The following is a 56,756-nucleotide window of genomic DNA, read 5'->3' as shown; positions in this document are numbered from 1 at the left end:
CTTCCTCGCGGTCGAGGGCGTCAACATGACCGTCAAAGCCCGCTCGGTGACCGCGTTCATCGGGCCGTCGGGCTGTGGCAAGTCGACGTTCCTGCGTTCGCTCAACCGCATGCACGAGGTGATCCCGGGAGCCCGCGTCGAGGGCAAGGTCGTCGTCGACGGGCAGTCCCTCTACGACCCGTCGGTCGACCCGGTCGCCGTGCGCCGCCAGATCGGCATGGTCTTCCAGCGGCCGAACCCGTTCCCGACGATGTCGATCTACGACAACGTGCTCGCCGGCAAGCGCCTCAACGCCAAGAAGGTCAAGAAGTCCGAGGCCGACGCGCTGGTCGAGAAGTCGCTGCGCGGCGCCAACCTGTGGTCGGAGGTCAAGGACCGCCTCGACAAGCCCGGTATGGGCCTCTCCGGTGGTCAGCAGCAGCGACTGTGCATCGCCCGCGCCATCGCGGTCGAGCCCGAGGTGCTGCTCATGGACGAGCCCTGCTCGGCCCTCGACCCCATCTCGACGTCCGCGATCGAGGACCTCATCCACGAACTGAAGTCCGACTACACGATCGTCATCGTCACCCACAACATGCAGCAGGCCGCCCGCGTCTCCGACGACACCGGCTTCTTCAACCTCAAGGCCACCGGCGAGCCCGGCCACCTGGTGGAGTTCAACCCCACCAAGAAGATGTTCACCGCTCCCGACAACGACGCCACCGAGGCCTACATCTCCGGCCGCTTCGGCTGATCTGGCTCTGCGCTGTGGGGCTACCCCAGCCGTGAGCCCCCTGTGGACGACGGACCACGCGCCGCGGCGATCGCGGGCAGTCTGGGTGCATGCGCACTCGAGCCCCGGCCGAGCCGTGGCACCCGGCTCGCCCGGGGCTCGAGGGTGCGTGTCTCGTCGACCCGACGGGCCGTACGGGCCGACCCCGGGTCGGACCCACGGCCGCTGCGGGCGACACGTCGCCCTGGTGGTGCTCGACAGGGCCGGCTTCGACGACCTCGTGCCGATCGAGCCGATGACCCCGCCGGTGATGACCTGCCCGGCGCTCACCGGCATCCCCGAGGCCCGCGACGCGGCGGCCCTGGCGAACCGGAGAACCGCGACCGGCCGGTCACCTCACGGCAGCTGGAAGACCGCTCGGCAGAGCCCGTAGACACCGGCGGCGACGAGCGCGGCGGCGGGGGCGGTGAGCACCCAGGCGACGACGATCGAGCGGGCCACGCCCCAGCGCACGGCGGAGAACCGCTTGGTGGCGCCCGCGCCCATCACCGAGGAGGTGATGATGTGGGTCGTGGAGATGGGGGCCTCGAACACGAACGCGGTCGTGTAGAGGACGCCCGCCGCGACCGACTCCGAGGCGAAGCCGCGGGCTGGGTCGAGGTGGATGATGCGACGGCCCAGCGTGCGCATGATCCGCCAGCCGCCCGACCAGGTTCCGGCCGAGATCGCGGTGGCCGCGGCGATGATCACCCACACCGGCAGCCCGTCGTCCGCGCTCACGTAGCCGCCGGTCAGCAGGGCGAGGAAGATGACGCCCATCGTCTTCTGGGCGTCCTGGAGGCCGTGCCCCAGCGCCATCGCGGCCGCGGAGAGCGTCTGGGCGATCCGGAACCCGCGCTGGGTGCGGTGCGGGTTGCGGCGCCGGAAGATCCACATGATCGCGACCATCAGTGCGAACGCGGCGACGAAGCCGACCACGGGCGAGACCAGCATCGGGATCACCACCTTGTCGACGATCACGCGCCACTTCACCAGCGACCCCGAGGCGACGGCCGCTCCGACCAGCCCGCCGATGAGGGCGTGCGACGACGACGACGGCAGGCCGAAGTACCAGGTGAGCAGGTTCCACGCGATCGCGCCGACGAGTCCGGCGAGCACGATGACGAGCCCGTGACTTCCCGACGGCGGCGAGATGACCGACCCGACGGTGTTGGCGACCTCCTGGCCCAAGAAGGCGCCGACGAAGTTCATGACCGCCGCCATCGCGAGCGCGATGCGCGGGGTCAGGGCACGGGTCGACACCGACGTGGCGATGGCGTTCGCCGCGTCGTGGAACCCGTTGGTGTAGTCGAAGGCGAGAGCCACGACCACGACCGTGACGACGATCGCTAGCGCCACTCAGGACTCCTTGACGGCGATCTGCTCGACCGTGTTCGCCACCTTCTCGAAGGCGTCGATGGCGCCCTCGAGCGCCTCCACGACGTCCTTGAGCTTGAGCACCTCGAGAGCTTCGTACTCGCCGGAGAACAGGCTGGCCAGGATGCGTCGGTGGTTGCGGTCGCCGGCGTTCTCGAGGCGGTTGATCTCGATCCAGTACTCCGAGAGCGACTGCATGGAGCGCAGGTTCGGCATGGCGGCCGCGGTGAGGTCGGCGCACCGGATGATGAGGTCGACCTGCTCGGAGATGCCGTCGGGGATGGTCTCGACCTCGTAGAGGACGATCATGTCGACGACCTCGTCCATCATGTCCATGACGTCGTCGAGGCCGGAGGCGAGGGCGTAGATGTCCTCGCGGTCGAGCGGGGTCACGAACGTCGAGTTCACCCGGCGAACGATCGCGTGCGTGGTCTCGTCGGCGTCGTGCTCGGCGCGCCGCATGTCGTCGGCGATCTTCTCGCGGTCGGCGTGGCCGCTGAACATCTCTGCCAGCAGTGAAGCGCCACGGACCAGGTGCTGGGCCTGGGCGCTGAAGTCGTCGTAGAAGGCCGTCTCGACGGGACGGAAGCGGAGCGCCACGAATGACCTCTCGGCGGGGGACAGATGCAGCGACAGCGTAGGGGGTCGGCCGCGTCGACGCAGCCTCGGTGGCCTCAGCTGGACTGACGACGCCCGCGCTGACGCGCGATGAGCTCCTCTTGGAGGTGCACCGAGCCGTCGTTGCGGGTCCAGATGCCGTCGGCGCCGAGCAGCCAGGCGGCGGTCCCGGAGTCGAAGGCGAGATCGAGGAGGTCGGCGATCTCCTGGCGCGAGTCCGGGTCGGGGAGCCGCACCAGCACCTCGACCCGGCGGTCGAGGTTGCGGTGCATCATGTCGGCCGAGCCGATCCAGGTGACCGGGTCGCCGCCGTTCTCGAACCAGAACACGCGGCTGTGCTCGAGGAAGCGCCCGAGCACCGAGCGCACGGTGATGTTCTCGGAGAGGCCCGGCACTCCGGGACGCAGCGCGCAGATGCCGCGCACCAGCAGCTCCACCGGCACGCCCTCGCGGGAGGCCAGGTAGAGGGCGTCGATGACGGCCTCGTCGACCACGGAGTTGGCCTTGAGTCGGATGCGCGCCGGGCGGCCCGCCCGGTGGTGGGCGATCTCGGCGTGCACCTGGTCGACCAGCCCGGAGCGCACCGAGTCGGGCGCCACGAGCAGTTCGGCGTAGGAGGCGTTGCGCGACCATCCGGAGAGGTTGTTGAAGAGGTGGCCGACGTCGTCGGTGATCGCCTCGTTGACCGTGAGCAGCCCGAGATCCTCGTACATGCGCGAGGTCTTCGGGTTGTAGTTGCCCGTGCCGACGTGGGCGTAGCGGCGGATGCCGTCGCCCTCGTCGCGCACGACCATCGCGAGCTTGCAGTGCGTCTTGAGCCCCACCAGCCCGTAGACCACGTGGCAGCCCGCTTGCTCGAGCTTGCGCGCCCAGCGGATGTTGGCCTGCTCGTCGAAGCGGGCCTTGATCTCGACGATCACCAGCACCTGCTTGCCGGCCTCGGCGGCGTCGATGAGGGCGTCGATGATGGGGGAGTCGCCCGAGGTGCGGTAGAGCGTCTGCTTGATCGCGAGCACGTGCGGGTCGGCCGCCGCCTGCTCGATGAACCGCTGCACCGAGGTGGCGAAGGAGTCGTAGGGGTGGTGCAGCAGGACGTCGTTGCGACGGGCCGCCTTGAACACGTCGACCGGCGCGGCGGACTCGACCTCCGCCAGCCGCGGGTGCGTCGTGGGCACGAACGCCGGGTACTTCAGATCCTCCCGGCCGATGTCGGCGATGCCGTGCAGGCCGCGCAGGTCGAGCGGGCCGGGCAGCCGCACCACCTCGGCGTCGTCGACCCCCAGCTCGGAGACGAGCAGGTCGAGCACCGCGGGGTCGATGGACTCCTCGACCTCGAGCCGCACCGGCGGCCCGAACCGACGGCGCAGCAGCTCCTTCTCCAGGGCCGCGAGCAGGTTCTCGGCGTCGTCCTCCTCGACCTCGAGATCCTCGTTGCGAGTGACCCGGAACGAGTGCACCTGCTGGATCTCCATGCCCGGGAAGAGCCGGTGCAGGTGCTCGGAGATGACGTCCTCGAGCGGCACGAACCGATGGTCGCCCAGCGGCACGAACCGGCTGAACGTCGGCGGCACCTTGACCCGCGCGAAGTGCTCCTTGCCGGTCTTGGGGTTCTTCAGCAGCACCGCGAGGTTGAGCGAGAGACCCGAGATGTACGGGAACGGGTGCGCCGGGTCGACCGCCAGCGGGGTCAACACCGGGAACAGCCGCTCCTTGAACAGTCGCTTGCACTGCTTCTGCTCGGCGCGGTCGAGCTCGTCCCAGCGCACCAGCTCGATGTTCTCGGCCTTGAGCCCCGGCACGATGGTGTCGGCGAAGAGTCGCGCCTGCCGCTGCGCGAGATCGCGAGTGACCTCCCAGATCTGTTCCAGCACGTCGCGGGGCATCATCCCGGACGCCGCCCGCACGGCCACCCCGGCCGCGATGCGCCGTTTGAGGCCCGCCACCCGCACCATGAAGAACTCGTCGAGGTTGCTGGTGAAGATCGCGAGGAACCGCACCCGCTCCAACAGCGGCAGGGCGTCGTCCTCGGCCAGCTCGAGTACGCGCTGGTTGAACCGCAACCACGACAGCTCGCGATCGAGGAAGCGGTCGCCGAACTCCTCGACACCCTCGAGTGCGGACTCGTCGGGCACGTAGGGCGGCTCGACGTCGAACGGCTCCTCGGGCGGCGCGTCGTGGCTCTCGACGATCTCGGCGGACATGGCCTCAGTGTGTCAGGGGTGGGTGAACGCGAGGTGACGCGCCGAGGCCTGTGTGGACTCGTCTAGGGTCGCGGCTGATGAGCATGCTGAAGAGGAGCCGCACCGCGGTCGAGCGCGCCCTGCTGAGCAGGTCGATGGGGTTGCCGCCTGCGGTGCAGCGCCGGCTGGCCGGGCCTCCGGTGGAGGTCGACGGGCAGCGGCTGGCGGTCGACACCCAGCTCATGCTGAGGCTCCAGAAGACGGCACGGCTGCCCGCGGCCGACACCCTGCCCACCGGGCGGGCGCGAGCGCAGACCCGCCACGAGACGGCGCTGGCCGGGGGTGACCAGCCGATCGGGTCGGTGCGCGACCTGACGGCGGGCGGTCGTCCGGCGCGGCTGTACGTGCCGGCGGGGGCCGCCGACGTCGGGCCGCTGCTGGTGTTCTTCCACGGCGGCGGGTTCTTCGTGGGCGACCTCGACACCCACGACGCGTCGTGCCGGGTGCTGGCGCACGGGGCCGGTGTGCGGGTGCTGGCGGTCGACTACCGGCTCGCACCCGAGCACCCCTTCCCAGCCGCGCACGACGACGCCGAGGCGGCGTACCACTGGGCGGTCGACCATGCCCGCGAGCTCGGCGCCGATCCGGCGCGCATCGCGGTGGGTGGTGACTCCGCCGGCGGCACACTGGCCGCCGCCACCGCACTGCACGCCGCCCGCACCGGCCTGCCGTGCGCCGCGCAGATGCTGGTCTACCCGGCGGTCGACCCCGGCCGCGGGTCCGACCCGGAGAACCGATCCTCGGAGCTGTTCGCCGAGGGGTTCTACCTGACCTCGGGCTACATGGAGCGCGCCAACGAGGCCTACCTCGGTGACCCCTCGGGCGACACCGACGCCGGTCGCGACCCGCGGATGTCGCTGGTGCTCACCGACCTCGCCGCCGTCGCCGACCGCCTCGCCCCGGCGTACGTCTGCACCGCCGGCTTCGACCCGCTGCGCGACGAGGGCGAGCGCTACGCCCGGCTGCTGTCGTCCGCGGGGGTCGCGGTGACGACGCGCCGCTTCGACGACCAGATCCACGGGTTCTTCAACGTGGTGGGCGTCGGTCGCACCGCCCGCGCCTGCGTCGACGAGATCGCCGCGTGGCTGGGTTCGGCTCTGGGCCAGACACCGGGCTCGACGCCGGGCCAGGCGCCGGGCTCGACACCGGGCTGAACCGACTCCGCGGGCTGAGGGTGGGGGTCCGGTACTGCGGGAGCTCGAGCTGGCGCCAGCTGGAACGCACGCCCCGCCGACCCGCCCCGGGCCTCATAGCTCCGGCCGCCACCGCCGTAGCTCGCGGGTGAACACCTCGGGGTCGACCATCCGGGCGTCGATGACGACGGGGGAGAGGGTGTCGCGGGGGAACACCACCTGCCAGCCGCGGGCGCCGGGCTGGCTACGCATCTCGACGGCGACCGAGGAGTCGTAGAGGTCGAAGCGGTGGTGGCTGCCGCCGTGGCGGATGTCGACGACGCCGTCGTCCTCGATCGTGACCTGGGCCCCGGAGGGCCGCAGTCGGTCGGCCACCACCAGCAGCACCACGGCCAGCACGGCACAGACGATGCCGACCCACAGCACGCCGAACGCGAAGGCGGCGATGGAGCCGCCGACGGCGAGCAGCGCGAGACCGAGGATGAGGGCGGCGGTGGCCATGGGCCCGGAGAACCGTGACGGCGGGGGCACGGCGGCGAGCTCGGCTCGCGCCTGCTCCAGTTGGACGGCGAGCTGGCGGGCGCGCTTCTCGGCGTCCAGCCGCTGCCGCATCTCGGCCTCGACCAGCTCGGCCTGGTGCCGGATCGACGCCTCCACCTTCTGCCGGTCGACGGCCCGATCGGCGGCGGAGCGCTCGGCCTCGGCGCGGGCCGCGAAGGCCTCGGCCGCGGCCTGCTCGGCGGCCTCGCGGGCGGCGAGCGCCTGGGCCAGCCGGGTCTCGACCTCGGCGGTGCGCTGCTCGGCCTCCGCGCGCAGCCTCTCGGCGCCTCCGGCAACCTCGGCGTGCGCCTGCGCGTCGTGCTCGGCGGCCTCGCGGGCGGCGTGCGCTGCGGTGGCCGACTCCTCGGCCTCGACCCGCGCGGCGTGTGCCTGGGTGGCGAGCCGCGACTGCTCGGCGGCGCCCTCCTCCGCGGCGGTCCGCTGCTCGTGGGCCTCGACGGCGGCCGTCGCGCGCTGCTCGGCCAGCCCGTGCGCCTCGGCGGCGCTGGCGGCGGCCTCCTCGGCCTCGGCGGCTCGAGCCCGGGCCGCCTCCTCCGCCCGCTCGCGCAGCGCCTGCGCCTCCCAGGCGCGCTCCGCGGCGCTGGTCGCCGACTCCTCGGCCTCCGCGCGCGCGTCGGCGGCGTGGGTGGCGGCCTGCTCGGCGGTGGTCCGTGCGGTGTGCGCCTCCGCGGCCGACCGTGCCTGCTCCGCGGCCGCTTCGTCGGCAGCCGCACGCAGGTCGTGGGCCTGCGCCGCCAGCCCCGCCTGCTGGGCGGCGGCCTGCTCGGCGGCCTCACGGGCGACCTGCGCGGCACGGGCGGCGTCGGCAGCCGCTGCGGACGCCGTGTGCGCGGCGTGCTCGGCGGCCGCGGCCTGGGCGGCCTGGGCGGCGTGCTCGCGGCCGGCGTCCTCGGCGAGGGTGCGCTGCTGGTGGGCGTCGCGCGCGGAGTCGGCCGCGTGGTCGGCGGCCGTCTCGGCCTCGGCTCGGGCCCGGTGGGCGGCGGCGGCGGCCTCGGCCTCGCGCTGGGCGGCCGCGTGGGCGTCCTCGGCGGAGGCGGCCGCTGTCGCCGCAGCTTGGTCGGCCAGGGCGCGTGCGTCGTGGGCGTCGGAGGCCAGCCGGGCCTGCTCGGCGGCGGCCAGTTCGGCCGCTTCGCGGGCGGCGTGCGCGGCGGAGGCGTCGTCGGCTGCGGCGGCGGACGCCGTGTGTGCGGCGTGCTCGGCGGCCGCGGCCTGACCGGCCTCGGCGGCGCGATCGCGGGCGGCGTCCTCGGCCTGCTGACGCGACACCTGCGCGGCCTCGGCGAGCTCGTGGGCCTCGCGGGCCGCCTGCTCGGCAGCCAGCCGTTCGTCGACTGCGGCGGTGGCCACGCCAGCCGCCTCGGCGGCCGCGGCGTCGGCGACCGCGCGCTGGTCCGCGTGCTCGCGAGCGGCCTGCTCGGCCCGCTCCCGCGCGGCGTGGGCCTCGGAGGCCGCCGCCTCGGCGGCGGCGCGCGCGTCGTCGGCCGCGGCGGCGCGCTCGGACGCCGCCACGCCGGCCACCTCGGCCAGCCGGCGATCCTCGGCGGCCTGCTCGGCGAACTCGCCCACCAAGCGGGCTCGCTCCTCGGCCTGCACGGCCTGCGCCCGCGCCTGCTCCGTCTCGTCGGCACGCTCCCGCGCCGCCTGCTCGGCGACCTCGCGGGCCGCGTGGGCCTCGGCAGCGAGCCGGGCCTGCTCGGTGGCCTTCTCCTCGGCGACACTGCGGGCCGCGGCGGACTCCTGCGCCGCGGTGTCGGCCACGGCCCGCGCGCCCGCATGCTCCGAGGCGGTGCGCTCGGCGGCCTCGTGGGCCCGGTGCGCCGCCCCTGCCGCCTCCGCCGCCTCGCGGGCGACGTGCTCGGCGTTCTCGCGGTCGGAGTGGGCGGCCGTGGCCGCCTCGGCGTGGGCGCGCACCGCCTCCTCGGCCGACAGCCGGGCGGCGTGCGCCTGCTGCGCCTGTTCGGCCTGCTCGGCGGCGGCGCGCTCCGCACCCTCGCGAGCCTGCTGCGCCGTCAGAGCGCTCTCGACCTGCGCAGCGGTCGTGGCTTCCGCGGCCTCCCGGGCGCGGTGCGACTGCGCCAGTCGCTCCTCGGTCTCGGCGCGGGCCGCGGCGAGCTGCTCGGCCTGCTCGTGGGCGCGCGCGAGGGCGGACTCCGCCTCCTCGCGCAGTCGCGCTGCCTCCTGCGCGGCCTGCTCGGCCTCCTCACGCAGGCGGACGGCGTCGGCCGCGGCTCGCTCGGCGGCCTCCCGCGCGTTGTACGCCTCGGCAGCCTGGCGTGACTGCTCGGCGGCGGTCTCGTCGGCGCTCTGCCGCGCTCGCGCAGAGGCGACCGCCGACTCCTCGGCGACGAGCCGTTCCGCGGCCTGCTCGGACGCCGCCCGCTCGGCCGCGGTGCGCAGCCCGAGCAGGCGATCGGCAGCCGCCGCCTGCTCGGCCAGCCGCGCCTCGAGCTCCTCGAGGGTGGGCGGCTGCTCGGCGGGCGAGGTGCCGCGAGCACGCCAGGGCCAGCGCCGCCCGGGATCACCGGTGGGCGGGGTCTCGGGCGGCCCGGGTTGAGTCATCGGCGCGATGCTATCGAGACCGAGCGTCGGCGTAGGCCGACACCACCGTGCGGCTCCGCGTCGTCCCGCATCGGTCGCGGGGGTCGGAGGCGGGGTGGGACGGCGTTTCTGCCCCCGGGACGGTGGAGTTCCATCGTCCCAGGGGCGAATTCACCGGACGTCCGGTGAATTCGCCCCGGCGCCGCCCCTCAATACACCAACGCCTGGACGTCGTCGGCGAGCACCTGCTCGGCGAAGACGGCGGCGCCGGCGATGGTGGCGCCGTCGACGAGGTCGGCCTCGGTGAGACCGCGACGGGCGGCGCACTGGGTGCAGACCACGACGGTGCCGGCCGTCAGCACGGCGGCGAGCAGGTCGGCGATGGGGGTGGCGTGGGGGAGTCCGAGGTCGGGGCCGCAGCCCTCGGGACGCTCCGGCGCGGCGTACCAGGCGGCGTCACCGGTGAGCCAGAGCGTGACGTCGGCGCCGGCCGCGGCGGCTGCTGCGGCCACGGTGAACGCCTGGTTGGTGCGCTCCGGGTCGCTCTGCGCCGTCGTGGCCTTGATGACCAGTTTCTTCACCATGGCCGTTACCGTAAGGGCCGGCGTGGGGGCACCAGACATCCTCGCGCGCCATGACGGCGAAGCGCCGAGGAAGGGACCGTGCGATGTCGACCAGCGCGTGGGAGGGCTCCAGCACCCCGCGCCCCGGTCAGCTCTACAGCGGGCAGCGGGTCGACCTGCAGGGGGTTCGCGGCGTCGGCGTGCTGTGCGTCGTGCTCGGCCACCTCTTCCTCTGGCCGCACGGCGTCTTTGCGGCCCTCGACCTCTTCTTCGTGCTCTCGGGCTACCTGATCACCAGCATCCTGTTGGTGCAGCTGCCCCGCCACGGCGCGCGGTTCTTCGCCGTCTTCTACCTCGCTCGCGCTCGCCGGCTGATGCCGATGGCCCTCCTGGTGCTCGCGGTCACGACCCTGGCCACCTACGCGGTGTTCTCGACCAGCCGCGGCAACGACGTCGCGGTCGACGCGCTGTGGGCCGCGATCTTCGGTGCGAACTGGCACTTCGCCGCCGAGGGCACCGACTACTTCAGCCAGCAGGCGGCCTCGCCGCTGCTGCACTACTGGTCGCTGTCGGTCGAGGAGCAGTTCTACCTCGCGTGGCCGCTGCTCGTGCTCGTGGCCGCGGTGGTGGCACGCAAGCGCGGGGCGCGGCCGGAGACCCTGGCCTACCTGGTGCTCGGACTGGTCACGGTGCTCAGCTTCGGTTACTCGCTGTGGCACTCCGCGAGTCAGCCGACCGTGGCCTACTTCTCCACGTTCGACCGCGCCTGGGAGTTCGGCGCCGGCGGGCTGCTCGCCGTGGCCGCACCCCGGCTCGTCCGCATCCCGCTGCTCTACCGTCAGATCAGCACGTGGGTGTTCCTCGTCGTCTTCGTGGTCACGATCTTCACCCTCGAACCCTCGATGCCGTTCCCGGCGCCGTGGGGGCTGGTGCCGGTCGCGATCACGAGCGCCGCCGTGATCAGCGGCCTCGACGGCGATACCGCGTGGAGCTGGGTGCTGCACAACCCGGTGATGGTGTGGTTCGGCGACCGGTCCTACTCGCTCTACCTCTGGCACCTGCCGGTCCAGGTGCTGCTCGTGCCGTTCTTCGCCACCGACTCGCCCGCCTACTACGTCGCAGCGCTGTCGACGTCCGTGCTGCTCACGGTGGTCGGCTACGAGCTGGTCGAACGACCCATGCGGCGCGCCCCGTGGCTGATGCTGCGCACCGAGCGCGCCCGCCGAGCCGCCGCCGCCCCGTCCGTGCCCGTCAAGAAGCCGACGGCGAAGAGGGCGCCGCGGGGTCGGCGCCGACCGACCTCGCGGCGTCCCGGACGACGACCCGTGGGCGGGCTGGCCTGGCGTCCGAGCCCGCGGTGGGGCTGGGCCGGCGTGGCCGGCGTGGTCGCGCTGGGCGCGATCGTGGTGGGCCAGATGCAGGGGCCGGGTACGCCGGTGGCCGCCACCGACCTCGTGCAGGGCACCGGTCAACCCGCCGCGCTGCGGGCGGCGCTCGACCGCACCGCGTTCCCGACCTTCGACCCGTCGCTCGAGTCGATCGCCGACACCACGTGGGAGGAGCAGCAGGCGAAGTACGGGTGCGGGGAGACCGACCCCGGCAACCTCTCCTCGTGCCGCTTCGGCAAGCCGACCGCACGGCGCACCGTGGCGGTGTTCGGCGACTCGGTCGCCGGGTCGTGGATGCCCACCGTGCGCAAGGCGTTCGTGCCCGCCGGTTGGGCCGTGCAGCAGCTGACCCTGCCGCAGTGCAGCCCGTGGGTGCTGTCGTCGTACATCGAGGAGGACGGCAGCGCCTACCCCGCGTGCGCGGCGTTCCACCAGGTCGTGGAGTCCTACCTGCGCCGGATGCCGCCCGACCTGCTCATCGTCGCCGACGCCAGCCAGCAGTCTTTGAACTCGCAGCGATCCGAGATCGGTGGCACCCAGGAGTCGGTGGCGCGCGATGCGCTGGGCCGCTTCCTGGCGCAGGTTCCCGACGGCATCGAGGTGATGGTGCTCGGTGCGCCCCCGCCGATCGCGGATCTGCGCGAGTGCGTGAGCCGCGTGGGCGGCCCGCTCCAGTGCGCCCGCAGCCCCGATCAGCTCTACGAGGATCACAAGAACGGCGAGCTCGCCGCCGCGCAGGCCGCCGGCGTGACCTATCTCGACACGCTGGCCTGGTTCTGCGTCGACGACTCCTGCCCCGGATTCGTCGGCGACACCCCGGTGACCTACGACGGCACCCACCTCACGGTGCAGTTCGGCCAACAGCTCGCCCCGCTGCTGAGCGAGGCGGTCGACCAGGCCACCGACGGCCGCTGGCCGGGCCGGGCGAGTGCCGGCGGATAGTTGCAGGCAACGACGCGTTCGGCCCTTCCGGCGGCGGAGCCTAGGCTGGCCCCATGCCCTTCGAGCTCCCGAGCAACCTGCACGCGAACTGTGGCCCGCTGGCCTGGATGCTGGGCACCTGGCACGGCAACGGCCACGGCGACTACCCGACCATCGAGCCGTTCAGCTACGGCCAGGAGGTCGTGGTGCAGCAGGATGGCCGCCCGTTCTTCCACTACTTCGCCCGTTCCTGGATCATCGACGAGAACGGTGGATTCGTGCGCGACGCCGCGCAGGAGACCGGCTTCCTCCGCTGCCCCGAGCCGGGCAAGGTCGAGATGCTGCTCGTGCACACCAGCGGTGTCTCCGAGACCTGGTACGGCCAGGCCGAGGACGGCAAGGTCGAGCTGCACACCGCCGGCGTGAGCTTCACCGAGAGCGCCAAGGAGGTCACCGGCGGGCACCGGCTCTACGGCAACGTCGAGGGCGACCTACTCTACGCCTACGACATGGCCGCGGTGGGCCAGGAGCTCCAGCCCCACCTGTGGGCCCGGCTGCAGCGGTCGTGAGTCGCGCCCGTGGATGCCACGCATGAGTGACGACCTGGCCGACCGGCTGCGCAACAGCGGGTATCGGCTCACGCCCCAGCGCGAGTTGATCCTGCGCGCGGTCGACCGGCTCGGCCATGCCACCCCCGAGGAGATCCTGGCCGAGGTGCGGCAGGCGTCGTCCGCCGTGAACGCCTCGACGGTCTACCGCACCCTCGAGGTGCTCGAACAGCTCGGCCTGGTGCGGCACACGCACCTCTCCGACCGAGCCCCCACCTACCACTCGGTGACCGACCACGAGCACTTCCACCTCGTGTGCCGGAAGTGTCAGCGGGTCCGCTCTGTTGACGCAGGTGAGGCGCAGGCGTTCGTGGCCGTGCTCGCCGAGCAGGGCTTCACCGCGGACGTCGGGCACCTCACCGTGTTCGGCCACTGCCACGACTGTTCGGAGGATCCTTCATGACCAGCCCCCTGCTCACGCTGCCCGGCGCGGTGGCCGGCAACGGCCTCGACGCACCGGTGGCCGCGCACTACGGCTCGTTCAACGCCGAGCAGCGCACCCTGGTCTCCGGCGAGGGCTTCGTCGACCACTCGCACCGCGACGTGATCCGCGTCAGCGGACCCGACCGGCTCACCTGGCTGCACTCGCTCACCACCCAGTACTTCGAGGGCCTCGAGCCCGGCGTGTGGACCTCCGCGCTCGTCCTCAGCCCGCAGGGCCACGTCGAGCACGCCTTCACCGGCGTCGACGACGGCACCGCGTTCACCGCCCACACCGAGCCGGGCGCGGGGGCGGCGCTGCTGGGGTGGCTGGAGCGCATGGTGTTCATGACGCGCGTGGAGCTCGCCGACGTCACCGGCGAGTTGGCCGCGACCTGGCGGGCGACGTCCACCGGACCCCGCTGGGAGCTGATCCCCCGTGGGGAGCTCGAGGCCTACGCCGCCGCGGCCGGGCCCGCCTGCGGGATGTGGGCCTTCGAGGCGCTGCGCATCGCCCGCGGTGAGCCTCGGCTGGGGCTCGACACCGACGAGCGCACGATCCCGAACGAGGTGGGCTGGATCGGCCCCGCGGTGCACCTCGAGAAGGGCTGCTATCGCGGGCAGGAGACGGTGGCGCGCGTGCACACGCTGGGTCGGCCGCCACGCCGGCTCACGCTGCTGCACCTCGACGGCACCGAGAACCGGCTGCCCACCCCGGGCACGCCCCTGCTGATGGGTGCGGGCCCCTCGTCGAAGCAGGTGGGCTTCGTCGGCTCCTCGGCCCGCCACCACGAGCTCGGCCCCATCGCGCTCGGCCTGGTCAAGCGCAACGTGCCCCTCGACGTCACGCTCGAGGTCACCGGTGACGGCGAGTCGATGCCTGCCGCGCAGGAGGTCCTGGTCGACCCCGAGGTCGGTCTGCACGTGCGTCCCCGACTCCGCTGAGCCTCGCGACACCCTCGCCAGACTCACTCGGCAGACATGGCGGCGGCCCCCGGGAGGGAGTCTCAAGCCGCCCCGGGGGCCGTCGCGTTCCTCACGTCGCGCAGTGGCGTCGTGTGGCTGGGGACGCCGGGCCGCACACCCGGCGTCGTGGTCCTCTTCGGTCGCTACCCGTGGTACGACGCGACGTGCGGACAGTTCTGACCGTGTCGCATCCGGCAGCGGACCTTACGGCGGAACCTGCGCAGCATTGGGTCACCTCCCCGATTCCAGGTCGCACACAGCCCGAGAGCACGACCTCGGCCCAGTCTTCCCCCATTGGGGTGAGGTCTCAATATGGTCTGGCCCACAGGTCGGCAACAGTTACCTGAGACCTCCTCAGGTAACGCGCCCTTCACGTGAGGGGCCGCGCTCGTACATCACGTGCACGTCGCTGGGGGCGAGGGTGAAGCCGAGGCGATCGCGGTAGACGGTGATGGCGGGCCCGTTGTCGGACTCGACGTAGAGGATCACCTCGGTCGCGCCGCGCCCCGCGAGATGGTGCAGCCCGGCGAGAGTGAGACGCCGGCCCAGGCCGCGCCCCTGGGTCTGAGGCGAGACCCCCACCACGTACACCTCGCCGGTGGCTGCGTCGTGCTGCTTGGTCCAGTGGAAGCCCAGCAGCGCACCGCTGCCGGCGTCCTCGGCGATGAGCAGGCCGGTGGGGTCGAACCATGGCTCGGCCATGCGGTCGGCGAGGTCGACAGCATCCATGCCGCCCTGCTCGGGGTGGTGGGCGAACGCGGCCGCGTTGACGGTGAGCAGGGCCTGCTCGTCGTCGGGCCGGTAGCCCCTGATCCGGACGTCGTCGGGCAGGTCGAGGGCCGGCAGGGGGTGGGCGGTGGGCCGCCGCATCAGCCAGAGCTCGCGCACCCGGGCGAAGCCGTGGCGCTCGGCGAGCCGGGCGGCGGCCGGGTGGTCGGCGTGCGACCAGGCCTGGAGCGGTGTCGTGTCGTCGACGCGGTCGAGCAGATCGGCGACCAGGCGAGCGCCGACGCCGCGGCGCCGCGCGTCGGGCACCACGGCGGCCGCCAGCTGGGGTGTGGCGGTGCCGTCGGCGGTGTCGTTCGGGCGCACGAGCAGCGCGAACCCGGCGTCGTCGACCGACGCGGTCACCCGCTCGGGGTGACGGCGCAGGGCGATGAGCGCGGCCTCGTCGAGGGGAGCGGCGCCGTCGGACTCGGTGGCGAGGTCGGCGGTGCGGGTGATCGGGTCGAGGTCGGGGTGGGGCATGGGCACAGTGTGGCGCGCGCCGCGGCGGGCACACAGGTCGGTGACAACTGGTGCACACGGCGGTTGGGCCCTTTCGGGCTGTCGGCGCTGTCGCCTACTGTGGCCGAACATGGGGGCGACCGCGGGGGGCGGAGGCTCGCGGCTGCGCTATCGGCCCGAGCTCGATGGCCTGCGCGCCGTCGCGATCCTGCTCGTGGTCGCCTTCCACCTCGACCTGCCCGGCACTCGCGGCGGCTTCGTCGGCGTCGACGTGTTCTTCACGCTCTCGGGCTTCCTCATCGTCGGATTGGTGCGCGCCGAGCTGGGCGGCGGCGGTCGTGTGCGATGGGCGGCGTTCTACGCCCGTCGGGCCCGTCGACTGCTGCCGGCGGCGGTGTTGGTCTACGTGTTCGTGCTGCTCGCCTCGGTGCTGGTGGTCGACCCCGACGGCGCGCGCGGCCGGGTCGCGATGTCGGCCGTGGCGGCGTCCGGGTCACTGAGCAACGTGTACTTCTGGGCGGTCGCGCCGGTCAGCTACTTCTCTCCCGAGGGCGACGGCTCCGAGCTGTTGCTGCACACCTGGTCGCTCGGGGTCGAGGAGCAGTTCTACCTCGGGCTGCCGCTGCTCGTGCTCGTGGCCGCGGTGCTCGCGCGTCTGCGCCCGGGGTGGAGCACGGCCCGCTCGCTGGCCGTGCTGGTGCCGGTCTGCTCGGTGCTGAGCGTGGTCGTCGCCGTGTGGCTGAGTCGCCACTACGACCAGGCCGGCTTCTATCTGCTGCCCTCTCGCTTCTACGAGATCGGCGCCGGTGCGACGCTGGCGCTGCTGCTGCCGGACCCGGGTGTGCTGCCGCGTCGGCTGCGCGACGTGCTGGCCCTCGCGTCGGTGCCGCTCTTGGTGCTGCTGGTGGTGCGGCCGCTCCCGGCGCAGGGGGTGCCCGGGGCGTGGGGGCTGCTCCCGGTGGCGTTCGCGCTCGCGGTCATCACCGGCACGGCCGGTGGGGCAGGCGGGGTCGGTGGAGTCGGCGGGGTCGGCGCGTTGGTGCGTCGCCTGCTGTGCAGCCGGCCCGCCGTGGCGCTGGGGCGGGTGTCGTACGGCTGGTACCTCTGGCACTGGCCGCTCCTGGTGCTCGCCTCGCTGTGGTGGCTGGGCACCGACCCGTGGTGGGTGCGCGTCGGAGCGGTGCTGGTGGGGTTGGGGCTCGCCTCCCTGAGCCTGCGCTACGTCGAGACGCCGGTGCGCCGCGGGCGCTTCACGGGCCGCCTGACGACGCGTCGCTCGCTGGTGGGGGCGTTGGTCAGCGTGGCCGTCGTGGCCCTGGTCGCCGGACTGGTGTCGGCGCAGGCGCGTTACGCCCCGCAGCCGGGCTACTGGGCCAGCGTGGCGACGGCGGAGGCCGACTACCCGCAGCTGCCCGCGTCGTGCGGTCAGACTGCGGCCGACCCGATGGGCACCGACGGCCGCGCCTGTCGTCTGCTCACGCCCGCCACCGCCGATTCACCGGTCGTGTTCGTCACCGGCGACTCCCACGCCTGGTCGATGCTGCCCGCGCTGGAGCAGGCGCTGCGCGGCACGGGGGTCGGCTTGGTCGACCTCTCCGAGCCGGATTGCCCACCCGGCGTGCGCCGCATCGACCTCACCGCCGAGTCCCTGGCCCAGGACCGTGCGCGACACGGTCGGTGCCTCGCCCTGAACCGCCGGGTGCTCGACCTCGTCGACGACACCGCGGCGCGACGTCCCGTGGGGGTGGTCGTGGCCGGGCGGTGGACAGAGCAGCTCGGGGAACACCCGCTGTCGGTCGCTGAGCGGGACTCCTCGCGGCTGGAGCTGTGGGGCTGGGCGCGTGGGGTGCTGCCCGACGAGCTGACCCGCGCGGTCGAGACGATGCAAGGCGACGGAGCCCGGGTGGCCGTCGTGGCGCCGATCCCTGAGATGCGTCGGCTGGTGCCGCAGTGCGTCGGGCTCCCCTGGGTGCCCGGCTCGTGCGACGTCACGCGCGCGGCCGAGACCCGGTACGACGCCCCGGCCCTGAGCATGGTCGAGAACCTGGTCGGCGCCACCGGCGCGACCCTGGTCGACCCCGCGCCCGCTCTGTGCGACGACCAGTCGTGCCGGGCGTCGTCCGGCGGCGTCGTCAACTACTTCGACGACGACCACCCCTCGGCCACGCGCAGCCGTTCGATGGCGGGGCTGTTCGAGCCGTGGGTGCGCGACCTCAGGGGTTGAGTCTGGGGGTTGAGTCTGGGGGTCGAGTTACCGGGGTCGAGTTACCGGGGTCGAGTCTCAGCGGTGGAGGGAGGCGCGCTCGGCCTTCTCGGTGGCGCGCGAGTCGGCCTCGGCCGCAGACTCCTTGGCCGGCACGACGAACCGGTAGCCGACGTTGCGCACGGTGCCGATGAGCGTCTCGTTCTCGGGGCCGAGCTTGGCGCGCAGCCGCCGCACGTGCACGTCGACGGTGCGGGTGCCGCCGAAGTAGTCGTAGCCCCAGACCTCCTGGAGCAACTGCTGGCGGGTGAACACCCGGCCCGGGTGCTGCGCGAGGAACTTGAGCAGCTCGAACTCCTTGAAGGTGAGGTCGAGCGGGCGGCGTCCGATCTTGGCGGTGTAGGTGGCGTCGTCGACGACGACGTCGCCGGAGCGGATCACGTGCGCCTCGGGGTCGTCGGCCTCGCGGCGTGCGGTCAGTCGGCCGATGGCGAGCTTGATGCGCGCCTCGAGCTCGGCGGGACCGCAGGTGTGCAGCACGACGTCGTCCATGCCCCAGTCGTGGGCGACGACGGCGAGGCCCCCCTCGGTGGTGATGAGGAGGATCGGCACCTCGGTGCCGGTCGTGCGGATCAGTCGGCAGAGGTCGCGGGCGTGGGCGAGGTCTTGGCGGCCGTCGACGAGCAGCAGGTCGCTGTCGGGGGCTTCGAGGAGAGCGCTGCCCTCGGCTGGCAGGATCTTCACCTGGTGGCCCAGCAGTGCGAGCCCGGGGATCACCTCCGCCGACGGCTGGAGGGCGTTGGTGAGAAGCAGAAGGTCACTCATGGCGGGATTCCTCGATAGGGATGACTGCACTGAGGACCGAAACACGACGTTGAGCTCCGGGCGATTGTTGGTGATGGTACCGAAACCGGCCGGACACAGTGGAGGGCATCGGCGTGAGTGAGACAGAGATCATCTGGAAGGTGTGGCGATGATCATCACGGTGCGGTACTGGGCCGGTGCCAAGCACGCGGCCGGTGTCGATCACGACGACCTGCCGGTGGACGGCGCACTGTCGCTCGCCGAGGTGCGCGCGCGAGCGGTGGGCCTGCACCCTCAGGGAGGGCTCGAGCGCGTGCTGGCGGTGTGCTCCTGCCTGATCGGCGAGGAGCCGGTGGGCAGCGGCGACCCGGCGCGGGTCATGGTCGAACCCGGCTCGACCGTGGAGTTCCTGCCGCCGTTCGCCGGTGGCTGACCGGTCGGTCCGGCGTCGAGATCAGGCCGCGGTGGCCTCGGGGGACTCCACGGGTGCGGGGGACTCGCCACCGTCGCGGAACGCGCGACCGAAGGCGATGGCCAGGGGAACCGAGACTGCCAACCAACTGACGGCGACGACGCCGATCACGATCTCCATGGGAGCCCACCTCCTTGTGAACCTGTAAACCCAGTGTTACCCCGCGTTGGTTGCTTTCAATGCCGAAACATGAGCGGTGCCCACCTGGTCTAGACCGACCGGGCAGCATGGCGACGGAGGCGGCCACGGTCGCGATCCCGGGCCACCCGGTGACCCGAGATCGCGACCGTGGCGCCCGTGGGCCTAGTGGTAGCTGACGAGTTGGGGTCGTGCTTCGAGGATCTCGAGGGGTTGGGTCGGGGCGTCCATCTGGACGGTGCCGGGCACGGGTTGAAAGGGTCCGCCGTCGAGGCTCCAGTCGGCACCCCACACGGCGGTGAGCCCGAGGTGGACCTCGCCGGCAGCGGTGTAGCGGTAGGCGACGTACTGGGATCTCGGGGTCTGCTCGGCATAGGCGACGCCGGGTTCGGTGGTGGTCATGGTGTGCCCATCACCGAGGGTCCAGCGGAACTCCTGGGCCTTGATGTCGAAGGTCACGCGGTGGCCGAGGAGCGTGACGGTGCGGCGGAACGGTGCGGCCTCGGTGCGGAAGATCGTGTCGATGTTGACCAGGGTCCGGCCGTTCGGCGGTTGAACGATGAGCTCCGGTGTGGGCAGGGGTACGCGTTTGAAGGCGCGGGCCACGAGCGCGGGCGTGACGGCGGGTGCTTGTGCGCTGCCGCTTGTTGGACATGAATCGCCGATCACAGCCATCGCGCCACTAGCGAACATGCCGACCGTCACCGTCATCGTGGTGCCGTCGGCACAGGTAGCAAGCGTTGTGCACCCGTGCAGGGCCGCGAGACTCTCGACACTGGCGGCGTCAAGGCATTGGGTCGTGCTCGACACGGAAACAATCGGATCAGACGTGGCGACGGATCCAGAGTTGTGGATCTCCCCGTCTTGAGTTGGTGGTGATCCTGCGTCCTTGACGCCGGCGTCGTATCCGGCGGTCCCTGCGTGCACGACCGGAGTCACAGGTGACGGGCCGCCAGAGGGGTCGGGCGGGTCTGCCGAGGCGACCGTGGGACGCAGGAGAAGGGCAAGTGTCAGCAGCAACCCAAAGTACTTCACTTCTTGGACACCTCCAGGACGGTCCAGGAGCCCCGCTCCCAGGCGACGTCGAAGTAGTAGGTCCGCTTGGCTGCAGCAAAGGTCTTGGTCTCGCCGAGCCCGTCGTCAACTCGTTGCTTCGGGATAGTCATGGTTCCGGTGACCGAAAGACGCGGGCCTGACCGATCAATGACCCCAACGCTGCTATCGGTGAACTGCCAAGGATCGCTCTTAACGTTGCCGCCCTGGCCGTAGACGCCGTCGATGATGTCGGTGAGCGTCTTGCAAGAGGTGCAAGCGGCATCGTTCAGTTGCTTGAGATCCCCGGTCTTGCCGGTTCTCGATGCTTGATTGAACTCATCGACCCAGTGTTGTGTAAAAGCCATGGCCCCCTGCGGTGTCTTCTTCTCCCACGGCTCCTTGACGTCCGCGGCGTCGGTGGTGGTGTCGTCCGAGGGGGTGGGGCTGGTGGACTCGGTGGGCTCGAACTTCGGTTCCGGATCACCCCCGCAGGCGCCCAGCGCGGCGATGAGCAGGGCGGCTGCGAGTGGGGTCGCGAGTCGTCGAGTGCGGAGCATGTGAGGCCTTCCCGAGGTTGTTCGTTACGGGGGCGGGTCGTGGATTCGGTTCGCTTGGTGGACTCGATCCGCGACCGTGGCGCCCGTGGGCCTAGTGGTAGCTGACGAGTTGGGGTCGTGCTTCGAGGATCTCGAGGGGTTGGGTCGGGGCGTCCATCTGGACGGTGCCGGGCACGGGTTGGAAGGGTCCGCCGTCGAGGCTCCAGTCGGCACCCCACACGGTGGTCAGCCCGAGGTGGACCTTGCCGGCAGTGGTGTAGCGGTAGGCGACGTACTGGGATCTCGGGGTCTGCTCGGCATAGGCGACGCCGGGTTCGGTGGTGGTCATGGTGTGCCCATCGCCGAGGGTCCAGCGGAACTCCTGGGCCTTGATGTCGAAGGTCACGCGGTGGCCGAGGAGCGTGACGGTGCGGCGGAACGGTGCGGCCTCGGTGCGGAAGATCGTGTCGATGTTGACCAGGGTCCGGCCGTTCGGCGGTTGAACGATGAGTTCGGGTGTGGGCAGGGGCACGCGTTTGAACGCGCGGGCCACGAGCGCGGGGGTGACGGTGGGTGCTTCCGCGTTCCCGCTCTGGGGATCGCATACCGTTTGGCTCGTCGATTCTGCGCCCGACTCGTACGTTGCGACGGTGGTCGTGATCTCAGTGCCGTTAGAGCACACTTGCGGACCGGTGCATCCGTGCATAGCCCACGTGTCGATCTGCTCCGCACCCCCGGCACACATGTGAATCGTTGTGGTTCCCGTTAAGGGGTCGCCTGCTGCGTCGCTCTGAACGCCGTCGGGAGGCGGGGTGGTTGGGTTGTCCGCCTGGTGCATGCTGACGCCAAACCCCTGGTCATTGTGCCCTGCCGCTGCCGTCGGGGGCGGTGGCTGTGGGTCGGATGAAGCAGATGGTGAGATCGCGAACGTTGCAGTCGCGCACACCACGAAGGTTGCGAGTCGCCTCATTGCCGCGTCACCTCGTTGGTGATCCAAGCGCCGTCCTTCCACTCGAGGTTGAAGGTGACTCGAAAGGTTTCCGCTGGGAAGGTGGTCGACTCGCCGTCTGGGTGGCGCGTTACCTGCTTGCTCGTCTTCATGGAGCCGGCGACGACAACCTTGAGGTTCGTGTCGGGAACGGCGCCGAAGGACAAATCAGATAGATGCCAGGCCTTACCCGTGATCTTTCCGCCATCGCTGTATGCATCATCGATGATGTTGAGGTAGGTCTTGCAGGTTGAGCACTTGGGCGATCCAAGTGCCTTGAAGTCGCTGGCGTCCCCAGTCTGAAACGCCTCGGAAAAACTCTGTGTCCAGTGCTTGGCGAAGGCGAGTGCCCCCGACGGTTTACGGCTCTCCCACGGCTCCTTGACGTCCGCGGCGTCGGTGGTGGTGTCGTCCGAGGGGGTGGGGCTGGTGGACTCGGTGGGCTCGAACTTCGGTTCCGGATCACCCCCGCAGGCACCCAACGCGGCGATGAGCAGGGCGGCTGCGAGTGGGGTCGCGAGTCGTCGAGTGCGGAGCATGTGAGGCCTTCCCGAGATGGTCGCGCCCACGGGTGGGCGCACGTCCAACCGTAGGAAGGCCTACCCCGATCGCGCCACCGTCAACCGCGCAGCCTGTGGAGAACCAGCGCCAGGCCGCGCGGGAAGAGCCCTCAGACCTGCTTGCGCAGGGTGTACTGCCACCGCAGGTAGTCGATGGAGTACTTGCCCGGACCATCCACGCACACCGCGTAGGTGGCGCGGCGCGCGGACTTCTGGGTCCACATCTCGTCCATGCCCCGCCAGGTGGAGTCCCAGCGCCAGCGCGAGCGCAGCACGCGGCCGGCGGTCGCGCCGGCGGGCAGCTTCACGTCGTAGGTGAAGCAGGCCGAGGTGTCGGGCTGGGTGCAGTCGACGACGAGGCCGAGTCCACCCTGCTTGGAGACCGAGCAGCCATGGTTGGCGCGCGTGTCGGGGGCCGAGCCCTGCACCTCGATGTGCCGGGTCACGGTCCGGTGGCCCGTCCGCACCCGCACGGGCACGGTGCGGGTGTCTTGGCGTCCGTCGGTACCGGTCGCGGTCACCGAGAGCGTGTAGCGGCCGGGGGCCGCCATCTTGCCGGTGGCCAGGCGTCCGTTCCAGCGCACGAACTGGCGGGCCGACGACGACACGTCACCGGCGCGCTCCACGCGCACCGGCTGGCCGCTGTGGTCGTACACGACCCAGCCCAGCGCGGCGGGGGCGTTGAGGTAAGCGCGCAGTCGGACGGCGTCGAGGTAACCGTCGTGCACGAGCGGGTAGAACGCCGGGCCGGTGGTGCTGACCAGGCCCGACATCAGCGGCTGGTCGCTCACCACGAACGAGGAGACGGCGTAGAGCACGCCGTCGGAGTCGAGCACCCGCAGGTGATAGGGGCCGCGCCTGCTCGGCAGGTCGACCTGCGGCTCGGACGGCGTCACGGTGCTGCGCACGACCTTGCGCGAGGGCAGCGTCGTCTCGAGCGTGAAGGTCTGGGGAGCGGTGCTGGGCAGGTCGTTGAACCCGATCGTCACCGGCACGGTGGCAGTGCCCGTCGGCACGAACGCCCCCTCGCTCGGCGAGTCGACGCTCACCCAGCCGAGGTCGTCGTTCGTGGCGCCGGCGATCGTGAAGTGGGACGTCGTGCTGGCCGCTCCCGTGACGCTCACGGTGTAGGCACCGTCGCGCCCGAGTCCCGTGGCCAGCGGAACCTCGACGGAGTCCGTGCCCGCGGGCACGTCGACCGAGGCGGTGGTCTCGCACGGCGAGGTGCCGGGCAGGGCGACGCAGCCGAGGTCGCGGGTGATCGCGATGTCGTAGTGGCCGGCGGTGACGCCGGAGAGCTCGACCGGGCCGGCGAAGTCGCCGTCGGTGGTGCTGTCGAGCACCGGCGAGGTGACCGTCATGACGCCGGCGGGCGTCGAGGCAGACGACGTCGGCGCGGTGCTGGTGGGGTCTGCGGGTGCGCTGGTCTCACGTGGAGCCTGGGTCGGCGTGGCCGGTGCGTCGCTCGCGGCAGCCGAGGACGACGAAGACGCTGCGGCCGGCCTGGTCGGCGTGCCGCTGGACTCGGCCGTGGCCGTCGCGGCGTCCGAGGAAGCGTCCGAGGCGACGTCGGACGCGGCGTCGGTGGCATCGACGGCCGGGCTGACGGCGGGCTCGGTGGTGGTGGGGGAGTCCGTGGGGGCGACGTCCTCACCGTGGGCCACGGCGAAGCCTTGGCTGAGGGTCAGGCCGGCGACCAGGGCGCCGGCGAACAGCCGAGCGCGCGTGCGGCGGGGGAGAGACACGAGGAGAAGGTTAAGCACTCCGAGGCGGGAACGGCAGACCTTTCGACAACGAGTCGGCACCAGTCTGGACAAACGCTCGGAGCCTGTGACTCCTGGGGTAGAAGTGACACTTGGGACGACCGATCTCACCCAAGTTTCATGAGGAAAACCCTTATGGGTGAAGGAAGCCGGCGGAGTCCTCCACGCCGTCGCTCACGCGGCGCATGTCGACCTCGACCATGTGCTGCATCACCCGCTCGAAGGAGACGGTCGGCTCCCACCCGAGCTCCTCGCGCGCCTTGGTCGGGTCGCCGACGAGTTGCGCGACATCGGCCGGCCGCATCAGCGCCGGATCCTGGCCCAGGTGGGACTCCACGTCGGCGATGCCGGCCGCCTCGAAGGCGAGGGCGAGCACGTCGGAGAGGGCGCGGCACACTCCGGTGGCGATGATGAAGTCGGCCGGCTCGTCGCGTTGGAGGGTCAGGTGCATGGCGCGGGCGTAGTCGCCCGCGAACCCCCAGTCGCGGCGGACGTCGAGGTTGCCCAGCGTGATCGTGCTGCGTCGTCCGAGCGCGATCTCGGCGACGCCGCGGGAGATCTTGCGGGTCACGAACTCCGGACTCCGCAGCGGACTCTCGTGGTTGTAGAGCGTGCCGGTGGAGGTGAACAGTCCGTAGGACTCGCGGTAGTTCACCACCAGGTGGTGGGCGAACGACTTGGTCGCGGCGTAGGGCGAGCGCGGATGGTGCGGGGTGTTCTCGGTCTGCGGCTGCTGGTCGGTGACGCCGAACATCTCCGAGCTGGAGGGCTGGAAGAACCGCGGCGCCCAGCCGTGCCGGTCACGGAAGCGGATCAGCTCCTCGAGCATGCGCAGCACGGCCATGCCGTTGCTCTCCGCCACGACCTGCGCCGCGCCCCACGACGCCCCGACCGAGGTGAACCCGGCCAGGTTGTAGATCTCGTCGGGCCGCAGCCCGGCCAGCACCGCGGCCCACCCCTCGTGGTCGCGCTGGTCGAGGTCGACGAGCTGGACGCCGTCGAGGTAGGCGTAGGCGCGCCCGAGCGTCGTCGGCGCCCAGCGCGAACCCGGTCGCAGCGTGCCGACCACGTGGTAGCCGAGCGCCTTCAGGTGCCGCGCTAGGTACACGCCGTCCTGGCCGGCGACGCCGGTGATCAGCGCGGTGCGGGGCATGGGCGGCAGCCTAGTGGCGCGCTCCCGGAGTCATCGAGCAGTTGGCGCCGCCAGGACACGCGCCTCGCTGCAGTGGCAACACTCGAAATACCCCGGTACGCCAACGCGTCGCCGCCTGGGAATGCACGCACCCTGACGAGACGAACCGTGCAGGAGCTTCGTGGGCACACCACTCGCGGTGACCGCACGCCGGCGGCGGGGGTGTGTGGTCGGCCTCTGGCCGGGGGTGCTGTGCTCAGCGGAAGCGCAGCAGCTGCGTGGTCGCCAGCCGACCGGCAGGAAGCGCCGAGACGCCGCGCGGCGGCTCGCCGGGGTGGCCCAGGGCCACGGCGTGACGCGCTGTCCAGTCGGGTTCGCCGCCGACGAGGTCGGCGGCAGCACGCGACGAAGCCTCGGGGTAGAGGCTCACCGGGCAGCTGCCCAGCCCCGACGCGGCGGCGAGGGTGGTGATCGACTGCACCACCCGCCCGACGTCGAACTCGGTGTCGAGCATCGTCTCGGCGGGGCTCAGCACGACCAGCACGACCGGCGCGGCCGCGAGGTGAGCCGCATACTGTCCGAGCCGGGCCAGCGCCGCCTTGACCTGCGGGTCGTAGACGGCCACGAATCGCCACGGCTGGCGGTTGCGGGCAGAACCCGTCCATCGGGCCGCGTCGACGATGCTCGTGACGACCTCGCGCTGCACCGGCTGGTCGCCGAAGACTCGGACGGCGCGACGCGCGAGCGAGCGGCGCACCGCTGAGGAGGTCTCCACCTGGCCCAGTGTGCCGGGTGGCCGCACCGGTGGTCGGGCCACACCGGCCACTCGATCTCAGTAGGCGCCGCGCCGCTCCAGCACCACTCGCACGGTGCGCAGGAGCACGACCAGGTCGAGCATCGGCGTCCAGCGGCGCACGTAGTGGTCGTCGAGGTGCAGGGACTGCTCGACCGAGAGGTCGTTGCGCCCGCTGACCTGCCACAGCCCGGTGATGCCGGGCCGCACGAGCAGGCGCCGGTAGTGCAGGTCCAGGTAGGTGTCGACCTCGGCCTGCACCTGGGGCCGCGGACCCACCAGGTTCATGTGCCGCTGCACCACGTTGAACAGCTGCGGGAGCTCGTCGAGGGAGGTCGCTCGCAGGATCTGCCCGACGCGGGTGACGCGAGGATCCTTCTTGAGCTTGACGAACGCGCCCATCGAGCCCCCGCTCTCGGCGACCAGGGCGGCGAGCTGGGCTTCGGCGTCCACACGCATCGTGCGGAACTTGTAGACCGAGAAGGGCACGCCGTAGCGACCGATGCGTTGCTGGCGGAAGAACACGGGGCCGCCGTCGCCGAGGCGCACCGCTATGGCCACCACAGCCAGCAGCGGCGAGACGAGGACGACGAGCGACAGCGCCGCCAGTGCGTTGAGTGCCCCGTAGAGGCCGGAACCGAGAGCGCGGAGGACCGGTGACATCTCAGTCAGCCAGCCCGGGCAGGGAGCCGACAGCACTGCCGATACCGCCACCCACAGCGCCACCCACAGCGCCACCCACAGCGCCACCCACAGCGCCTCCGACCCCGCCGACCACGTCGCCGACGCCGGGCACTGGCGGCACGGTCACGTCGCCCCCGCCGAGCGGATTGTCGACCGTGACGCTCGGTCCGTCGCCGCCGGTGTCGACCGTGACCGGGCCGGCCGTGGCCTGCACGTCGGGGAGCCCGTTGCCCTGGCTGCCGCCGGTGTCACCGGCCCCGTTGGAGGGTCCGCTGGGGTCGGGGGTGCTCGGCGTGCTGGGCCCGGAGGGGGCACCGGGGTCGGTCCCGCCGGAGGGCGAGGTCGGGTCGGTCGTGCCGGTCGGGTCGGTGGTGCCGGTCGGGTCCGTGCCCGCCGTGCTGGCAGAGCCGTGACCCGCCGCGCCCCCGTGGTCGGCGCCCGCGCCCGAGCCGTCTCCGGCGCCCGCGCCCCGAGCACGCGACGCGGCGATGGATGCTCGTGCCTGGTCGAGCAGCTGCTCGGTGTTGTTGCCGGCGTCGGTCGTGGCCGCCGCCGGGAGGAGCAGGGCGCCGGGCCGCACCACCTCGGCGGCCTGGACGCTGACGGGACCGTTCGGGCCCACGACGGTGGGGCCGAGGGTCATGGCCGCGACGGCGATGGCGGCCGCGCCGACCATGGCGGCGCTGACGAGGGTGGGCCGCGCGACCTTCGTGACCGCGGCGGGCACGTCGCGCTGCGCGGCCGCGCGCCGGGCGACGGGTCGGAAGACGCTGTAGGCGCCCGCCAGCTCGCCCGCGACGGCTCGGAGCAGCGCCAGGCGAAGCCCGGTGGCGAAGGTCATGGCCCGCCGCACGATGACCATGCACTCGTCGCAGTGGCGGCCGTGGGTGCCGACCAGGTTCAGGATCTCGCGGTCGGAGGACGCCGCGCCCCGCACCATGACGGCGAGATCGATGCACTGCTGGGTCACGCCTCCGGGAGTCCACTCGACCGCCTGGTTCAGCAGGCCGCTGCGCGCCATCCGCACCGTGAGGCCGGCCTCGGCGACGCCGGTGCCGAGCAGGTGGGCGATGTCGGCCTGGGAGTCGCCCTCGACCTCGGAGTGCCACAGCGCCACCTGCCACGAGGTGCTGAGCTCGTTGAAGCGGGCGAGCCAGAAGGCGTCGTCCTCGGCGCGGGCCGGTGCCTGCGCGAACGACGCGAGCCACTGCGCCCGCACGGGCAGGCCGCTCTCGGCCTCGAGGGAGCCGAGCCGCAGCTCGGGTCGCACCGTGTCGACGAGGCCGACCGAGGTGAGGAAGCGGCGCATGGGCTCGGCGTGCCGACGCTCCAGCTCGGCGATGGCCGGCGCATCGCCCAGGCGGGCGCGCATCACCAGGGCGGGGTCGCTGCTGGTGGCGGCGTCCTGGTCGGTCGTGAAGTGCAGGGGAGTGGTCATCGTGTCCCTCACGGTGGGGGACGCGGGAGTGTGGGGCCCGCGCCGGGGGGACGACACGCTGGGGTGCGGGTCGGGAGATTCACGGTGTCGAACGGTGGAACTACTGGTGGGTTACGGGTGAACGGCGTGCGGTCCAGACCGGAGCGACAGATCGCGTCGGACCTTGCGCGAACGCTGGACGCAGGGGAGCTGTCCGTGCATTCGGGCCTGCGGTCGAGCCCTTCTCGCCTAGGGTGGCCTGGCCCCCGCCGGATCGCCTTCGCGCCGGTCCGCTCCCGCCCCTGAAAAGAGCTTCCGCCTCCCATGGTCGAGTTCCTCACGATCCTGCGCCGACGCTGGCGCATCCTGGTCGCCATGGTGGTCCTCGGCGTCGCCGCAGCCGGGCTGCTGACGACCCAGATGACCCCCACGTACCGCGCCACCGCGCAGCTCTTCGTGGCCTTCGCGAACACCTCGTCCGACGACACCGCCCTCTCGCTGAGCCAGGGCAACCTGTTCGCCGCCAACCGCGTGAAGTCCTACCCCGACCTCGTGAGCAGTCCGCTCGTGCTCCAGCCGGTCATCGACGACCTCGAGCTGGACGAGTCGCCCGAGGAGCTGGCCGGCCGGGTCTCGGCCCAGGTGCCCCCGAACACGGTGCTGATCGAGGTCTACGCCGACGACGAGAACCCGGGGCTGGCCGCCAAGATCGCCAACGACGTCTCGAAGAACCTCATCACGGTCGTGGAGGATCTCGACCGCATCAAGTCCAGCGACGCCTCCCCGGTGCGGGTCTCGCTGACGCGCGAGGCCGTGCCGCCCACCTCGCCGCGCTCGCCCGTGCCCGTCTTGAATCTCTCCGCCGGTCTCCTGCTCGGCCTGGCGCTCGGCCTCGGCCTGGCCCTGCTGCGCGACTCCCTCGACACGACGATCAAGGACGACGCCGACGTCGAGTCCGCCACCGGCCTGACGACGCTGGCGTCGGTGCCGGTCAACCCGGACATCAACGAGACGCCGGTGATCCAGCAGGGGGCCGCCAGCCCGGTGTGGTCGGAGTCCTACCGCAAGCTGCGCACCAACATCAGCTACCTCTCACCCGATGATCCGCCGCGCTCGCTGCTCGTCACCAGCGCGCTGCAGGGTGATGGCAAGACCGTCACCGCGGCCAACCTGGCTGCCTCGCTGGCCCAGAGCGGACGCCACACGATCCTCGTCGACGCCGACCTGCGTCGTCCGAGCGTGGCCAAGCTACTCGGCCTGGTGCCCGACGTGGGTGTCACCTCGATCGTCACCGGCAAGGCGACGTTGGCCGACGTCATGCAGCACGCGCACGGCTTCGACGTGGTGGCGAGCGGGCCGATCCCGCCGAACCCCAGCGAGCTGTTGGAGTCGCAGATGTTCCGCGGCCTCGTCGAGTCGCTGCTGGAGGAGTACGACTCGGTCATCGTCGACACGCCTCCGCTGGTCGCGGTGACCGACGCGGCCGTGGTCGCGACGGCTGCCGACGCGGTCATCGTGGTCGCACGTGCCAACCGCACCAAGGCGCCGGAGCTGCGCCGGGCGCTGCTCGGCCTGCGCGCGGTCGACGCCCGGATCGCCGGCGTCGTGCTGAACCGGGTGACCATGGACTCCAACGCCTACTACCAGTACAGCTACAAGCAGTCGGGCAAGTCCCGGCGGTAACGGGGCGGGCTCACCAGCGGCGGCGGTCGCGCCAGCCCATCGTGGGCACCTCGACGAGCCGGTACACCAGCAGTCCGGCGGCCATGCCGAGCCCGACGTTCAGCAGCAGGACGACGACGTCGGGCACGCCTGCGCCGAGCAGCGCGTCGACGCCCTTCACGACGGGGTAGTGCGCCAGGTAGATGCTGTAGCTGCCCAGGCCCACGGCCTGCGCCGGTCGGCTGACGGCGATGCGGGAGACCGCCGAGCGCAGCACGCCCTCGCCGGGTAGCAGCGCCCAGCCGATCAGCCCGGCGGCGGCGAGCGCCTGTGCGGTGGGGCGGAAGGCTGGCTCGACCCAGCCGCCGCGAAACAGCAGCGACGCCGCGAGGAAGAGCACGACGGCGCACACCAGCGTCGTATCGTGCCCGCCGAGGCGACGGGCTCTCAGCGCCAGGGGCGATGGCCGATCGTTGGCCAGCAGAACCGCCACCGCCACGCCGAGGGCGATGGCCTCCACGCGGCCGTCGGTGCCTCGTGTGGCGTGGGGCAGGCCGCCCACGGGGTCGGTGGCGAGCAGCGCCACGCGGGTGGCGAGGGAGGCCGCGGCGACGCCGAGGGCGATGGTGAGAAGAGCCGGGCGCCACCGCCCGAGCACCAGCAGCGCCGCCCACAGCAGGGCAAAACCGATGTAGAACTGCTCTTCGATCGCCAGGCTCCACACGACCTCGCTGCCGGGCAGGATCCGGTCGGTGACGCCCGGGTCGGCGACCTCGGACCAGTTGTAGGTGAAGCCGATCTGGGCGGCGAGGGCCGAGAGGTCCAGCGGTCGGACGGTCGCGTAGACGAGCGAGGGCACCACGACCGTCACGAGCAGCGGCGGCCCGAGCTTGAGGACCCGCCTCCGGTAGAAGCGCACGATGTCGAAGCGGTGCGTGCGCTGCCGCTCCCGGATGAGCAGCGCCGTGATGATGTAGCCGCTGACGACGAAGAACAGCACCACGCCGCCGTCGCCCGGCAAGAACGTGAGGCCGGAGTGCATGAGCACGACCACGCTCACGGCGACGGCGCGCATCAGGTCGATGACGGCCAGCCGCCCCTGCGTGGTGACGACCGGCCCCGCCTCGGACGCCGGGGGAGCCTCGCTGCGGGTCACGGCGCCGTGCGCGGTGTCCGGGGGTTCCGGCGGTGGAGCTGGCACCGGATCAGCCGCCGGTCGTGGTCTCGATGCGCCGCGAGGGCCGGGCGGCGAGGACGAGCGACAGCACCAGGAGCCCGACCGCGAAACCGAACACGGGCATGGTGGAGCCGAAGGGGCCGCGCCACAGACCGACCTGGGCCATGGTCATGTAGGCCGCCACCAGGGACCACCGGGTGCCGGCCGCCCAGGCGCGGTCGAGCAGGCCGAAGAGGGCGCCCAGGGCGCCCATGAGCAGCGCGACGCCCGGCCAGCCGCCGTCGAGGTAGGCCTCGGCCGGTATCGGCATGGAGAGGTTCGTGAAGGAGTAGCCGCGATCCTGCGCCACCGTGATGGACGACGGCTCGGCCTTGGCCGACCAGTTGCTGCGCGGCACGAAGAAGAGCAGGCCCGAGACGACGTGGGATCCCCAGGAGATGCCCTCCTCGTCGACGTAGCTGACGGTGTTGATCGCCTGCTGGAATCCGTCGTAGTCCTTGCCGGCGAGCAGGGAGGCCGTGATCTGGTCGCCGGAGGTGCTCTCGGAGCCGCGGAGCAGGTCTGCGGCGGGGTAGGCGAGCAGGAACGCGAAGACGCAGCCCACCAGCCACGCCACCGCGGCGCGCTGCCGTTGGGGGCGCATCAGCATCATCGCCACCGGGCCGAAGCAGGTCAGGAAGATGAAGCGACTGAAGGCGAACGGGTTGGCGACGATGCACAGTGTCCCGATGCCGACCAGGCACAAGGCGATGCTGACGCGACGGCTGGCGGGGGGCAGTGATGCCCTGCCCCGGACCAGGTAGAGGGCCAGCAGGGTGGCGACCGTGGCGAACGCCCCGGGCACCAGTTTGGTGAGGGCGGCGAGAGGCGAGGTGTTGTCGGTGTAGCCGTTGTCGGCCAACGCTTGGTTGAAGCCCTGGCGTGAGGAGAACAGCGCCCCGACGCCGCCGGCGGCCGAGATGACGAACGGCACCAGCAGCAATGCGCACAGCAGCATGCCGGCCGCGATCACGGCCAGCCAGATCCGCCCGGTTCGGCCGACGACCCAGGCGGCGGGAGGCGCGGAGCGCCGGAGCGACACCAGGCCGTAGGCGGCCACGATCGCCACCTGCCCGAGGGCGATGATCCCCTGGGCCCGCATGGTGGCGCTGACGTCGAGGGTGACGCCGGGGTCGTTCCATGCCGCCTGCACGTGGGAGATCTGGTACACCGCGGGGATCGCCAGCCAGCAGTACGGGAACACGCTGGCGACCAGCAGGCACGGGCGCAGCCGGCGGAACACCGCCACGGTGGCGCCGATGCTGCACGCGGCGATGTGCACCACCGAGAGCAGCACCATCGTCGGGTCCATGCCGCGGTACCACGGCACCAGCGGCAGCACCGCGAGGGTGCCGACCAGCAGGCCGACCACGAACAGCGACGACGCGGACGACCCGCCGCGGGTCTCGTCCGGGCGCTCGTCGGCGGACGCCACGGCCTCGGCCGGTACCGGGACCGTGGCGGTGCTCACTCCCCGAAGCCCTCGTTGTTGTCGCGGATCTCGATGTCGCCGGCCATCAGGCGCAGCGGTGCCCAGGCGGCGTTCACCACGACGTTGGCGCCGTAGACCAGATGGCCGATCGAGCCGCTGGAGACGCCGAGGGTCTTGCGCGTCCAGGAGCCGAACGCGTACGTCGGGCTGTCGATGACCTGGTTGCCCTGGAACCACACGTTGTCGACCGGCTGGGCCGAGGAGTAGACCAGCATCGAGGCGTGGCCGGTGCGGGTGTTCACCGGCGAGGCCTGCATGGTGTTGCCGGCGACGCGTACGTCGGAGACGCCCTGGGTGGCCCACTCGCCCTCGGAGGCGATGTAGACCCCGGCGCTACCGCTGCGCTGCACGGTGTTGGTGAGGATCGCGACGCGGTTGCCGCCGACGACCGAGATGCCGCGGGTCGCGCCGTCGGTCACCGAGTTCCCGGTGATGGTGATGTCGGACGACGGCGCGTCGTCGCGCAGGTAGGAGACGACGGCGATGCCGTCGTCGCCGGTGCGGCGCACGGTGTTGGTCGACACGTAGACGCCGGTGGTGCCCGAGGTGAGGTGGATTCCGTCGGCGAGCGGGTCGACGATCGTCGACCCGGTGATCAGGCCCTGGTCGGCGTTGCGGACCAGGATGCCGGCACCGCGCGCACCGGAGGCGCGCACGTTCACGACGCCGAACGAGGTGGCGTCCTTGACGACGATGTTCTGGGCACCGAGCTTGTTCGAGCGACCCTCGGCCCCGGCCACCACGTGGGTCAGGTAGGCCAGCACCGGCTTGTCGCCGGTGAGTCCGATGGCGCTGTTGTCGGGGTCGGTCGACACCAGCCGGGTCGAGGAGCTCCCGGCGCCGCCCATGCGCACCCCGTTGAGCACGAGGACGCCGGAGAGGTCGTACTCGCCGGCGGGCACGTACACGTCGCGGCCCTGCTGCTGGGCGAGCGAGACCGCCTTGCGGAACGCGGCGAGGTCGTCGCCTCCATCGTCGGGCACCGCGCCTGTGTCGGTCACCCGCACCGGCGAGGTGTCGCGCGCCTGGGCTGGCGCGACGCCCAGGGCGGTCAGTGCGGTGCCGGCGACGGCGAGCCCACTGAGGATGCTGATGATGCGGCGGCCGGAGGCCGGGCGCAGGCCGTTGGTAGGCATTCGGTGTTCTCCACTCCCCATGGACCGGCCGCGGGGGCGACCGGTTGGGGAGGATTCTGCCGCAGCCGAAGGGCCGGCGTGGTGGATCCGGACAACCTTTGCGCCGACCCCCGGCGCGCCCGGTGCTCACCCAGCGCTCGCCCGGCGCTCGCCTGGCTACGCTGCGCGCATGCCCGACCCCGCCGCCGCGACGCAGTCGGCTCTCCCGCAGGGGCGTCGCCGATTCATCGTGGTCACGGGCATGCCCCGCTCCGGCACGACGGGCGTCGGCACGGCCCTGGGCTACGCGCCCGGTGCGGCGTCCCTCTACGAGCCGCTCAACCCCGAATCTGGTCTGACCTCGGTGCACGACTACTTCGTGCTGCCGCCGAGGGGCCGGGTCGAGGACGACGCCACCTTGGTGCGGCAGTTGCGCGGCGTGTTCGGGGTGTCGCTGCGCACCCGCCGCGGCATCTGGCCGCACGACCCGGTCTGGAAGCGCGTCGTCAAGCAGGTCACGGGCAGCACCAGCCGCACCTCGGCGGTGCGCATCCGGCTCGACCCGCGGGTGCGGACCGTGATCTGGAAGGATCCCTTCGCCGCGCTGCTCGTGCCGACGCTGGCCACGCAGCTCGCGATTCCCGCGGTGGTGACCGTGCGCTCCCCGGAGGCCTCCGCAGCGAGCTTCAAGCGCCTGGGCTGGCACTTCGACCTGCCGCGCGTGGTCCGTGGCCTGCGCGAGGCCGTAGGCCCGGCGTCCTTCCTCGAGGGGCTGGAGCCGCACCAGGGTTCCGACGACGCGGTCGTGATCGGCGCGCTGCTGTGGCGGCTGGTCTACGGCTACCTCGACCACGCGCTGCCGGCCGACGCGTCGTCGCTGGTGCACTGGGTCGGCTCGCGCGCGCTGCTGGCCGACCCCGCAGCGACCTACGCCACCCTCTACACCGGTCTCGGCCTGACCACGACGCCCGAGGCGCGCGCCGCGATCGCGCGCGACTACGCCGACGAGGGCTCGGGTGAGCCGCGGGCCGGCGTCACCCACGACAAGGGGCGCAACGTGCAGCAGGCCAACGACTACTGGTCGAAGGTCCTCTCCGACGACGACCGGCGGCGCGTCGCCGATCTCACCGCCGACGTGCGGGCGGGCGTCGAACGCCGCACCGGCGCGCTCTGATCGCGGCTTCGCCTGCGGGGCGGTCCGCGAGGGGCTAGGTTCGGGCTCGCTCCCGGTGCCAATCGGCATCTGCTCCCTCCCTCGGCCCGACGACGCGGAGTCGCCCCATGAACGACGTCACCCCCTCCATGCGGCTGCGCTCGGCCGTGCCCGACGCACTGGTGCCCGCCGTGGTGGGGGCCCGACTGCTCGCGAAGCGCAACAAGCCCGGCCCGTTGGCCAGGGCGCGCGAGGAGATGGAGTTCCTGCTCGGCACCGTCGCCCCCGATCGCGTGGAGGAGGCGGCGCGGGCCTATGTGGTGCGCGACGTGATGCGCTCGGAGATGCGCTACCACCCCCGCCTGATCTGCCGGCAGGAGGTGCAGAACCTCGCCTCGCTGACGGCGGCTCGCGCCACCGGGCGCGGCGTGGTCGTCAGCTTCCTGCACCACGGCCACTACGAGGGCGCCTCGGCGGCTCTCGCGGCGGCCGACCGCCCCCTGGGCATCGTCGTGTCGCCCGACATGCTGGGCCCCGCCGCGCCGACGTTCCTCAAGCAGCACGTGCGGGCCGGAACCTCGACCGGCAACCAGCCCATCGACGCCGGCCTCGGTGGCAAGCACCTGGGCGGCCTGCTGGCCCGGGGCGAGTGCCTGGCCATCGCCACCGACGTGCCCGGCTCCTCGGTCATCGAGTTCCTGGGCGAGAAGCGGCTCGGCTCGTCGGGCGCGGCACGACTGGCGGCGGCGACCAACAGTCTCGTGGTCACCATGCACGCCCACTGCGAGAGCGACGGCCGGCTGTGGCTGAGCCTGGGCGACGCCGTCGAGCCGCGCGACTTCGAAGACGCCGAGGATCTGCTGCGGCACCTCGTGCAGACCCAGGAGGAGCACGTGCTCGCCTGGCCCGAGGGCTACCACCAGCCGCGGCTGCGCTGGGGCGTGCCGCAGGAGTGAGCCGTCGCGTCGACTCCGGTCAGGAGTGCTGGGCCACCCAGCCCCTGATCGCCTCGGCGAAGGCGGGGACGCCGAAGTCGGCGGCACGCTTGCGCACGCCGTCGGCGTCGAGCGCCATGACCTCGGCGACCCGGTCGGCCCAGGCGCGCGCGTCGAGCTCGGGCAGCAGCGCCCCGGAGACGCCGGGCAGCACTGTCTCCTTCGTGCCGGCCTCGTCGAGGGCCAGCACGGGGGTGCCGGCGGCCATCGCCTCGACCGGCACGAGACCGAAGTCCTCGACGGCGGGGTAGACCAGCGCGGCGGCGTCGGCCATCAGCTGGGCGACCTGCTCGTCGCTGGCGTCGGTGACGACGCGCACCGGCACGCTCGCGCGCTCGGCCCGCTCACGCAGCTGTGGCTCGAGGTGGCCCCGGCCCACGAGCACGGCGGGCAGTCCGGCCGCCTCGGCGACGTCGACGACGTAGTCGACCCGCTTGTAGGGGATGAACCGCGAGAGTCCGAGCAGGAACGGCTCGACGCCCTCGCGGGCGGTGACGTGGTCGAACCGGCTCAGGTCGGTGGGCGGGTAGATGACGGTGGCGTCGCGGTGCCAGACCTGCTGGATGCGCTGCCGGGTGGCCTCGGAGTTCGCGGCGTAGGCGCGCACCCGTGGCGCGGCGCGGCGATCCATGCGGCGGATGTGCGCGCCCAGCACCCGGGCGGGCAGGCTGCCGCTGGCCCGGTCGTCGAGTTCGGGGAACCAGGCGTAGCGCGCGGGCGTGTGCACGTAGGCCACGTGCGGCACGTCGGAGTAGCAGGCGGTCCAGTGGCTCGACATGTGGTGGCTGGCGATCACGAGGTCGGCACGGCGGTCGAGGGTGCGGCCCCACGTCGGCCACGTGGCGGCGTTCATGGCGGCGGCCGCCTCGCGCCGTGCCATGAGCCGTTCGGGGCGCCGGAACGCGGCACCGATGCGCGACCGGTCGATGCTCGGCGCTCCGTCGGCGAACACGACCGGTGCGAACACCCGGGCGTCGGGCAGGGTGGCGGCGAGGTGCTCGACGACCCGCTCCGAGCCGCCCAGGGGCGAGAGCCATTCGGCGGTGATGAGGGTGCGGCTCACGCGCTGGCCTCGGGCTGCGCCTCGGGTACCGGCACGATGCTCGAGCGGGTCAGCAGGCGGGCGGCGAAGAGCGACACGGTGTAGCCGATGGAGCCGGCGGCCACGCACCAGGCGACGTCGGCGGGGCTGTCGAAGGGCAGCACGAGTACGCCCACGACGACCGCGCTGCCGGTCGCGATCACGCGGGAGATGCCCACCTCGCGGGCCCGTTGCTCGGCGCGCAGGCTCGCGGCCGGCAACAGGGTGGAGAACATCGCGGCGTGGTTGACCGCGAAGCCGAGGATCGCGACCCAGGAGAGCCCCACGAACCCGGGGAAGGCCCACGGGTAGAGCGGGGTGCGCGTGAGGCTCAACAACAGGGCGCACGCCACGAGGGTGGCGACGCAGATGCCTCCCCACACGGCGGTGAAGCGGGCACTCAGCGGACCCTTCGCGACCTCGGCGTAGACGAGTCGCCGCGCAGAGAGGCCGAGCACCGTCACCGGGCCGAGGATGGTGAAGGCCATCCGCGCCGCCGAGGCGTCGCCGACGTCGCCCTGGGCGCGGGCCAGTGCGAGGGCCACGACGAGCGGGACGCCGGCGAGTGCGGCGTCCATGAGCAGCGGCAGGCACTGGTGCAGGTCGTCGCGCAGCACCCGCACCCCGCGGCGCAGCCGGAGGACCTCGCGCCCGGCCAGGCGCGACCAGGGCAGCACGCCCAGCACCCACCACACGACCGCGAGCCAGGCGTGCCGCCCGAGGGTGGCCCACAAGGCGAGCACGGCGACGCACTCCACGACGAGCACGGAGAGGTCGACGCGCAGGAACCGCTTGGCCTCGTCGTAGCAGCGGGTGAAGCGCTGGAAGTCGTAGGCGGCGTAGGGCGCGAACGCGAGCGAGGCGATGACCAGTGCGGGGCTGCCCAGGGCGAGCGAGACGCCGACCTGCACGGCACAGACCGCCAGGGCGATCACGCCCGAGGTGCTGGTGCCGTCGTCGAAGGAGCGGCGACCGATGACCACCCGCTCGGTGCCGATCGCCTGGCCGAGGCCGATCATGAACATGCCGCTGGTGACCCACACGGCGTAGTCGTCGAAGTCGGTGCGAGGCAGGGTGAGGGCGAACAGCGCCATCTGGATCACGGTGTTGATCGAGTTGAGTCCCTGCACGGCGATCACGCCGGCCGACTTGCCGGCCCGCTTCGCGGGCGTGGGCGCCGTAGGAGCGGCCGTCATCTTGTTACCTTTCTGCGGCCCGCCGAAGCGGGCTCGGACCCTCGAGGGAGAGCTTGCATGAAGTCACGTCGCCGGCCGTGGCGCCGGCGCGTCGCGGACTCGGTCGTGGTGCTCCTCGACCGACTCACGGCGAGCCGGCCGTGGGTGGTGTTGCACTCGTCCCCGGATCTGGACGACAGCACGGTAGCCCTCCTGCGGGGTGCTCCGAGGCAGATCGAGATGATCGTGCTCGCCGAGGATCCCGGTGCCGCCCGCAGCCGCGTCGCGGCGCTGGGGCTCGACGTGCGCATCGTGTCGCGGCGCTCGGTGCGCGGCATGCTGAGCTACCTGCGCTCACGGGTCGTGGTGACCACGCACGGGGTCTTCGGTGCGCGGCCGCGGCCGCGCGGCAAGCAGGTCGTGGGGCTGTGGCACGGCGAGTTCGGCAAGCTCATCGGCACCTTCACCGGCGAGGCGCCGCGGCACTTCGACTGGGTGCCGGTCTCGAGCACCCTCTCGCGCACCTCGCGGGTGGCGGAGTTCGCGATCGACCCCGACCGGGTGCACGTGGTCGGCAGTCCGCGTCAGGCGCTGTTGCGGGGCCGAGAGGCGGTGCGGGCGAGGCTGGGCGTGAGCGGCCCGCTGGTCGTCTACGCCCCCACCTACCGTTCGGCGGTGCGCGGCATGCCCCGCGCGGACGGCGACGAGGCCCGGCTCGCGGCCGAGCAACCGTGGCAGCGGGCCGACCTGCGGCAGCTGTTGGCCGACTCCGGTGCCACCGTGTGGGTGCGGCCGCACCCGTCGGCCGACCAGGCGTCCTTGCCGTCCGGCCCCGGGGTCGAGCTGGCGCGCAACCCCGACCTGGAGCGGCTCGGCGTCACCTTCTACGAGTTGCTGGCCGCGGCCGACTGCTTCGTCACCGACTACTCCTCGCTGTGGGTCGACTTCGTGCTCGTCGATCGTCCGCTGCTCGCGTTCTGCCCCGATCTGGAGTCCTTCCGCGCCGACCGGGGCCTGGCGCTGGAGCCACACGAGGCCTGGTTCCCCGGCCCCGTGCTCACGACGGGTGACGACCTGGTCGCCGCGCTGGCCGAGGCACTGGCCGGGGCCGACCCGCACGCCGAGCGCCGCACCCGCACCCGTGCCCTGCTGCACGCCGACGTGGCCGGTGAGCCCGTCGCCGCCACCTGGGCGTACGTGTCATGGGTGCTCGGGCACCTGCCCACCGGCGGCGCGGCGTAGCACCGCCAGGGTCTCGGCCAGGCACCGGTCCCACGTGAAGTGCGCGGCCCGCTCGCGGCCCAGCGCCACCAGGCGCTCCCGCTCGGCCGGGTCGTCGAGCAGGTGCCGGGCGCCGGCCGCGATGGAGGGCAGGTCGTGCGGGTCGCAGTAGACCGCGGCGTCCGCGCACCGCTCGCGCAGGGCCGGTATCTCCGAGACCACGACGGGGCACCCGTGGGCCATGGCCTCGACCGGCGGCAGGCCCGAGGCCTCGTGGAACGAGGGGAACAGCATGAGGGCGGCGTGCTCGTAGTGGGCGGCCAAGGCGGCGTCGCTGACCGGCCCGGTGACGTGCACGCGCGGGTGCTCGGTGCCGAGGTCGACGGCGGCGTACGCCTCGGGTGCGGGGCCGACGAACACGGCATGCAGGTCGGGGCGCTCCTCGAGCAGGGTGCGCACCGTCGCGGCGACACCGGCCACGTTCTTGCGCGCGTTCAGCGCCCCGACGAAGAGCAGGTAGGGCGCGTCGGGCGGGGCGGGGTCGTGCGGCTCGGGTGGGCCCCCGGGCCCGCCGATGCCGCCGTTGGCCACGGCGACCAGGCGATCGGCGGCTGTGGGGAAGTGCTCGAGCATGCGGGCGCGCTCGGTCTGCGAGACGGTGAGGACCGCGTCGGCGTGCCGCAGCACCTGGGGCACGAGCACCTCGTAGAGGGTGCGGAAGGCTCGCGAGACGGTCTCGGGATGGTAGCGGAACGCGAGGTCGTGCACGGTCACCACCGTGCAAGTGCGTCCGCGCAGGGACGCCACGGGGGCCACGTTGCCGGGGCAGAACAGCACGTCGTGGCCGCGGGCGTGCCGGGGCAGGTCGAGCTGCTCCCAGGCGTGGCCCTGGCGTCGTCCGACCTCGCGGAGGCTCAGGTGGCGATAGGCGGGCCGGGGAGCAGCGGCCCGGAGAGGTGGGCACAGCACGGTGACCTCGAGGTCGGTCGCGACCGGGTCACCGGCCTCGAGGGCGGCGTCGAGGGTGGCGCACAGCTCGCGGGCGTAGCGCTGCACGCCGGTGAGCGGCTGGGTGAGGAAGCGGCCGTCGATGGCGAGCCTCACTCGGATCCGCCCTCCGCCGCGCCGGTGAGCTGGTCGTAGATCGCGGTGGCGGCCCCCTGCATGCCCCGGGGCACGGGGTGCCAGGGCGCGGAGCCGTCGGCGCCGGCCTCGACCCCTGACATCCACGGCTTGCGGGAGCAGATGTCGTGACCGGCGCTGGCCGGTCGCAGGTCGACGAAGCGCACGCCCTCGTTGCGCGCGGCACCGGCGAGCCCGTCGTCGACGGCGTCGACGACCTGGGCGGCCCAGGTGACGTCGCCGCGGGCGAAGGGCAGCGCGGCGCAGGTGCCGTGGGTCGGGAAGATCGCGGGATAGCCCACGACCACGACCTGGGCGCGCGGCGATCGTTCGCGGATGGCCCGGATGACGGCCGAGACCCGGGTGACGAGCCGGTCGGTCTGCTGCACCAGGGCCGCACCGCCGGCGCCGGCGAGCTGGGTCTGGCAGGGGTGCCCGCGGGGGTCGGTGTCGGCGACCTCGGGGCAGGTGGTGACGAGGGCGTTGAAGACGTTGTCGTCGTTGCCTCCGACGCTCACCGTGACGAGGTCGGTGTCGTCGTCGAGAGCGTCGGCCTGCGGGGCCACGGTGCCGGTGGAGCGCGTCTGGTCGCCGGTGATGTCGACGGTGCGCGCGCCGGAGCACGTGACGTCGACGAACGACGCGGTGCTGAGTCGCTTCGCGAGCAGGGAGGGGTAGTTCGACGACGACCGCGCGCACGTCGCGTCGACCTGCTGCGGCAGCCCGGGCCCGGCGCTGTAGGAGTCGCCGAGAGCCACGTAGCGCAGCCGGCCGTTCAGTTGAGCCCGGCTCAGGGGCGCCGACACGTCGGAGACCTGGGGTGCGGCGACCGGCGTGGGGTCGGCGCTGAGGTAGCGCTCGAGCAGCAGCGTGCCGCCGACCAGCAGCGCGATCATGAGGACGACGAGCCCGGCCACGAAGGCGGCGCTGCGCAGGTGGTCGCGTCGTGACGCGACGCGCGTGCGTTCCACCGGCACCGGTCAGGCTCCTCTCCGCGGCCGTGGCCCACGCGACGGCAGGAGGATGGTGTCACGCCGCGGCGGGCGTAGGTGTGAGAACGCTGAGTCCCCGAGCGGGCGTCCACTATGCGGAATGCCGTCTCACCCAACGAGATGAACGAGGCGTCTTCGGGGTGCCGGGCTAGCGTGGCGTCCATGTCCACGACCTGGCTCACCAAGCGACGCGCGGTCGACCACTGCCGTACCCGCTCGGCGCTGTGTCGTCTCTCCTGAGTCACGCCTGCCGACTCGCCCGCCCTCGCTCGTCTCGAGTGCTGCCGGTGGTTGAGCCGGACGAGCCGCTGGGCGAGGCCGCGTCGAAACCCCGCAACCGCCGGTGGTTGAGCCGGACGAGCCGCTGGGCGAGGCCGCGTCGAAACCCCGCAACCGCCGGTGGTTGAGCCGGACGAGCCGCTGGGCGAGGCCGCGTCGAAACCCCGCAACTACCGGTGGTTGAGCCGGACGAGCCGCTGGGCGAGGCCGCGTCGAAACCCCGCAACTACCGGTGGTTGAGCCGGATGAGCCGCTGGGCGAGGCCGCGTCGAAACCCCGCAACCGAACGAACAACCCCCACCCACACCAAACCCGAAGGAACACCGATGTCCCGAGAGAACGTGCTCGTCTCCGCTCAGTGGGTCGAGGACCACCTGGACGACCCGAAGGTCGTGCTGGTGGAGGTCGACGAAGACACCAGCGCCTACGACAAGGGCCACATCGCCGGCGCCATCAAGCTCGACTGGACCACCGATCTCCAAGACCAGGTGCGTCGCGACTTCGTGAACAAGGCCCAGTTCGAGGCGCTGCTCTCGGCCAAGGGCGTCGGCAACGACGACACCGTCGTGCTCTACGGCGGCAACAACAACTGGTTCGCCGCCTACGCCTACTGGTACTTCACCCTCTATGGCCACGCCGACGTCAAGCTGCTCGACGGCGGCCGCAAGAAGTGGGAACTCGACTCCCGCGAGCTGACCGACGAGGTGCCCTCCCGCGGGGCCACCACCTACTCCGCGAGCGAGCAGGACGCCTCGATCCGCGCCTACCGCGACGAGGTCGTCGCCGCGATCGGCACCCAGAACCTGGTCGACGTGCGCAGCCCCGACGAGTACGCCGGCCGGCTGCTCGCCCCGGCCCACCTCCCGCAGGAGCAGGCCCAGCGCGCGGGCCACATCCCCACCGCGGTGAGCGTGCCGTGGAGCAAGGCCGCGAACGACGACGGCACCTTCAAGTCCGACGAGCAGCTCAAGGAGATCTACTCCGAGGCCGGCGTCGACTGGAGCAAGGACACCATCGCCTACTGCCGCATCGGCGAGCGCTCGAGCCACACGTGGTTCGTGCTCAAGGAGCTGCTCGGGCAGAGCAACGTGAAGAACTACGACGGCTCCTGGACCGAGTACGGCTCGCTGGTGGGCGTGCCCGTCACCCTCGGCGACGAGCGCGGGGAGGCCTGAGTATGTGTGGAGCAACCGAGGGCGGCCTCTCCCTCGACGGCGTCAACGTCGCCAAGGAGGCGGTCGTGCAGGGTCAGGTGCTGCGCGCCGGTGAGCCCGTGCCGAACGCCTACGTGCGCCTGCTCGACCGCACCGGCGAGTTCACCGCCGAGGTGCCCACCTCGGCCACCGGCCACTTCCGGTTCTTCGCCGGCGACGGTCAGTGGACCCTGCGCACCCTCGCCCCGAAGGCCGACCCCGTCGACCGCGAGGTGCACGCCCAGGTCGGCCAGGTCGCCGAGGTGAGCATCAGCGTGGGCTGAGCACGCCACGTGCCTCCTGTGAGGGCCCCGGATGCGACGAGCGTTCGGGGCCCTCGTGCGTGCCGAACCGCATGCCGGAGGCACGAAATCTCCACTCCCGTGTAACGGGAAGGTTTCGTGAGCGGCGCTGCGGTGAACTCGTGGGGTGAATCAGGTCCAAATGCCGGATTCGGCTTGGCAAAGGGTTGCGCCCTGTGATCAAGTACTCGTGAACCAGTACACAACCGGCGCTCAGCGCCACATGGGAGTCTCGATGAAGAAGCTGATCGTCGGCCTGCTGATGGCCGCCCTGGCCTCGTTCGGCCTGGTAGCCACCACCAGTACCTCGGCTCAGGCCGCCTGCACCGGCGGGTACTCGGACTGCACGCCGACCACGCTGCAGTTCAAGGCCATCAAGCAGCCCCGCAAGGGCAAGGTGAAGTTCAAGTTCAAGGTGACCGCCGAGGACGGCGCGATGCCGGCCGGTCGGATCACGGTGACCTGCTTCAACCTCAAGTACAACACGACGTACAACTACACGTTCAACTACAGCGGCTCGAACGGCTTCGAGAAGAAGAGCCGCCTCGGATTCCGTTCCGGCAAGACGGTGTGCATCGCCAACTACACGCCCGAGTCTTCTGAGTACGGCACCTCGGCCAACTCCGACAACGTGAACCCGAACGGTCGCAACCACTTCAACAAGCGCAACCGCTGACCTGACGTTCTGCTCACGAGGCGGGCCCCGCTGGGGTCCGCCTCGTGGCATGTCCGGGCGAGGTACGAGGCTCCGATCAGGCGAGCCCTGCCGCGCACGCCGCCCCTTTGACTCGTAGGGTTCACGCATGGTCTCTCGTCGCCCGTGGCGCATCGGGCTGCTCGTGCTGGCTGTCCTCGTCGTGGCTGCGGTGCTCTGGTACGCCTACCTCACGGTGCGCGTCGTCGGAGATCTCAACGCAGCGGTGGGTGACGCCCGCTCGGCGCGTTCCGCGCTCGAGAACGGTGACACCGAGAAGGCCAAGCCCTACCTCGACGACCTGGCCGACCGCAGCACCAGCGCGGCGAAGCGAACCGACGGTGTCTCGTGGGGTCTGCTGACGCACCTCCCGGTGATCGGTGACGACGCCCGCGGCGTGCGCACCGTCAGTGGCGTCGTCTCGGATCTCTCCGGCACCGGCATCGACCAGCTGCTCCAAGCGGCGGACTCGATCGACGACCTCGCGCCGAAGAACGGGCGCATCGACCTGGCCACCGTCAAGCAGTTGCAGCGGCCCATCGGCACGGCTGCCGCGGCCATGGCCCAGGCCGACGATCAGCTGAGCGCGGAGGACTCCTCGGGCTTCGTCGGCCGGTTCAAGACCCAGTACGACGACCTCGCCAGCGAGGTCGGCACCGCCGACCGAGCGCTGAGCGCGGCCGACAAGGCCGTCACGGTCATGCCCTCGATGCTCGGAGCAGACGGGCCGAAGGAGTACCTGCTCGTCTTCCAGAACAACGCCGAGATCCGCGCGACGGGGGGCCTTCCCGGCTCGGCTGCCCTACTCCGAGCCGACGACGGCAAGGTCCAACTCGTCCGGCAGGTTGCCGGCAACAGCTTCGGCGAGCGACCGTCGCCGGTGCTCTCCCTCTCGCCCGGCGAGAAGAGCCTCTACACCGAGAAGTTGGGCACCTACTTCCTCGACGCCAACTTCACGCCCGACTTCCAGCGTGCGGCTCAGTTGTGGACGGCTCGCTGGGAGGAGCGCTACCCCTCCGACCAGCTCGATGGAGTCATGACGCTCGACACGGTCGCACTCTCCTACCTGATGCGCGGCATGCAGCCCGTGACCGTGCAGGGGGTGCAGCTGACCTCCGACAACATCGTTGACGAACTCCTCCACCAGGTGTACCTGCGGTTCGAGGATCCCGCCAAGCAGGATGCCTTCTTCCAGCAGGCGGCCCAGCAGGTCTTCTCCACCGCTACGTCAGGCTCCGTGGAACCCCGCAAACTTCTCCCCGCGCTGCGCGACGCCGCCGACCAGGGTCGAGCGCTCGTCGCCGTCGACGACAAGGAGGTGGCTGCCGAGCTCGAGGGCACGGCCGTGCTGGGTCGATCCCTGACGAGCGAGGCCGATGCCGGCACCTATTTCGTGGGCATCAACGACGGTCAGGCCGACAAGCTCTCCTACTATCTGCGCTACTCCGCCCGGCTCGACGCGACGTACTGCAGCGACGACACCCAGGCCGGCACCATGCACCTCCAGCTGCGATCGACAGCACCCAAGTCCGTTGCGACGCAGCCGCGGTACATCGTCGGCGAGGCGCCTCCCGGCTACCCGCAGGGCACCCAGATCCTCACCGTGCGTCTCTACACCCCGCCCGGCGGCCGCTTCGGTGACGCCCAGCTCAACGGCGCTCCCACCCAGATCAAGTACCAGCAGTTCGGCGACCGGGTGGTGGGCACGGTTTTCGTCCCTATCCAGCCCGGCACGACGTCCGACCTCGTACTCCGCACCACCGCTCCGGCCAATGGCGCCACCGGCGTCTGGAGCACGCCCAGCATCGACGGGTCCGGGGGCTACACCGCCGCGAGGTCGAGCTGTGGCTGACACCGATCGCATCACCACCATCCAGCACCGGAGGACGACGTGGAGCTGAAGGACTACTTGCGGATCATCCGGCGGCGCTGGCTGCTCATCGCGGTCACCGTGTTGGTCGTGGTCGGCGCCGGGGCGGCTTTCACGTTCCTCTCGACGCCGCAGTACACCTCGAGCGCGAGTCTCTTCGTCACCACCAGCACCGGTGGCGACGACTCCACGGCGAGCAGCGCCTACCAGGGTGGGCTCTTCTCCCAGCAGCGCGTGCAGTCCTACGCCGATCTGGTCACGAAGGACCAACTCGCCAATACGGTCATCTCTGATCTCGGGCTCGACGAGACTTCTGGTCAGATCATCGGCGAGGTGAGCGCCACGGTCGTCCCGGAGACGGTCGTGCTGGAGATCACCGCCACCGATCCGTCACCGGCCCAGGCGCAGGCCATCGCACAGGCCTACGCGGAATCACTCAGCGACCTCATTCGTCAGTTGGAGACCCCGCCGGGCAAGACGACGGCACCGATCAAGGCCACGGTCGTCGACGATGCAGCTCTCCCGACGGCCCCCTCGTCTCCCCAGCCCGTCCGCAACCTGGGTCTCGCCGTCGTGCTCGGCCTGCTGCTGGGCGTCGGGCTGGCCGTGCTCCGCGAGGTGCTCGACACCACGGTGAAGACGCCGGAGGATCTCGAGGCGCTGTCGTCCACGCTGCTCGGTCGCGTTCCCTTCGACAGCAGCGCCAAGAAGAGTGGCCTGGTGACGGCCCTGCCGTCGCATGCTCCCCGGGTCGAGGCTTTCCGGGTGCTGCGCACCAACCTGCAGTTCGTCGACGTTGACGCGCAGAACAAGGTCTACGTCGTCACCTCCGCTCTGCCTAGCGAGGGCAAGACGTCGACGTCCATCAACCTGGCACTGACCCTGGCCAGTGCCGGGGCGCGCACGCTGCTGATAGAGGGCGACCTGCGTCGGCCCAAGGCGTCGGCGCAGTTGGGCATCGACAACGCCATCGGCGTCACGACGGCGCTGCTGGGTCGCGTGGGTTGGAAGGACGCCGTGCAACGCCACGAGGAGAGCGGGCTCGACGTGCTCCCCAGCGGGGCCATCCCGCCGAATCCGGCGGAGCTCATCCAGTCCCACGCCATGGCGACCTTGCTGACCGAGGTGCGCGCGACCTACGACGTCGTCATCTTCGACGCGCCGCCGCTGCTCCCCGTGGTCGACGCTGCCTTGATCGCCAGCCAGGTCGACGGCGCGATCGTGGTCGCGAAGTTCGGCGGCACGACTCGCGACCAGCTCGAAGAGGCAGCCGACCGGCTGGAGGGAGTGGGGGCCCACATCAGCGGAGCAGTGCTCAACATGACACCGGCCAACGCACGCCGTGGTGGCTACGGCTATGGATACGGATATGGCTACGCCCCCGATGCTCCCGAGCCTCGCCGCAAGAAGAGCAAGTCCTCCGACGCCTGAACCCGCCAACGACCGGTGGTCGAGCTTCCTTGAGACCCGGCGAGGTGGAAGCCGACGCCCATGGGCCGAAGGCTAAGCACTACGCGGGTGGTTGAGCCGTGAGGAGCGCTAGCGGCGAGCGCGTCGAACTCCCGTGATCCGAGGGGCGACCTCATCCGAGACCCCCACCCCGCCGGTGGTTAAGCCGGCGGATGCCGAAGGCAGGCCCTACGCCGGTGGTTGAGCCACCTCCGCCTGTGGTTGAGCCGCAAGGAGCGCTAGCGACGAGCGAGTCGAAACCCAGTGAGCCGCAAGGCAACCTTCCGCGAAGGCCGGGAGGCGCCTACTTCACGTGGTCGATGCTGTAGACCACGCCGGCCTGGTCGCTCTGCTGGGTCGCCTTGAGCACGATCACGCCCTTGCCGTTGCGCAGCAACTGCGGCGCCTCGCCGGCGCTGTCGACCGTCGTCTTGGCCACCCACCCCTCGGCCTTGAGCTTCTTGATGGCGTCGTCGAGGGCCGCCGCCGGGGTGGCGTTCACGGTGATCAGTACGGTCCAGTCGGGCTCTTTGGGGGCTGTCTTGTGTACGACCGAACCCAGGTTCCCGTCGAGCAGTGGCACGGCCTCGCGTGGAAAGTCGGCAGGCAACCCGTCCTCGCCGTTGGGTGAGGCGGAGTCGCTGATGAAGTCGGACGGGATGGCCGAGGCGGAGGAGTCAGCCTTACCCGGCTCGTCGTCGGAGCTGCACCCGCTGAGCACACCTCCCGCCAGCAGCGCGATCGAGGCGAGTGCCGGGCCGGTGCGTCGCAGACTCATGCCGTCCATTGAACACGACTCTCTGACGGGGCCATAGGTGGCCGGGTGGCGCGTCAGTTGGCCGGCGATCGCCCGTAGTCGTCCTCGAGTCGGCAGATGTCGTCCTCGCCGGTGTAGGAGCCACGCTGCACTTCGACGATCACGAGCAGGTCGTCGTGCATGTTGGTGATGCGGTGCGCCTGGCCGACGGCCACGTCGATGCACTGCCCAGGGGTCGCGACGACGGTCTCGCCGTCGATGACGGCCGTGCACGTGCCGTGTACGACGACCCACGTCTCGGCCCGGTGCTCGTGGGTCTGGTAGCTCAGGCGTTGCCCGGCGTTGACCTCGATCCGCTTGACCTTGAAGCCGTCGCCCTCGTCGAGCACATGCCACTCGCCCCACGGCCGGATCTCGAAATCGGCGCTCACGTCTGACCCCCGTGCGTGTTGCCTCGGCAAAGAACTGGCATCACGCTAGCCGGGATCGGGCCGACACGCCTTCGGGACTAGACGAGTGAGCCGCATCACTGCGCGTCTCAGCGTCGGCGCAGCCCCCGGATCGCGGGTCGCACGTCGACGATGTAGACGATGGCGGCGATGGCGAAGGCCAGAGTGAGGAGGTCGACGAGGCCGCCCAGAATCAGCTGCACGGCCAGGCCGATGCCGAGGATCGTGCACCAGGCCGGCTTGGTGAGCTTGCCGGCGGCCTCGTACTCGGGGTTGGAGTGCAACAGCGCGTCGACGAAGGCGAACAGCTTGAGCACCACCAGAGCGAAACCCACGACGAGGTAGAAGCCGTTGTCGAAGGCTGCGGTGTTGAGCATGGGCGAGATCCTACGGTGAGACGTCGGCGCGCCCGGACGCGCCAAACACGACTAAGCCTGTCAAGATACTGGAGTGAGCATGTCCCCGGCCGTTCCACAGCACTGCCCGAGCCCGCGTGAGCTCGACGACCTCGAGCTGCTCACGAGCGGGGCGCTCGCGCCGCTGACGCGCTTCGACGAGCCGGGCTCACCGATCACGCTCACGCTGCCCGACGACGTCCGGCTCGCCGCCGTGGAGGCGGGTGCCGTCGAGATCGTGGACCCCGAGGGCCTCCCCTTGGCGCGGGTCGCCGTGCCCGGGGGTGGGATCGAGGCTCTCACCCATGCGCAGTACGGCCCGTTCCGCGACCACTACCTCACTCCCGCCCAGGTGCGCGAGGCGTACCCGGGTCGCACGTTCGTGCCGGTCGCGGGCCCGATCACCTCGTCGCAGCTCGAGGAACTGTCGAGCCGGGGCTCGCTCGCCCTGGTCGCCCTCGTCGGCGCGGGCACGCCGTCGTTGAGCCCGGTCGCTCTGCTGCGGGCCACGCGGCTCGCGGCGGCGAGGCTCCCGGACGCCGTGGTCGTCGCCGTCCCGCTCGCGACGCACGGCGATGCCGACGCCGACCACGCGCTGGGTGTGCAGGTGCTGGCCACCTACGCGGGCGCCGATCCCGTCTACGCGCTAGCGGAGACCGAGGACGACGAGTTCCCCGACGACATCGCCGCCGTCATCGACTTCGACCAGCCGCCGGCCGACGAGCGTGGCCTGGTGCTCTTCTTCACGGGTCTCTCCGGCTCGGGCAAGTCCACCCTGGCTCGAGCTCTCATGGACCGGATCCTCGAGCAGGGCACCCGCACCATCACCTCCCTCGACGGCGACGTCGTGCGCCGCAACCTCTCCGCGGGCCTGACCTTCTCGAAGGAGGACCGGGAGACCAACATCCGCCGCATCGGCTGGGTGGCCGCCGAGATCTCGCGCCATGGCGGCCTGGCCGTGTGCAGCCCGATCGCACCCTTCGCCGAGACCCGCGACCAGGTGCGCGCCATGGTCGACGAGGCCGGGGGAGCGTTCTTCCTGGTGCACGTCGCCACCCCGCTGGAGGAGTGCGAGCGCCGCGATCGCAAGGGCCTCTACGCCAAGGCTCGCCGCGGCGAGATCCCGGAGTTCACGGGCATCTCCTCGCCCTACGAGATCCCCACCGATGCCGGCGTGGTCGTCGACACCACCGGCCGCACCATCGACGACGCCCTCGACGATGTCGTCCAGGCCCTGAAGACCTCCGGCTACCTCGACCTATCGGTGGTCGAGCCAAACCCACCGGTGGTTGAGCCGGGAGGAGCGCCAGCGACCCCGTCTTCGGTGGTTGAGCCGGGAGGAGCGCCAGCGACCCCGTCTTCGGTGGTTGAGCCGGGAGGAGCGCCAGCGACCCCGTCTTCGGTGGTTGAGCCTGGAGGAGCGCCAGCGACGACCGTGTCGAAACCCGCCGATCTCACAGCAAACCCCACCCCAGAACCCACGCAGGGCGCCGCACCGGTGGTTGAGCCGCCGGATGCCGAAGGCGAAGGCGTGTCGAAACCCCTCAACGTCCTCTTCGTCTGCACCGCCAACATCTGCCGCAGCCCCTTCATGCAGCTGGCCGCTGAGCACCACGCGGCAGGCGACCCGACGCTCGCCTTCGACAGCGCCGGCACCCACGGCTTCCGCGCCCACGAGATGGACGGCGTCATGGCTGCCACGCTCACCCCTCGCGGCATCAGCGGCGTCGAAGCCTTCAAGAGCAAGCCGCTGACCCGGGACCACCTGGCCTGGGCCGACGTCGTGCTGGTGGCGGAGAACGATCACCGCAGCTTCATCCTCAGCGAATACCCCGAGGTCTTCCGCAAGGTCTTCACTCTCGGGCAGTTCGCCGCCGCCTCCGCCGAGCACGACCTCCGCGGGGCAGACCTCCTCCACGATCTCGGCCAGACTCGCGGTGTCGCCGACCCGGCGCTCGACGTCGCCGACCCCTACCGCCGCGGCGACGAGGCCGCCGAAGCAGCCGCCACTCAGATCGACACTCTCGTCCAGCAGGTCGTGAGTGCTCTCTCCTCGCACCATCTCTTTGGCAAGGAGGCCTAGATGGCCGACCTCATCACCCTCACCGCCCTCTCGATCCTGGTCGCCGGCTTTCTCGTCGGCATCGTCGTCGGCCTGACCGGCATGGGTGGGGGAGCGCTGATGACCCCCGCACTCATCTTCCTGGGCGTGGGCAGCGGCGAGGCGGCGACGATCGTCACCGCCGACCTCACCGCCGCCGCGGTCTATAAGACCGGCGGGGCGGCGATGCATGCGAAGGAGGGCTCGCCGAACTTCAAGCTGGCCGGCTGGCTGATCGCGGGCTCCGTGCCCATGGCCTTCCTCGGGCCCTGGCTGGTCAATCACTTCACCTCCGACCCCGAAGAACTCGACAACGTGCTCAAGCTGAGCATCGGCTTCGCCCTGCTCTTCGCGGCGGCCACCTATGCGGCCCGGCTCTACCTGAACCTGCGCCGCGTACGGTCCGGAGGAGACCCGGGTGACCCCAATCCGAAGATCCGCCCGATCCCGACTCTCCTGGTGGGCATGCTCGGCGGTCTGCTCGTCGGTGTGACCAGCGTCGGGTCCGGCTCGGTCATCATGATCGCCCTGCTCATGCTCTACCCCGGCCTCTCGGCCGTGAAGCTGGTCGGCACCGACCTGGTGCAGGCCGTGCCGCTCGTGCTGGCCGCGGCCATCTCGAACATCGCGATTCACGGGCTGGACTGGTCGATCGCGATCCCGCTTACCGTCGGCTCCGTGCCGGGAACGCTGCTAGGGGCGCGGATCGCTCCGAAGGTGCCGCAATCCATCATCCGTCGCGGCATCGTCGTGGTGCTGACCATGTCTGGGGTGGCCTTGCTCGACAAGGCGGGATGGGCACCGTTGGGCAAAGACTCAACGCACCCAGTGGTGGTGGCACTAGTTGGGCTCGCGATGATCGTACTCGTCCCGTTGATCTGGGGCATGTTGCGTCGCCAGCAAGGGCTGCCGTTTATGGGACGCCCGACCCTTCGGGAGCTTGACACTTGGAACTACGCGTCCCCTCCGAAGGTTGGGGGAAACACCACGTCGTCAGCACAAATTCACCGTGACAGCGATGTTTGATTGCTGGCGGACCGGTCCTGGATGACAACGACATGGCCTTCCCCCACAGACGGCCCAACGAGGCGGCTCCGCTGGAACACGCTGTAGCCTTCTCTCATGCCTGGCTACTTCTGCGACGTACCCGTCTTTGTGGGGGATCCAGACTCCGCCGTTAGATTAGTGATAGATAAAGATGCCCCGAACACATTTCGACTGATCAATTCCGGAACCTTCTATAGCGCTTCAAGCGACCCCGCCTATTGGACTATCTTGCAGGCGCGCGGGATCAACCTCCCGGACGGCTCCCCGCTGGCGTGGTATCTCCGACGTAAGGGCTACAAGGAGACGCAGCAAGTCCGCGGACCTTGGCTTTTTGAGGCGTGTATGGACCGGGGTCAACTTGAGAGTGTTCGACACTTTTTACTCGGCACGACTGACGAAACCTTAGAGCAGCTGGCTCAAAAACTTTCTGAAAAATATCCGGACGCGAAGATAGTGGGCACCCATGCGCCGCCATTCGGCGAAATGACGTCCGAGAGTCGGAGCGCCCAGGATCTGCTGATCGAGCGGACTGCGCCCGATATAGTATGGGTTGCTCTCGGCACACCAAAGCAAGATCGAGAAGCAGGACGCATTCATGAGCGTCTGGGTGTCACCACGGTTGCGGTCGGCGCAGCCTTCGACTTTTCGGCAGGGACCAAGCGACCCGCCCCGAACCTGCTGATTGCACTCCACTTGGAATGGCTCTTCCGACTGATTTCTGAGCCCCGACGATTGTGGCGTCGGTATCTGATTGGGAACTCAACATTCTTAATGTTGATGGTCCGAGATATTCGGAAGTGGAAACGGTAATGGCTCGGCGCGTCGCAGTGGTCCACAGCTTCTACGACTCTTCCACGCCGAGCGGGGAAAATGAGGTGGTCTTAGATCAGACGAGACTTCTTGAGCGCCAAGGTAATGAGGTTCATCGCGTCTGGCGGCGCACAGACGAGATGTCTGAACGGCCCTTATATATGGCTACCTCTGCTTGGAGGGTCGCCACGGGACGAGACTCTTCCATTCATGACGAACTTCGCGAAATCGATCCTGACGTAGTGCTTTTGCACAATACTTTCCCGAACCTTGGTACAAATTGGCTGCAGACGTACGGGGCACAAACCATCTCGACTTTGCACAACTATCGCACCGTCTGCGCCGCGGGGACGCTCTTTCGAGACGGTCAGCCATGTACCCTGTGTGTCAACACGCGTACCATTAATGCCGTGAAACACGGTTGCTACCGTAGCCGCGCAGCATCTGTGCCACTGGCGATCGCGACACACCGGACGGGATCTCTTCAATCCATCCTGCGACTCTCAAAGCACGTGGTGGTCCTGAACGAGTCAGCGAGGACGTTCTTCGAGCCGCGAACCACTGGAGCCGTCCACCTCATCCCAAACTTCACCCGTCGTATCTCAATCACGACAACGAAGCGGCGGAGGGGGTGGGTCTTTGCAGGTCGCTTAACGCACGAGAAGGGCCTGCGGCAACTTTTAGAGAACTGGCCAAGCGATGAGTTGCTGTCCATCTACGGGGCTGGTTCTCGCGAAGCCGAGTATAAGTCTGTGACCAAGAAGTTGCCCAATGTCACTTGGTGCGGCACTGTGCCTCGCGCGGTCCTGAGGGAAGCACTTGCACGAGCTGAAGGACTACTGGTTCCCAGCTTATGGCAGGAGGGTATCCCAACCGTGGCGATAGAAGCTCTAGCCGTGGGCACGCCGGTCGCATTCGGGCCAGCCGTGACGAGCGCAAACGGCTTTGTCGGGGCTGGTGCAGGAGTTCTGCTGGATCCTTATCGGTCCGAGTCCGTCCGTGCTGCCCTGGGCGACATGAGGCGCAGCGATCGGTCAGCTTGTCTCAAGTATTTCAACCGAATGTTCACTGAGGACGTCTGGCTAGCGAAGATGGGCGCGTTGATGGATTCCATCTAGTCACTTTGCCAACGCGACATCCATGACTAATTGAAATCTCTTGGAACTACACAAGGGCCCGAATTTCTAAGACAAAGGATTGGCGTCTTGAAAATTGCCATTATGCGCAACCATGTTAAGGGCGCTGGGTCGGCTGTTACAGAGTACATCGATACGCTGGCTCAAGAGTTGGCTACGCGGGGGCATGATGTCCGCCTTGTTTGCTGGGAGCCTCCGCGGCCAGGTTCGGGCGCCGCGCGTAACCAGAGCCAGATATTCGGGTTCCGAGTCTGGTTATGGCACCACCGGCGCGGACAACTTGCGAACCTTGCTTTCCTCCTTTTCGCCCTTATACATCTCGCTCGGAACGGAAAGAACTATGATTTTGTCATCACCGTAGATTCCCCTGCGGGTATTCCGATGGTTCCATGGTTGGCCAGACTTTTCGGTCGCCATGGATACAGGTCGGTCAACTGGACCATGGACATATTCCATGCCGCCACGTCTAGCGGATTTGTAGCACGATTGGAAAGGTGGGGGTTGGCAAAGTCGGACGAGCGTGTAACACTAAGTAGTTGCATGGCCGATCGGCTATCAAGCATGGGACTGACATCGACGATAGTCCCTCTGCCCGTGACGGTCCTCTCGGATACCGCAGAGACAAGCGGTGGTACGGATCTATTCTATGGGGGCTACGTGGGTCCTAGAAGCCCACTGAGGGACGTTCTTGCTCACCTGGCGCAGCTGCAGATTCCAGAACCAGGCAGGGGCATCTCGGTGCGCGCGGCCGTAAGTGATTTGGGTGAACTCGACCTAGATCTGCCCGAACACTTTGTGATTTCGGAACGTATGGATCACAGCAGTTATCAAAATGTGGCCGCCTCTGCTGCCGTGCATCTCGTGGTGCTTGCGGCACGGTTTACGGGGACGTCATTGCCGTCGAAAGCATACAGTGCTTGGGCGGCGGGAAAGCCCGTTCTCTTTATTGGCCATTCGGAATGTGAGCTCGCGCGAGATATCAATGAATTTGATTGTGGCTGGTTCGTTCCGTGGGAGAGACTTTCGGACGGTTTGCGGTCATGGAAGCGCGACTACTTGGGAGAACTAGATCGAAAGCGGAGCGGAGCGAAACAGATTGTCAAAGAAAAGCTAAACCGGAATCTTGTAGGCGAGACCTGGGACCAGTTCCTACAACTGCACTGCAAACGCGAGGTCGAATAATTGGCCGCGCGATTGATCGCTTTTGCCGATCAGGCCGTGCTCAGCATCTCGAATTTTCTATTCGTTGTTGCATCGGCCCACCTGCTAGATCCTGAAAGCTTTGGGAAGCTAGTCGTTGGATACTCGGTCTATTTGTTGGGCCTGGGCCTAGTGCGTGCCACGTCTTCTGATGTCGCGCTTTTTGGTCTGCTCGATCGAGCAACTTTGGCATTAGCGCCACTGGCGGTTGGCCCGATCTTTCTGACGGCAGGACTAGGACTTGGCCTTCTGGGCTTCGGGGTCGGGATGACTTTGGCAACCCCTGCACTGGCCGCATGTCTTGGAGCTGCAGGACTAGTGCTGACTCAAGAGGCCGCGCGGGCCAAAATGTACCTTGCCCAAGCGTTCCGATTCCTGCTTATCATCGACCTAATGTGGCTCGTGAGCCAAATTGCGTTCACAACACTACTTATCTTTTTGGGTACCAACCATCTCTATGCCCTACTAGCGGGTTGGTCGCTATCTGCGCTCGTAGCGGGACCGTTAGTGTGCTTACCGACAGTATTCAGGCTGGCGCAAGGTCTACGGTATATGCGATTGGCGTCTCGCGTTTCCCCAGGTCTGATACTTGAATTTGTCGCCAGTCAGGGGATCTCCTACTTGGTCACAATATCTTTGGCAGTCCTGGCATCTGCACAGGCAGCTGGCACCTATCGGCTAGTCTTGACTGTCATGGCCCCGGTGGGGGTGGTCGTTATGGGAATGCAGGTCTTTTACGGTCCGCGCGTTGCGAGGATGAGCCGTCCTCAGCTGTCTCGTCTCGCGCTGCTATTCTCCATGCTAGCTCCGTGTATTGCCGTGTCTGTAATCCTTCTGCCAGGCTCACTGACTCTTCTTCTGCTTGGAGAGAACTGGCGCCACGTGGGAGCGATACTGCTCCTGTTTGTAACGGCCGAGCGGAGCTTTGGTAGCGCCTTGGCGCCAGTGGTATGGCGGTTGCGAGCGGCTGGTCGCGCCGCTTGGTTGGCCAAAAGCCGCCTGGTGACTGGTCCGGTCGGTCTGGTCTCTGCGCTTTTCGGCAGTGCTGCGTTCGGCGCTACGGGAGCGGCGGCGGGCTTCTTGGCTGGTACGGTTCTGATGGCAGCTTGGTCGTCTTCAGCAGCTTTCCGACGACTCTCTTGAATTGATAACCCGGGCCTGCCTTGAGGCCTCGCGGCACCTTATCCGGCTCTTCGCAATCGAGAGTGTGCGGGGTGTCGGTGAGCTGACGGCGCGTCGGTGCCCAGATAGGTGTCGAGGTCTTCCGAGGATGGAAGTTTCTACACACCCATCCGGAAGACCTCGACGTTGCCTGACGCTACCGCCGCGGCGACCCCTTGCGGGTCCGCACGCGCTGACCTGACCACGTTCTGCCGTCTCGATGACCTCGGCCTCGAAGTCGTCGGGCAACGCCTCGAGCCTCAACGTGCGGTTCTGGCTTGCCGTGTCATTGCTGACTCCGACGGCGTGGATGGCTGGTGCCGCGAGTGTGGATGCGAGGGCCGCGTCCACGACACCGTGTTGCGCCGCCTTGCCCACGAGCCGCTGGGCTGGCGACCGACCGTGCTCGAGGTCCGGGTCCGTCGCTACGCCTGTACCGTCTGTCCTGACTTGGGTCACTTGCACTGGTTCTTGAGGTGTGAAGCGCGCTGACCTGCACCGATGTGTCGGCTTAGCCCGGATCGTTCACGATTCCGCAGCGTGATCGGCGCGTAGAAGCACCGAAGTGCCTGCACTGCAGGGGAAACTTGGACTTGCGACGGTTCAAGTAGTCCCAGCAGAGAGGCACTCGGTAGGTGAAGCGTACTTCGTGGTCGGCGGGTCTGTCCGTGACCGGTGATGGTGTCGGCGTGGTGGCCCACGCGGGCAGCGTCGCGACGAGGCTCCTGGCCGACCGGACGGGCCCCACCGGAAACCTCTCGGCGGCGATGGCTCGCCGCAACTTCAACCCGGGCCACGACCGCGGCCGTGTGCTGGGAGACGTCGCGGTGATGCTCGCCGACGGTGGTGAGGC

At 70.3% G+C, this 56,756-nt stretch carries 51 protein-coding genes and 3 pseudogenes (1 of these 54 running past the window's edge); 27 read left to right on the top strand and 27 right to left on the bottom strand.

The features are described from left to right. Positions 1-733, top strand: partial view of a phosphate ABC transporter ATP-binding protein PstB gene (gene pstB, locus ISG29_RS12780; RefSeq protein WP_194503835.1) — the 3' portion only. The gene continues 47 nt to the left of window position 1, outside the view; the window shows 733 of its 780 coding nt (coding positions 48-780); its start codon lies off the left edge, out of view; its stop codon occupies positions 731-733. Between the two features lie 148 nt (positions 734-881). After that, positions 882-1,145 (top strand): hypothetical protein, encoded by a 264-nt coding sequence (locus ISG29_RS12775; protein ID WP_194503834.1) that lies wholly within the window; start codon positions 882-884, stop codon positions 1,143-1,145. Here the strand turns inward: ISG29_RS12775 and ISG29_RS12770 are convergent. The 3 genes from ISG29_RS12770 to ISG29_RS12760 form a co-directional block, all read right to left on the bottom strand. Continuing rightward, the gene (locus ISG29_RS12770) at positions 1,109-2,110 is read right to left on the bottom strand and encodes an inorganic phosphate transporter (RefSeq protein WP_194503833.1); all 1,002 of its coding nucleotides are present in this window, start codon (positions 2,108-2,110) and stop codon (positions 1,109-1,111) included. The two genes, ISG29_RS12775 and ISG29_RS12770, sit on opposite strands and share 37 nt — an antisense overlap. Further along, entirely contained in the window at positions 2,111-2,728 is a 618-nt protein-coding gene (locus ISG29_RS12765; RefSeq protein WP_194503832.1) for a DUF47 domain-containing protein, read from the bottom strand. A 74-nt stretch (positions 2,729-2,802) separates the two neighbouring features. Further along, the gene (locus tag ISG29_RS12760) at positions 2,803-4,947 is read right to left on the bottom strand and encodes an RNA degradosome polyphosphate kinase (protein ID WP_194503831.1); all 2,145 of its coding nucleotides are present in this window, start codon (positions 4,945-4,947) and stop codon (positions 2,803-2,805) included. 77 nt (positions 4,948-5,024) lie between these two features. Between ISG29_RS12760 and ISG29_RS12755 the strand changes: the two genes are divergently transcribed. Beyond that, positions 5,025-6,140 carry an alpha/beta hydrolase gene (locus ISG29_RS12755; protein WP_235959674.1) on the top strand — a complete coding sequence of 372 codons (1,116 nt, stop codon included), beginning with the start codon at positions 5,025-5,027 and terminating at the stop codon, positions 6,138-6,140. Positions 6,141-6,233: 93 nt separating this feature from the next. Here the strand turns inward: ISG29_RS12755 and ISG29_RS12750 are convergent, their stop codons facing one another. Together ISG29_RS12750 and ISG29_RS12745 are read right to left on the bottom strand one after the other, a co-directional pair. Next, on the bottom strand, positions 6,234-9,239 hold the full coding sequence (locus tag ISG29_RS12750; protein ID WP_194503830.1) for a coiled-coil domain-containing protein: 3,006 nt from the start codon (positions 9,237-9,239) through the stop codon (positions 6,234-6,236). Between the two features lie 188 nt (positions 9,240-9,427). Beyond that, positions 9,428-9,802: a DsrE family protein gene (locus ISG29_RS12745; RefSeq protein WP_194503829.1), complete on the bottom strand. Its 375-nt coding sequence runs from the start codon at positions 9,800-9,802 to the stop codon at positions 9,428-9,430. Between the two features lie 83 nt (positions 9,803-9,885). Between ISG29_RS12745 and ISG29_RS12740 the strand changes: the two genes are divergently transcribed. The 5 genes from ISG29_RS12740 to ISG29_RS12720 are packed head-to-tail and all read left to right on the top strand — an operon-like array spanning position 9,886 to position 14,264. After that, complete coding sequence (locus ISG29_RS12740) at positions 9,886-12,111, top strand: acyltransferase family protein (RefSeq protein ID WP_194503828.1); 2,226 nt, start codon at positions 9,886-9,888, stop codon at positions 12,109-12,111. Between the two features lie 53 nt (positions 12,112-12,164). Next, positions 12,165-12,659, top strand: coding sequence for an FABP family protein (locus tag ISG29_RS12735; RefSeq protein ID WP_194503827.1), 495 nt, complete (start codon positions 12,165-12,167; stop codon positions 12,657-12,659). Positions 12,660-12,681: 22 nt separating this feature from the next. Continuing rightward, on the top strand, positions 12,682-13,101 hold the full coding sequence (locus ISG29_RS12730) for a Fur family transcriptional regulator (protein ID WP_194503826.1): 420 nt from the start codon (positions 12,682-12,684) through the stop codon (positions 13,099-13,101). Next, the gene (gene ygfZ, locus ISG29_RS12725; RefSeq protein WP_194503825.1) at positions 13,098-14,063 is read left to right on the top strand and encodes a CAF17-like 4Fe-4S cluster assembly/insertion protein YgfZ; all 966 of its coding nucleotides are present in this window, start codon (positions 13,098-13,100) and stop codon (positions 14,061-14,063) included. Before ISG29_RS12730 ends, ygfZ begins: the two co-directional genes overlap by 4 nt. Before the next feature lie 36 nt (positions 14,064-14,099). Beyond that, on the top strand, positions 14,100-14,264 hold the full coding sequence (locus ISG29_RS12720; RefSeq protein WP_194503824.1) for a hypothetical protein: 165 nt from the start codon (positions 14,100-14,102) through the stop codon (positions 14,262-14,264). A 174-nt stretch (positions 14,265-14,438) separates the two neighbouring features. On the opposite strand, the gene mshD is transcribed toward ISG29_RS12720, so the two are convergent. Next, on the bottom strand, positions 14,439-15,332 hold the full coding sequence (mshD, locus tag ISG29_RS12715; protein WP_194503823.1) for a mycothiol synthase: 894 nt from the start codon (positions 15,330-15,332) through the stop codon (positions 14,439-14,441). Between the two features lie 109 nt (positions 15,333-15,441). On the opposite strand from mshD, the gene ISG29_RS12710 reads away from it, so the two are divergent. Continuing rightward, a complete protein-coding gene (locus ISG29_RS12710) occupies positions 15,442-17,535 on the top strand; it encodes an acyltransferase family protein (protein WP_194503822.1) in 2,094 nt (697 codons plus the stop codon). Between the two features lie 57 nt (positions 17,536-17,592). On the opposite strand, the gene ISG29_RS12705 is transcribed toward ISG29_RS12710, so the two are convergent. Then, the gene (locus tag ISG29_RS12705; protein ID WP_235959672.1) at positions 17,593-18,339 is read right to left on the bottom strand and encodes a response regulator transcription factor; all 747 of its coding nucleotides are present in this window, start codon (positions 18,337-18,339) and stop codon (positions 17,593-17,595) included. 148 nt (positions 18,340-18,487) lie between these two features. Between ISG29_RS12705 and ISG29_RS12700 the strand changes: the two genes are divergently transcribed. Continuing rightward, a complete protein-coding gene (locus ISG29_RS12700; RefSeq protein ID WP_194503821.1) occupies positions 18,488-18,751 on the top strand; it encodes a MoaD/ThiS family protein in 264 nt (87 codons plus the stop codon). Between the two features lie 21 nt (positions 18,752-18,772). Here ISG29_RS12700 and ISG29_RS12695 read toward each other — a convergent pair whose 3' ends face one another. From ISG29_RS12695 to ISG29_RS12650, 10 genes are all read right to left on the bottom strand, one after another. Further along, positions 18,773-18,910, bottom strand: a complete 138-nt coding sequence (locus ISG29_RS12695; protein WP_194503820.1) for a hypothetical protein — start codon at positions 18,908-18,910, stop codon at positions 18,773-18,775. Between the two features lie 183 nt (positions 18,911-19,093). After that, positions 19,094-19,603, bottom strand: coding sequence for a hypothetical protein (locus ISG29_RS12690; protein WP_194503819.1), 510 nt, complete (start codon positions 19,601-19,603; stop codon positions 19,094-19,096). Between the two features lie 356 nt (positions 19,604-19,959). Next, entirely contained in the window at positions 19,960-20,520 is a 561-nt protein-coding gene (locus ISG29_RS12685) for a DUF6318 family protein (RefSeq protein WP_194503818.1), read from the bottom strand. A 91-nt stretch (positions 20,521-20,611) separates the two neighbouring features. Beyond that, complete coding sequence (locus ISG29_RS12680) at positions 20,612-21,031, bottom strand: hypothetical protein (RefSeq protein WP_194503817.1); 420 nt, start codon at positions 21,029-21,031, stop codon at positions 20,612-20,614. 434 nt (positions 21,032-21,465) lie between these two features. Further along, positions 21,466-22,056, bottom strand: coding sequence for a DUF6318 family protein (locus ISG29_RS12675; RefSeq protein WP_194503816.1), 591 nt, complete (start codon positions 22,054-22,056; stop codon positions 21,466-21,468). Between the two features lie 101 nt (positions 22,057-22,157). After that, on the bottom strand, positions 22,158-23,792 hold the full coding sequence (locus ISG29_RS21675) for a FlgD immunoglobulin-like domain containing protein (protein WP_194503815.1): 1,635 nt from the start codon (positions 23,790-23,792) through the stop codon (positions 22,158-22,160). A 151-nt stretch (positions 23,793-23,943) separates the two neighbouring features. After that, positions 23,944-24,963, bottom strand: a complete 1,020-nt coding sequence (locus tag ISG29_RS12665; protein WP_194503814.1) for a GDP-mannose 4,6-dehydratase — start codon at positions 24,961-24,963, stop codon at positions 23,944-23,946. 235 nt (positions 24,964-25,198) lie between these two features. Next, positions 25,199-25,717 carry a nitroreductase family protein gene (locus ISG29_RS12660; protein ID WP_207793094.1) on the bottom strand — a complete coding sequence of 173 codons (519 nt, stop codon included), beginning with the start codon at positions 25,715-25,717 and terminating at the stop codon, positions 25,199-25,201. A gap of 57 nt (positions 25,718-25,774) precedes the next feature. After that, a complete protein-coding gene (locus tag ISG29_RS12655) occupies positions 25,775-26,398 on the bottom strand; it encodes a sugar transferase (protein ID WP_194503813.1) in 624 nt (207 codons plus the stop codon). Position 26,399: 1 nt separating this feature from the next. Beyond that, a complete protein-coding gene (locus ISG29_RS12650) occupies positions 26,400-27,857 on the bottom strand; it encodes a hypothetical protein (protein ID WP_194503812.1) in 1,458 nt (485 codons plus the stop codon). A 303-nt stretch (positions 27,858-28,160) separates the two neighbouring features. On the opposite strand from ISG29_RS12650, the gene ISG29_RS12645 reads away from it, so the two are divergent. Continuing rightward, positions 28,161-29,519 (top strand): polysaccharide biosynthesis tyrosine autokinase, encoded by a 1,359-nt coding sequence (locus tag ISG29_RS12645; RefSeq protein WP_194503811.1) that lies wholly within the window; start codon positions 28,161-28,163, stop codon positions 29,517-29,519. Positions 29,520-29,529: 10 nt separating this feature from the next. On the opposite strand, the gene ISG29_RS12640 is transcribed toward ISG29_RS12645, so the two are convergent. The 3 genes from ISG29_RS12640 to ISG29_RS12630 are packed head-to-tail and all read right to left on the bottom strand — an operon-like array spanning position 29,530 to position 33,342. Then, positions 29,530-30,654: an acyltransferase family protein gene (locus ISG29_RS12640; protein WP_194503810.1), complete on the bottom strand. Its 1,125-nt coding sequence runs from the start codon at positions 30,652-30,654 to the stop codon at positions 29,530-29,532. A gap of 49 nt (positions 30,655-30,703) precedes the next feature. After that, positions 30,704-32,185, bottom strand: a complete 1,482-nt coding sequence (locus ISG29_RS12635; protein ID WP_194503809.1) for an O-antigen polymerase — start codon at positions 32,183-32,185, stop codon at positions 30,704-30,706. After that, a complete protein-coding gene (locus tag ISG29_RS12630) occupies positions 32,182-33,342 on the bottom strand; it encodes a right-handed parallel beta-helix repeat-containing protein (protein WP_194503808.1) in 1,161 nt (386 codons plus the stop codon). Before ISG29_RS12630 ends, ISG29_RS12635 begins: the two co-directional genes overlap by 4 nt. A 169-nt stretch (positions 33,343-33,511) precedes the next feature. Here ISG29_RS12630 and ISG29_RS12625 point away from each other — a divergent pair, with 169 nt between their 5' ends. Continuing rightward, positions 33,512-34,495 (top strand): hypothetical protein, encoded by a 984-nt coding sequence (locus ISG29_RS12625; RefSeq protein WP_194503807.1) that lies wholly within the window; start codon positions 33,512-33,514, stop codon positions 34,493-34,495. 107 nt (positions 34,496-34,602) lie between these two features. After that, positions 34,603-35,430: an LpxL/LpxP family acyltransferase gene (locus ISG29_RS12620; protein ID WP_194503806.1), complete on the top strand. Its 828-nt coding sequence runs from the start codon at positions 34,603-34,605 to the stop codon at positions 35,428-35,430. A gap of 19 nt (positions 35,431-35,449) precedes the next feature. Here the strand turns inward: ISG29_RS12620 and ISG29_RS12615 are convergent, their stop codons facing one another. Further along, entirely contained in the window at positions 35,450-36,532 is a 1,083-nt protein-coding gene (locus ISG29_RS12615; RefSeq protein ID WP_194503805.1) for a glycosyltransferase, read from the bottom strand. Then, on the bottom strand, positions 36,529-37,746 hold the full coding sequence (locus tag ISG29_RS12610) for a hypothetical protein (RefSeq protein ID WP_194503804.1): 1,218 nt from the start codon (positions 37,744-37,746) through the stop codon (positions 36,529-36,531). Before ISG29_RS12610 ends, ISG29_RS12615 begins: the two co-directional genes overlap by 4 nt. Before the next feature lie 57 nt (positions 37,747-37,803). Here ISG29_RS12610 and ISG29_RS12605 point away from each other — a divergent pair, with 57 nt between their 5' ends. After that, positions 37,804-38,967 carry a CDP-glycerol glycerophosphotransferase family protein gene (locus ISG29_RS12605; protein WP_194503803.1) on the top strand — a complete coding sequence of 388 codons (1,164 nt, stop codon included), beginning with the start codon at positions 37,804-37,806 and terminating at the stop codon, positions 38,965-38,967. On the opposite strand, the gene ISG29_RS12600 is transcribed toward ISG29_RS12605, so the two are convergent. Continuing rightward, positions 38,926-40,050 carry a glycosyltransferase family 4 protein gene (locus ISG29_RS12600; protein ID WP_194503802.1) on the bottom strand — a complete coding sequence of 375 codons (1,125 nt, stop codon included), beginning with the start codon at positions 40,048-40,050 and terminating at the stop codon, positions 38,926-38,928. The two genes, ISG29_RS12605 and ISG29_RS12600, sit on opposite strands and share 42 nt — an antisense overlap. Further along, positions 40,047-41,045 carry an SGNH/GDSL hydrolase family protein gene (locus ISG29_RS12595; RefSeq protein WP_194503801.1) on the bottom strand — a complete coding sequence of 333 codons (999 nt, stop codon included), beginning with the start codon at positions 41,043-41,045 and terminating at the stop codon, positions 40,047-40,049. The genes ISG29_RS12600 and ISG29_RS12595 overlap by 4 nt, the downstream gene beginning before the upstream one ends. Before the next feature lie 620 nt (positions 41,046-41,665). On the opposite strand from ISG29_RS12595, the gene ISG29_RS12590 reads away from it, so the two are divergent. The 5 genes from ISG29_RS12590 to ISG29_RS12570 all read left to right on the top strand — a co-directional run bounded on the left by ISG29_RS12590 (position 41,666) and on the right by ISG29_RS12570 (position 46,829). Beyond that, positions 41,666-42,514, top strand: a complete 849-nt coding sequence (locus ISG29_RS12590) for a sulfurtransferase (RefSeq protein ID WP_194503800.1) — start codon at positions 41,666-41,668, stop codon at positions 42,512-42,514. Between the two features lie 2 nt (positions 42,515-42,516). After that, entirely contained in the window at positions 42,517-42,816 is a 300-nt protein-coding gene (locus ISG29_RS12585) for a DUF1416 domain-containing protein (protein WP_194503799.1), read from the top strand. 208 nt (positions 42,817-43,024) lie between these two features. After that, complete coding sequence (locus ISG29_RS12580) at positions 43,025-43,510, top strand: hypothetical protein (RefSeq protein WP_194503798.1); 486 nt, start codon at positions 43,025-43,027, stop codon at positions 43,508-43,510. 127 nt (positions 43,511-43,637) lie between these two features. Then, positions 43,638-45,380 carry a DUF4012 domain-containing protein gene (locus ISG29_RS12575; RefSeq protein ID WP_194503797.1) on the top strand — a complete coding sequence of 581 codons (1,743 nt, stop codon included), beginning with the start codon at positions 43,638-43,640 and terminating at the stop codon, positions 45,378-45,380. A gap of 39 nt (positions 45,381-45,419) precedes the next feature. Continuing rightward, a complete protein-coding gene (locus tag ISG29_RS12570) occupies positions 45,420-46,829 on the top strand; it encodes a polysaccharide biosynthesis tyrosine autokinase (RefSeq protein WP_194503796.1) in 1,410 nt (469 codons plus the stop codon). Between the two features lie 322 nt (positions 46,830-47,151). On the opposite strand, the gene ISG29_RS12565 is transcribed toward ISG29_RS12570, so the two are convergent. The 3 genes from ISG29_RS12565 to ISG29_RS12555 form a co-directional block, all read right to left on the bottom strand. Beyond that, positions 47,152-47,625, bottom strand: a complete 474-nt coding sequence (locus tag ISG29_RS12565; protein WP_194503795.1) for a hypothetical protein — start codon at positions 47,623-47,625, stop codon at positions 47,152-47,154. 53 nt (positions 47,626-47,678) lie between these two features. Further along, positions 47,679-48,035: a phosphomannose isomerase type II C-terminal cupin domain gene (locus tag ISG29_RS12560; protein ID WP_194503794.1), complete on the bottom strand. Its 357-nt coding sequence runs from the start codon at positions 48,033-48,035 to the stop codon at positions 47,679-47,681. A gap of 107 nt (positions 48,036-48,142) precedes the next feature. Then, positions 48,143-48,430 carry a DUF2516 family protein gene (locus ISG29_RS12555; protein ID WP_194503793.1) on the bottom strand — a complete coding sequence of 96 codons (288 nt, stop codon included), beginning with the start codon at positions 48,428-48,430 and terminating at the stop codon, positions 48,143-48,145. Between the two features lie 79 nt (positions 48,431-48,509). On the opposite strand from ISG29_RS12555, the gene cysC reads away from it, so the two are divergent. From cysC to ISG29_RS12520, 8 genes and pseudogenes are all read left to right on the top strand, one after another. Continuing rightward, a complete protein-coding gene (gene cysC, locus ISG29_RS12550) occupies positions 48,510-50,531 on the top strand; it encodes an adenylyl-sulfate kinase (protein ID WP_194503947.1) in 2,022 nt (673 codons plus the stop codon). Then, positions 50,532-51,575 (top strand): sulfite exporter TauE/SafE family protein, encoded by a 1,044-nt coding sequence (locus ISG29_RS12545; RefSeq protein ID WP_194503792.1) that lies wholly within the window; start codon positions 50,532-50,534, stop codon positions 51,573-51,575. It begins immediately after the preceding gene. Positions 51,576-51,671: 96 nt separating this feature from the next. Further along, entirely contained in the window at positions 51,672-52,406 is a 735-nt protein-coding gene (locus ISG29_RS12540; protein WP_194503791.1) for a WecB/TagA/CpsF family glycosyltransferase, read from the top strand. Beyond that, positions 52,406-53,524: a glycosyltransferase family 4 protein gene (locus tag ISG29_RS21845; protein ID WP_407940205.1), complete on the top strand. Its 1,119-nt coding sequence runs from the start codon at positions 52,406-52,408 to the stop codon at positions 53,522-53,524. The genes ISG29_RS12540 and ISG29_RS21845 overlap by 1 nt, the downstream gene beginning before the upstream one ends. Before the next feature lie 102 nt (positions 53,525-53,626). Continuing rightward, a pseudogene (locus ISG29_RS21840) lies at positions 53,627-54,121 on the top strand (glycosyltransferase); the annotation flags it as partial. Positions 54,122-54,280: 159 nt separating this feature from the next. Beyond that, on the top strand, positions 54,281-54,724 hold the full coding sequence (locus ISG29_RS20930) for a glycosyltransferase family protein (RefSeq protein WP_235959670.1): 444 nt from the start codon (positions 54,281-54,283) through the stop codon (positions 54,722-54,724). A gap of 1,326 nt (positions 54,725-56,050) precedes the next feature. Beyond that, positions 56,051-56,347: pseudogene (locus tag ISG29_RS12525) on the top strand (ISL3 family transposase); the annotation flags it as partial. A 224-nt stretch (positions 56,348-56,571) separates the two neighbouring features. Continuing rightward, positions 56,572-56,756, top strand: a pseudogene (locus tag ISG29_RS12520) (IS1380 family transposase); the annotation flags it as partial.

The sequence above is a fragment of the Nocardioides acrostichi genome, assembly GCF_015319165.1.
In the GTDB taxonomy this organism is placed as follows: domain Bacteria; phylum Actinomycetota; class Actinomycetes; order Propionibacteriales; family Nocardioidaceae; genus Nocardioides; species Nocardioides acrostichi.
This window is presented reverse-complemented; position numbering and strand designations above follow the sequence as displayed.

Excerpts from the sequence above, each read along its gene's own strand:
- ISG29_RS12760 (WP_194503831.1), bottom strand. The coding sequence starts at position 4,947 with ATGTCCGCCGAGATCGTCGAGAGCCACGACGCGCCGCCCGAGGAGCCG.
- ISG29_RS12755 (WP_235959674.1), top strand. The coding sequence starts at position 5,025 with ATGAGCATGCTGAAGAGGAGCCGCACCGCGGTCGAGCGCGCCCTGCTG.
- ISG29_RS12750 (WP_194503830.1), bottom strand. The coding sequence starts at position 9,239 with ATGACTCAACCCGGGCCGCCCGAGACCCCGCCCACCGGTGATCCCGGG.
- ISG29_RS12745 (WP_194503829.1), bottom strand. The coding sequence starts at position 9,802 with ATGGTGAAGAAACTGGTCATCAAGGCCACGACGGCGCAGAGCGACCCG.
- ISG29_RS12740 (WP_194503828.1), top strand. The coding sequence starts at position 9,886 with ATGTCGACCAGCGCGTGGGAGGGCTCCAGCACCCCGCGCCCCGGTCAG.
- ISG29_RS12735 (WP_194503827.1), top strand. The coding sequence starts at position 12,165 with ATGCCCTTCGAGCTCCCGAGCAACCTGCACGCGAACTGTGGCCCGCTG.
- ISG29_RS12730 (WP_194503826.1), top strand. The coding sequence starts at position 12,682 with ATGAGTGACGACCTGGCCGACCGGCTGCGCAACAGCGGGTATCGGCTC.
- ygfZ (WP_194503825.1), top strand. The coding sequence starts at position 13,098 with ATGACCAGCCCCCTGCTCACGCTGCCCGGCGCGGTGGCCGGCAACGGC.
- ISG29_RS12720 (WP_194503824.1), top strand. The coding sequence starts at position 14,100 with ATGGCGGCGGCCCCCGGGAGGGAGTCTCAAGCCGCCCCGGGGGCCGTC.
- mshD (WP_194503823.1), bottom strand. The coding sequence starts at position 15,332 with ATGCCCCACCCCGACCTCGACCCGATCACCCGCACCGCCGACCTCGCC.
- ISG29_RS12710 (WP_194503822.1), top strand. The coding sequence starts at position 15,442 with ATGGGGGCGACCGCGGGGGGCGGAGGCTCGCGGCTGCGCTATCGGCCC.
- ISG29_RS12705 (WP_235959672.1), bottom strand. The coding sequence starts at position 18,339 with ATGAGTGACCTTCTGCTTCTCACCAACGCCCTCCAGCCGTCGGCGGAG.
- ISG29_RS12700 (WP_194503821.1), top strand. The coding sequence starts at position 18,488 with ATGATCATCACGGTGCGGTACTGGGCCGGTGCCAAGCACGCGGCCGGT.
- ISG29_RS12695 (WP_194503820.1), bottom strand. The coding sequence starts at position 18,910 with ATGGAGATCGTGATCGGCGTCGTCGCCGTCAGTTGGTTGGCAGTCTCG.
- ISG29_RS12690 (WP_194503819.1), bottom strand. The coding sequence starts at position 19,603 with ATGGCTGTGATCGGCGATTCATGTCCAACAAGCGGCAGCGCACAAGCA.
- ISG29_RS12685 (WP_194503818.1), bottom strand. The coding sequence starts at position 20,520 with ATGCTCCGCACTCGACGACTCGCGACCCCACTCGCAGCCGCCCTGCTC.
- ISG29_RS12665 (WP_194503814.1), bottom strand. The coding sequence starts at position 24,963 with ATGCCCCGCACCGCGCTGATCACCGGCGTCGCCGGCCAGGACGGCGTG.
- ISG29_RS12655 (WP_194503813.1), bottom strand. The coding sequence starts at position 26,398 with ATGTCACCGGTCCTCCGCGCTCTCGGTTCCGGCCTCTACGGGGCACTC.
- ISG29_RS12650 (WP_194503812.1), bottom strand. The coding sequence starts at position 27,857 with ATGACCACTCCCCTGCACTTCACGACCGACCAGGACGCCGCCACCAGC.
- ISG29_RS12645 (WP_194503811.1), top strand. The coding sequence starts at position 28,161 with ATGGTCGAGTTCCTCACGATCCTGCGCCGACGCTGGCGCATCCTGGTC.
- ISG29_RS12630 (WP_194503808.1), bottom strand. The coding sequence starts at position 33,342 with ATGCCTACCAACGGCCTGCGCCCGGCCTCCGGCCGCCGCATCATCAGC.
- ISG29_RS12625 (WP_194503807.1), top strand. The coding sequence starts at position 33,512 with ATGCCCGACCCCGCCGCCGCGACGCAGTCGGCTCTCCCGCAGGGGCGT.
- ISG29_RS12620 (WP_194503806.1), top strand. The coding sequence starts at position 34,603 with ATGAACGACGTCACCCCCTCCATGCGGCTGCGCTCGGCCGTGCCCGAC.
- ISG29_RS12610 (WP_194503804.1), bottom strand. The coding sequence starts at position 37,746 with ATGACGGCCGCTCCTACGGCGCCCACGCCCGCGAAGCGGGCCGGCAAG.
- ISG29_RS12605 (WP_194503803.1), top strand. The coding sequence starts at position 37,804 with ATGAAGTCACGTCGCCGGCCGTGGCGCCGGCGCGTCGCGGACTCGGTC.
- ISG29_RS12590 (WP_194503800.1), top strand. The coding sequence starts at position 41,666 with ATGTCCCGAGAGAACGTGCTCGTCTCCGCTCAGTGGGTCGAGGACCAC.
- ISG29_RS12585 (WP_194503799.1), top strand. The coding sequence starts at position 42,517 with ATGTGTGGAGCAACCGAGGGCGGCCTCTCCCTCGACGGCGTCAACGTC.
- ISG29_RS12575 (WP_194503797.1), top strand. The coding sequence starts at position 43,638 with ATGGTCTCTCGTCGCCCGTGGCGCATCGGGCTGCTCGTGCTGGCTGTC.
- ISG29_RS12565 (WP_194503795.1), bottom strand. The coding sequence starts at position 47,625 with ATGAGTCTGCGACGCACCGGCCCGGCACTCGCCTCGATCGCGCTGCTG.
- ISG29_RS12555 (WP_194503793.1), bottom strand. The coding sequence starts at position 48,430 with ATGCTCAACACCGCAGCCTTCGACAACGGCTTCTACCTCGTCGTGGGT.
- cysC (WP_194503947.1), top strand. The coding sequence starts at position 48,510 with ATGTCCCCGGCCGTTCCACAGCACTGCCCGAGCCCGCGTGAGCTCGAC.
- ISG29_RS12545 (WP_194503792.1), top strand. The coding sequence starts at position 50,532 with ATGGCCGACCTCATCACCCTCACCGCCCTCTCGATCCTGGTCGCCGGC.
- ISG29_RS12540 (WP_194503791.1), top strand. The coding sequence starts at position 51,672 with ATGCCTGGCTACTTCTGCGACGTACCCGTCTTTGTGGGGGATCCAGAC.
- ISG29_RS21845 (WP_407940205.1), top strand. The coding sequence starts at position 52,406 with ATGGCTCGGCGCGTCGCAGTGGTCCACAGCTTCTACGACTCTTCCACG.